50 protein-coding genes are annotated in these 48,669 nt (G+C 61.8%); 19 read left to right on the forward strand and 31 right to left on the reverse strand.

Annotated features, from left to right (window positions below; genetic code table 11):
* Positions 1-141: 141 nt before the first annotated feature.
* Positions 142-393, forward strand: coding sequence for a hypothetical protein (locus J4F42_06120; GenBank protein MCE2485070.1), 252 nt, complete (start codon positions 142-144; stop codon positions 391-393).
* Between the two features lie 71 nt (positions 394-464).
* Here the strand turns inward: J4F42_06120 and J4F42_06125 are convergent, their stop codons facing one another.
* Entirely contained in the window at positions 465-875 is a 411-nt protein-coding gene (locus J4F42_06125; GenBank protein MCE2485071.1) for a hypothetical protein, read from the reverse strand.
* Positions 876-1,340: 465 nt separating this feature from the next.
* Between J4F42_06125 and J4F42_06130 the strand changes: the two genes are divergently transcribed.
* On the forward strand, positions 1,341-1,841 hold the full coding sequence (locus tag J4F42_06130; GenBank protein MCE2485072.1) for a VOC family protein: 501 nt from the start codon (positions 1,341-1,343) through the stop codon (positions 1,839-1,841).
* A 10-nt stretch (positions 1,842-1,851) separates the two neighbouring features.
* Here the strand turns inward: J4F42_06130 and J4F42_06135 are convergent, their stop codons facing one another.
* From J4F42_06135 to J4F42_06150, 4 genes are read right to left on the reverse strand one after another with little or no spacing between them, the layout of a single operon-like run.
* Positions 1,852-2,604, reverse strand: a complete 753-nt coding sequence (locus tag J4F42_06135) for a tetratricopeptide repeat protein (GenBank protein ID MCE2485073.1) — start codon at positions 2,602-2,604, stop codon at positions 1,852-1,854.
* Between the two features lie 11 nt (positions 2,605-2,615).
* Positions 2,616-4,517: an Nramp family divalent metal transporter gene (locus J4F42_06140; protein MCE2485074.1), complete on the reverse strand. Its 1,902-nt coding sequence runs from the start codon at positions 4,515-4,517 to the stop codon at positions 2,616-2,618.
* On the reverse strand, positions 4,510-5,547 hold the full coding sequence (locus J4F42_06145; protein ID MCE2485075.1) for an LLM class flavin-dependent oxidoreductase: 1,038 nt from the start codon (positions 5,545-5,547) through the stop codon (positions 4,510-4,512). The genes J4F42_06140 and J4F42_06145 overlap by 8 nt, the downstream gene beginning before the upstream one ends.
* A 28-nt stretch (positions 5,548-5,575) precedes the next feature.
* Entirely contained in the window at positions 5,576-7,249 is a 1,674-nt protein-coding gene (locus J4F42_06150; GenBank protein MCE2485076.1) for a formate--tetrahydrofolate ligase, read from the reverse strand.
* A 177-nt stretch (positions 7,250-7,426) separates the two neighbouring features.
* Between J4F42_06150 and J4F42_06155 the strand changes: the two genes are divergently transcribed.
* The gene (locus tag J4F42_06155) at positions 7,427-8,452 is read left to right on the forward strand and encodes a flippase-like domain-containing protein (protein ID MCE2485077.1); all 1,026 of its coding nucleotides are present in this window, start codon (positions 7,427-7,429) and stop codon (positions 8,450-8,452) included.
* Here the strand turns inward: J4F42_06155 and J4F42_06160 are convergent.
* Positions 8,449-9,078 (reverse strand): CDP-alcohol phosphatidyltransferase family protein, encoded by a 630-nt coding sequence (locus tag J4F42_06160; protein MCE2485078.1) that lies wholly within the window; start codon positions 9,076-9,078, stop codon positions 8,449-8,451. The genes J4F42_06155 and J4F42_06160 overlap by 4 nt on opposite strands.
* 494 nt (positions 9,079-9,572) lie before the next feature.
* Between J4F42_06160 and J4F42_06165 the strand changes: the two genes are divergently transcribed.
* Positions 9,573-9,812, forward strand: coding sequence for an AbrB/MazE/SpoVT family DNA-binding domain-containing protein (locus J4F42_06165; protein ID MCE2485079.1), 240 nt, complete (start codon positions 9,573-9,575; stop codon positions 9,810-9,812).
* A gap of 76 nt (positions 9,813-9,888) precedes the next feature.
* On the opposite strand, the gene J4F42_06170 is transcribed toward J4F42_06165, so the two are convergent.
* The 3 genes from J4F42_06170 to J4F42_06180 all read right to left on the reverse strand — a co-directional run bounded on the left by J4F42_06170 (position 9,889) and on the right by J4F42_06180 (position 12,698).
* Positions 9,889-10,464 (reverse strand): peptidylprolyl isomerase, encoded by a 576-nt coding sequence (locus tag J4F42_06170; protein MCE2485080.1) that lies wholly within the window; start codon positions 10,462-10,464, stop codon positions 9,889-9,891.
* A gap of 126 nt (positions 10,465-10,590) precedes the next feature.
* Entirely contained in the window at positions 10,591-11,493 is a 903-nt protein-coding gene (locus J4F42_06175; GenBank protein ID MCE2485081.1) for an SDR family oxidoreductase, read from the reverse strand.
* 20 nt (positions 11,494-11,513) lie between these two features.
* Positions 11,514-12,698, reverse strand: coding sequence for an acyl-CoA dehydrogenase family protein (locus J4F42_06180; GenBank protein MCE2485082.1), 1,185 nt, complete (start codon positions 12,696-12,698; stop codon positions 11,514-11,516).
* A gap of 133 nt (positions 12,699-12,831) precedes the next feature.
* Between J4F42_06180 and J4F42_06185 the strand changes: the two genes are divergently transcribed.
* Positions 12,832-13,857, forward strand: coding sequence for an LLM class flavin-dependent oxidoreductase (locus tag J4F42_06185; protein ID MCE2485083.1), 1,026 nt, complete (start codon positions 12,832-12,834; stop codon positions 13,855-13,857).
* Positions 13,858-13,880: 23 nt separating this feature from the next.
* Here J4F42_06185 and J4F42_06190 read toward each other — a convergent pair whose 3' ends face one another.
* Positions 13,881-14,120, reverse strand: coding sequence for a hypothetical protein (locus J4F42_06190; protein ID MCE2485084.1), 240 nt, complete (start codon positions 14,118-14,120; stop codon positions 13,881-13,883).
* A gap of 80 nt (positions 14,121-14,200) precedes the next feature.
* Here J4F42_06190 and J4F42_06195 point away from each other — a divergent pair, with 80 nt between their 5' ends.
* Positions 14,201-15,268 carry a phosphotransferase gene (locus J4F42_06195; GenBank protein ID MCE2485085.1) on the forward strand — a complete coding sequence of 356 codons (1,068 nt, stop codon included), beginning with the start codon at positions 14,201-14,203 and terminating at the stop codon, positions 15,266-15,268.
* Between the two features lie 34 nt (positions 15,269-15,302).
* Positions 15,303-16,043, forward strand: coding sequence for an NDP-sugar synthase (locus J4F42_06200; protein ID MCE2485086.1), 741 nt, complete (start codon positions 15,303-15,305; stop codon positions 16,041-16,043).
* Here the strand turns inward: J4F42_06200 and J4F42_06205 are convergent.
* The 5 genes from J4F42_06205 to J4F42_06225 form a co-directional block, all read right to left on the reverse strand.
* A complete protein-coding gene (locus J4F42_06205) occupies positions 16,023-16,775 on the reverse strand; it encodes a gamma-glutamyl-gamma-aminobutyrate hydrolase family protein (protein MCE2485087.1) in 753 nt (250 codons plus the stop codon). The two genes, J4F42_06200 and J4F42_06205, sit on opposite strands and share 21 nt — an antisense overlap.
* A 98-nt stretch (positions 16,776-16,873) precedes the next feature.
* Positions 16,874-17,104 (reverse strand): type II toxin-antitoxin system HicB family antitoxin, encoded by a 231-nt coding sequence (locus tag J4F42_06210; GenBank protein ID MCE2485088.1) that lies wholly within the window; start codon positions 17,102-17,104, stop codon positions 16,874-16,876.
* Between the two features lie 13 nt (positions 17,105-17,117).
* On the reverse strand, positions 17,118-18,221 hold the full coding sequence (locus tag J4F42_06215; GenBank protein ID MCE2485089.1) for a hypothetical protein: 1,104 nt from the start codon (positions 18,219-18,221) through the stop codon (positions 17,118-17,120).
* 22 nt (positions 18,222-18,243) lie between these two features.
* Positions 18,244-18,564 carry a type II toxin-antitoxin system RelE/ParE family toxin gene (locus tag J4F42_06220; GenBank protein ID MCE2485090.1) on the reverse strand — a complete coding sequence of 107 codons (321 nt, stop codon included), beginning with the start codon at positions 18,562-18,564 and terminating at the stop codon, positions 18,244-18,246.
* The gene (locus tag J4F42_06225) at positions 18,561-18,851 is read right to left on the reverse strand and encodes a hypothetical protein (GenBank protein ID MCE2485091.1); all 291 of its coding nucleotides are present in this window, start codon (positions 18,849-18,851) and stop codon (positions 18,561-18,563) included. The genes J4F42_06220 and J4F42_06225 overlap by 4 nt, the downstream gene beginning before the upstream one ends.
* 118 nt (positions 18,852-18,969) lie before the next feature.
* Here J4F42_06225 and J4F42_06230 point away from each other — a divergent pair, with 118 nt between their 5' ends.
* The 3 genes from J4F42_06230 to J4F42_06240 all read left to right on the forward strand — a co-directional run bounded on the left by J4F42_06230 (position 18,970) and on the right by J4F42_06240 (position 23,548).
* Complete coding sequence (locus J4F42_06230; protein MCE2485092.1) at positions 18,970-22,026, forward strand: N-6 DNA methylase; 3,057 nt, start codon at positions 18,970-18,972, stop codon at positions 22,024-22,026.
* Positions 22,027-22,039: 13 nt separating this feature from the next.
* Positions 22,040-22,453: a hypothetical protein gene (locus tag J4F42_06235; GenBank protein MCE2485093.1), complete on the forward strand. Its 414-nt coding sequence runs from the start codon at positions 22,040-22,042 to the stop codon at positions 22,451-22,453.
* A gap of 771 nt (positions 22,454-23,224) precedes the next feature.
* A complete protein-coding gene (locus J4F42_06240; protein ID MCE2485094.1) occupies positions 23,225-23,548 on the forward strand; it encodes a hypothetical protein in 324 nt (107 codons plus the stop codon).
* Between the two features lie 34 nt (positions 23,549-23,582).
* Here the strand turns inward: J4F42_06240 and J4F42_06245 are convergent, their stop codons facing one another.
* Positions 23,583-23,828 carry a hypothetical protein gene (locus J4F42_06245; protein ID MCE2485095.1) on the reverse strand — a complete coding sequence of 82 codons (246 nt, stop codon included), beginning with the start codon at positions 23,826-23,828 and terminating at the stop codon, positions 23,583-23,585.
* A 16-nt stretch (positions 23,829-23,844) separates the two neighbouring features.
* Complete coding sequence (locus tag J4F42_06250) at positions 23,845-25,602, reverse strand: CocE/NonD family hydrolase (GenBank protein ID MCE2485096.1); 1,758 nt, start codon at positions 25,600-25,602, stop codon at positions 23,845-23,847.
* 11 nt (positions 25,603-25,613) lie between these two features.
* On the opposite strand from J4F42_06250, the gene J4F42_06255 reads away from it, so the two are divergent.
* Positions 25,614-25,976, forward strand: a complete 363-nt coding sequence (locus J4F42_06255; protein MCE2485097.1) for a hypothetical protein — start codon at positions 25,614-25,616, stop codon at positions 25,974-25,976.
* A gap of 214 nt (positions 25,977-26,190) precedes the next feature.
* A complete protein-coding gene (locus J4F42_06260; GenBank protein MCE2485098.1) occupies positions 26,191-26,640 on the forward strand; it encodes a hypothetical protein in 450 nt (149 codons plus the stop codon).
* 13 nt (positions 26,641-26,653) lie between these two features.
* Here the strand turns inward: J4F42_06260 and J4F42_06265 are convergent, their stop codons facing one another.
* From J4F42_06265 to J4F42_06290, 6 genes are all read right to left on the reverse strand, one after another.
* Positions 26,654-27,379, reverse strand: a complete 726-nt coding sequence (locus tag J4F42_06265) for a ribonuclease H-like domain-containing protein (GenBank protein ID MCE2485099.1) — start codon at positions 27,377-27,379, stop codon at positions 26,654-26,656.
* A gap of 10 nt (positions 27,380-27,389) precedes the next feature.
* Positions 27,390-28,376, reverse strand: a complete 987-nt coding sequence (locus J4F42_06270) for an MBL fold metallo-hydrolase (GenBank protein ID MCE2485100.1) — start codon at positions 28,374-28,376, stop codon at positions 27,390-27,392.
* A 4-nt stretch (positions 28,377-28,380) separates the two neighbouring features.
* Complete coding sequence (locus tag J4F42_06275; GenBank protein MCE2485101.1) at positions 28,381-28,593, reverse strand: dodecin domain-containing protein; 213 nt, start codon at positions 28,591-28,593, stop codon at positions 28,381-28,383.
* A gap of 31 nt (positions 28,594-28,624) precedes the next feature.
* Entirely contained in the window at positions 28,625-29,269 is a 645-nt protein-coding gene (locus J4F42_06280) for a TetR/AcrR family transcriptional regulator (GenBank protein MCE2485102.1), read from the reverse strand.
* Positions 29,270-29,364: 95 nt separating this feature from the next.
* Complete coding sequence (gene clpB, locus J4F42_06285; GenBank protein ID MCE2485103.1) at positions 29,365-31,983, reverse strand: ATP-dependent chaperone ClpB; 2,619 nt, start codon at positions 31,981-31,983, stop codon at positions 29,365-29,367.
* A 166-nt stretch (positions 31,984-32,149) separates the two neighbouring features.
* A complete protein-coding gene (locus tag J4F42_06290; protein ID MCE2485104.1) occupies positions 32,150-33,061 on the reverse strand; it encodes a catechol 2,3-dioxygenase in 912 nt (303 codons plus the stop codon).
* 88 nt (positions 33,062-33,149) lie between these two features.
* Here J4F42_06290 and J4F42_06295 point away from each other — a divergent pair, with 88 nt between their 5' ends.
* Complete coding sequence (locus tag J4F42_06295) at positions 33,150-33,557, forward strand: hypothetical protein (protein ID MCE2485105.1); 408 nt, start codon at positions 33,150-33,152, stop codon at positions 33,555-33,557.
* 10 nt (positions 33,558-33,567) lie between these two features.
* Here the strand turns inward: J4F42_06295 and J4F42_06300 are convergent, their stop codons facing one another.
* Positions 33,568-33,951, reverse strand: coding sequence for a DUF1992 domain-containing protein (locus J4F42_06300; GenBank protein MCE2485106.1), 384 nt, complete (start codon positions 33,949-33,951; stop codon positions 33,568-33,570).
* A gap of 106 nt (positions 33,952-34,057) precedes the next feature.
* Here J4F42_06300 and J4F42_06305 point away from each other — a divergent pair, with 106 nt between their 5' ends.
* Positions 34,058-34,972 (forward strand): LLM class flavin-dependent oxidoreductase, encoded by a 915-nt coding sequence (locus J4F42_06305; protein ID MCE2485107.1) that lies wholly within the window; start codon positions 34,058-34,060, stop codon positions 34,970-34,972.
* Here J4F42_06305 and J4F42_06310 read toward each other — a convergent pair whose 3' ends face one another.
* The 3 genes from J4F42_06310 to hflK are packed head-to-tail and all read right to left on the reverse strand — an operon-like array spanning position 34,973 to position 37,286.
* A complete protein-coding gene (locus J4F42_06310) occupies positions 34,973-35,242 on the reverse strand; it encodes a hypothetical protein (protein MCE2485108.1) in 270 nt (89 codons plus the stop codon).
* Between the two features lie 2 nt (positions 35,243-35,244).
* Positions 35,245-36,204 carry a protease modulator HflC gene (gene hflC, locus J4F42_06315; protein MCE2485109.1) on the reverse strand — a complete coding sequence of 320 codons (960 nt, stop codon included), beginning with the start codon at positions 36,202-36,204 and terminating at the stop codon, positions 35,245-35,247.
* Positions 36,205-36,215: 11 nt separating this feature from the next.
* Positions 36,216-37,286 (reverse strand): FtsH protease activity modulator HflK, encoded by a 1,071-nt coding sequence (gene hflK, locus J4F42_06320; protein ID MCE2485110.1) that lies wholly within the window; start codon positions 37,284-37,286, stop codon positions 36,216-36,218.
* A 171-nt stretch (positions 37,287-37,457) separates the two neighbouring features.
* Between hflK and J4F42_06325 the strand changes: the two genes are divergently transcribed.
* The 5 genes from J4F42_06325 (at position 37,458) to J4F42_06345 (ending at position 43,892) form a co-directional block, all read left to right on the forward strand.
* Positions 37,458-38,249, forward strand: coding sequence for an enoyl-CoA hydratase/isomerase family protein (locus tag J4F42_06325; GenBank protein ID MCE2485111.1), 792 nt, complete (start codon positions 37,458-37,460; stop codon positions 38,247-38,249).
* Positions 38,250-38,397: 148 nt separating this feature from the next.
* The gene (locus tag J4F42_06330) at positions 38,398-39,000 is read left to right on the forward strand and encodes a TetR/AcrR family transcriptional regulator (protein ID MCE2485112.1); all 603 of its coding nucleotides are present in this window, start codon (positions 38,398-38,400) and stop codon (positions 38,998-39,000) included.
* Positions 38,997-40,118 (forward strand): efflux RND transporter periplasmic adaptor subunit, encoded by a 1,122-nt coding sequence (locus tag J4F42_06335; GenBank protein MCE2485113.1) that lies wholly within the window; start codon positions 38,997-38,999, stop codon positions 40,116-40,118. The genes J4F42_06330 and J4F42_06335 overlap by 4 nt, the downstream gene beginning before the upstream one ends.
* 95 nt (positions 40,119-40,213) lie before the next feature.
* Positions 40,214-43,357, forward strand: a complete 3,144-nt coding sequence (locus J4F42_06340) for an efflux RND transporter permease subunit (protein MCE2485114.1) — start codon at positions 40,214-40,216, stop codon at positions 43,355-43,357.
* Between the two features lie 271 nt (positions 43,358-43,628).
* A complete protein-coding gene (locus J4F42_06345; protein ID MCE2485115.1) occupies positions 43,629-43,892 on the forward strand; it encodes a helix-turn-helix transcriptional regulator in 264 nt (87 codons plus the stop codon).
* Positions 43,893-43,908: 16 nt separating this feature from the next.
* Here the strand turns inward: J4F42_06345 and J4F42_06350 are convergent, their stop codons facing one another.
* The 4 genes from J4F42_06350 to J4F42_06365 form a co-directional block, all read right to left on the reverse strand.
* On the reverse strand, positions 43,909-44,394 hold the full coding sequence (locus J4F42_06350; GenBank protein MCE2485116.1) for a GNAT family N-acetyltransferase: 486 nt from the start codon (positions 44,392-44,394) through the stop codon (positions 43,909-43,911).
* 7 nt (positions 44,395-44,401) lie between these two features.
* Complete coding sequence (ccrA, locus tag J4F42_06355) at positions 44,402-45,787, reverse strand: crotonyl-CoA carboxylase/reductase (GenBank protein ID MCE2485117.1); 1,386 nt, start codon at positions 45,785-45,787, stop codon at positions 44,402-44,404.
* Positions 45,788-45,834: 47 nt separating this feature from the next.
* The gene (locus J4F42_06360) at positions 45,835-47,442 is read right to left on the reverse strand and encodes an FAD-binding oxidoreductase (protein ID MCE2485118.1); all 1,608 of its coding nucleotides are present in this window, start codon (positions 47,440-47,442) and stop codon (positions 45,835-45,837) included.
* Positions 47,443-47,475: 33 nt separating this feature from the next.
* The coding region (locus J4F42_06365; protein ID MCE2485119.1) for a thiamine pyrophosphate-binding protein at positions 47,476-48,669 on the reverse strand (1,194 nt) is incomplete at its 5' end.

A 48,669-nucleotide genomic window follows, 5' to 3' on the forward strand; every position in this document is an offset into this window, starting at 1 on the left:
GTATCTCTTATGCCAATGGCTTGGCGGATACGTTCAAGCTTGCGTTGTAGGAACCGCTCGGGCAAGCCGCAGATCGGAAACGCCATGACCCGATTACAGGTGTACCCGGCAACCCTGAGGGAGCCAGCATGGGAGTCCTGATTGACGGCACGTGGGAAAAAGACCGAGACGGAGGCAGACTGGCGCGTATTCCCAACGCTGGTGCGTTTCGACGCGGTGTATCACGGCCACTTCTGCAACCTGCGCCGACTGATCGACTGTCCCAATCTGTGGGCCTACACGAAACGCCTGTACGTCCTGCCCGGCGTCAAAGACACGGTGTTTCTCGACCACATCAAGAATCACTACTATGCGAGCCACGCGATTATTAGAGCGTTTTACGTTAGGCTGTAGCCAAGCCGTTCCGCTCTCGTCTGGTGGGGCCTGTAAGCTCTCCCGGCGGTGGGCCGTCACCCCAAATTGTTCTAGCTATCGAATGTCCCGCCAATAGCGGCCGTGTCGTTGTATTCGCGCAGGTAGGCGAGCTTCCCATCCGGCGCGAATCGGAACTCCCACACGAACGGCATGTCGCAGGCGCGACCCGTTTCTATCGATCTGCCGTTTTTTTCGACCCCGGGCGCCGCCAGAATGCGCGTCTCCGGGTCGTAAATAAAATCGTGGAAGACGAGTTCGCCGTTGGCCGCCTTCTCTGTCAGGTGCGCGAAATAGTGTTGTAGTCCCGACACACCCTCGTAGCGGCCGCCAAACGGCACATGGGACGGCAGAAAATTTTCCCAGACGAAATCGTCGGTCATCATTTTCACGCACTCGGGGAAGTCGGTCAGGAGGAGTTTCAGATACCTGTTGACTGTGTCGATCGCCTGTTGTTTTGTCATATCCTCTCCTCGGTCATATACCTGTGGAGGTTGGTGAGCACCATCTGCTCCTCCTTTTTTGTCCGAACCTTACGCTCCTGCCGTATCAAATTGGAGCGGCCAAGTCTGTGGGCCTCGGACAACCATCGACGTAATCTGCTCGACCCGTTCTATCGCACGGGTAAAAGGCGGACACTCGAACAACAACTCTCCGGCCTTCCAGCCGAGCCCACGGCGCGCCCAAGCGATAATGGATGCCATAGCCAAAGGCGATGTGATCTTGCGGATTGCGGGCGATGTCAAAGCGGTCCGGCTCAGGGAATTGAGCACGAGCACGTTCTGTCCGGCTGGAATCTTCCCGCCTTCCAACTCTACTAGCGTGAACACGCCCTAGCGAAACCGCGCGCAAGTCTTGACCCGCCATGACCGAGTGGCGTACAGGATAAGGAGTCGTTCGGAGTCTCACATCAGGAAGGAGGGATTGTTATGGCAAGACCAAGAGGAATGTCCCATGTTGCGCTGTGCGCCCGCGACTTTGACCGCTCGCTGCATTTCTACCGCGATCTGCTCGGCTTCAAGGTCGCCCAGGAGGGCACCAACGTCGAAGGCCAAGGCGAGGATGCGGGCATCTACCGGGTCAAAAACCGCAAGATCAAATTTGCCACCCTGCGCTACGGTCGGGTGAAAAAGGGGCCGTACGGCATGACTGAGGACGCCCCGATCGTGGTCATCATCGCGCCGGAAGGCAAGCCGCCGACCGGCCGAAGCATCAAGGTCGATCAGGTCGGCATCTCGCATATCGGCTTCTGGGTCAAAGGGCTCAACGCGATGTACAGAGACCTCAAGGCCAAGGGGGTGAAGTTCGCCGCCGCGCCGCACGTCCTGGCCAAGACCAAAGAGGGCACCATCCGCAGCGCGTTTGCCGAAGACCCGGATGGCATCCTGATCCAGCTCGACGAAATGGTCCCGGCCAAGCAGGCCGCCTAAACCTGCGGGCTCAGGCATTCCGGGCGCGGATTGCCTGAGCCCGAGCTTCCGCCTCTTGGGCCTCGGCCTCACGCTCCATCTTCCTCAGCAGTCGCGCCTCGGCCTCCAGCACGGCCGCCACCGCTGGGTGCTCCGGGCCGAGCGCCTCTTCCCTGACGCGCAGCGCCCGCTCAAAAACCGCCCGAGCCTCCGGGTAGTGCCCTTGGCCGACGTAGGTCTCGCCCAGGCCAACCAGACTGCTGGCGACAGACGGATGGTGGGGGCCAAAGGCGTCCTGTCTGATGTCCAACGACCGCTTGAACAGCTCCTCGGCCTCGGCATAACGGCTCTGGTCGCCATAGATCGCGGCCAGGGTGTTGATGCTGTTGGTGAGGCTCATGTGACGCGCGCCGTGAAGGTTTTCCTTGATCGCCAGCGAGCGCTTGATCAGGCTTTCGGCCTCGGCGTATTGACTGCGGTCACGGCACAGCGAGGCCAGGTTGTTGAGGCTCTGGGCGACGAGCAGATGGGTGGGCTCGAGCAGCGCTTCGCGAATGGCCAGGGCGCGTCGATACAAGGGCTCGGCCCGGTCATATTTGTTCTGATTATGGTACAGATTGGCCAGATTGTTCAGGACCAACGCCAGGCGCAGGTCTTCCTGACCGGACTGTTCGACCTCTTCGAGGGCGGCCACAAAGAGGTCCTCGGCTTCGGCGTAGCGGCCCTGCAGGTGGAGTTGGGTCGCGGCGTGATTCTTGGCCTCCCAGGATGAATCGTCACTCATGGTTCGTTCTCCTATGGCAGCAGGTCGCCGCGCAGACTCCAGCCCAGCTGGGCGTCGAGCCGGGCGTCGAGCGCCATGAAACTCATGAAAAAGTACCAGCCCGAGCAGCCCAGCAGGGCCAGCTGTTTCCACCACCGGGGTTGCAGGGCGGGCGGCAGAAAGCGGCGGTTGACGTACAGCGTATGCAGGGCGCTGACCGCCAGCAGAAACCCGGCGATATTCGACATGATCAGAATCATCGTCAGCGGTCGGGCGATCTGCATGGCGATGGAACACCAGGTGACATACATGCCGATGATCAGGTAGTAGATCTTGTACACGTTATGGGGCGGCATATGGCGGGCCAGAATAAAGGCCGAGCCGACCAGCCAGGCCGTGCCGAACACGAAGACGCTGACGGTCGTGCGCCACTCGACCCACATGCCGTCGGCGCCGGCCGTCTGGCCGACCCTGAGCGCCGACATGGCGACGCAGCCGAGCACGCTGAACAGGTAGATCAGCACCAGCGGGGTCAGGACACGGGTCTCAAGCCGGTCGGCCCGCATGCTGGCGGCCAGCCGTCGCACGGCCCATATCGCGGCCGGCACGCCGTACACAAAGGCGGTCGCCAGCAGCAGCTGGGGGCTGGACAGGAGCCCGGACCGCCACACGCCCAGCAGCCCGAGCCCGACCAGGCCGGCCGTCGCCGACCACACCAGGCGCGATCCCCTGGCCGTCCGCTCCGGCTGGCTGCCGGTCCAGATCATATCGCTCCAGCGCCGGCCGATGGCGTCCATACTGCCGAGCTGGCTGGAGAACAACACCCAGAAGCCGCACACCAGGGTGAGATACCAGAAGACGGCGCCATAGCGGCTGGCAATGCCCTCGGCCTGAAACGCCGCCGCCTGCCACTGGCCCAGACTCCGGCTCGGATCGATGAACTCAACGGCCAGGATAGCCGGCAGGGCAATGCCCAGCATGGCCCCTCCGCCCCAGATCAGAGCCTGGTCGAACAGAATGTACTTCCACCACTCCCGAAAGCGACGCAGGCTGTCTGGGGTGACCGGAAAGACCATGCCCAGGTGCGACAGGCTGATCTCTTTGCCGCCGACCGCAGACGGAATGGCGCCGACCAGAGAGCCCATGCCCCAGCCTTTGTCGCGGACATAATTGCTGATCGCCGCGTTGCCCAAACCGCCCGCCCCGGCAAAGGCGGCAAAGCCGGCAATCAGCGCCCAGTCGAGGGCCTGTCCGTCGGGGAAGTAGCCGAAGTTGACAAAACCGGCCAAGACCAAGCCCCACGACCGGCCGCTGACCATAAAAAGGTCAACAAACAGCAGATAGCTGAAGATCCACACGACCATGAAGGTGATCGTCACCTGGAGCATGGTGTAGACCTTGCCGCCAAACAGCACCAGGCCGGCGCACACGGCAAAAATCGCGTAGGCACAGGCGGTGACCAGAACGGCGTCAGCCTGGCTCGGCATGACGTAGGCGTCGTGCTGCACGCTCAGGATGCCGGCGGCGACTGCGGTGGCGGCATTGGTGGCCAGGCCCGGCCACAGCACGCCGGCGTCCAGGCTCAGATACCACATGCTGTACCACTTGCTACCGGGCCAGCAGCGCATATAGCCGGTGAAGATCGGCTCACCGGTGGCCAGGGCGTAGCGGGCGACCTCCTGGTTCAGACACGACTGGAGGACGACCGAAACCGTGGCGATCCACAGCATGCTGCCGGCGTATTTGGCGGTCAGGGCCGGGCCGAGCAGCCACTCGCCGCTGCCGATGGCGGCCCCGACCAGGATGACCCCGGGCCCGATTTCGCGTAGGGCATTGCGGACGCTGAAGCGCGGCGGGGCGGGCAGCTCGCCGACGTTCCAGGCCGGCAGACGGCCCGGGTCGGGAAATGCCTGGCTGTCGCGGCGGCTAGGCAAACTCCGGCATCACTTCCTGGGCGAAGACCTCCAGCCCATGCTTGGCCCGGGCCGGATCCCGCGCCCCGGCGTGCATGTAGAAGGCTACCTGCTCAATGCCGAACTCGTCCCGTAGCTCCCCCAGCCGCCGCCGGCAGTCTTGCGGGTTGCCGACAATCGCCCGCTCCTCCAGATTGTCGGGCAGGGATTGCATCAGCTCGAGGAAGGCCCGGAGCGGATCGCCCGAGCGCAGCTGGGCCATCGCCTCGGGCGGCGCAAATGACGAGACCAAGTCAATATAATTGCGGGTACACTCTTTGGCCTCGGCCAGGGCCCGCTGTCGGTCGTGATCGACAAACAGGAAAAAGATAAAGGTTTCCTGCTGCCCGGTGTGGCCGTGCTCTTTGAGCAGCGCCCGGTAGCGCTCGACCCGACGCCGCACCTCGGGGTGGGGCGCGGACAGCCACGGCACGACAAAGGCGTTGTCGCCCAGCCGCCCGGCGGTTTCAAACGATTCCAGGCTGAGCGTACCGCGATAGATCGGCGGATGAGGTTTCTGGGCCGGCTTGGGCGACACCGACAGTTCCGGTACCTGCCAGAACTGGCCCTGGTAGGAAAAACTGTCCTGGGTCCAGGCCCGGCGGATAATCTCCAGAGCCTCTTCGTAGCGCGCCTGACTCTCCTGGGGCGGAATGCAGAAACCCTCAAAATGCTTGGGAATGATTCCGCGTCCCGCCCCGAAGTCGAGCCGGCCGTTGCTCAGAATGTCGAGCATGGCGAAGTCCTCGGCCTTGCGCAGCGGGTTCTCGAACGGCAGCAGGCTGATGGCGGTGCCCAGCCGCAGGGTCGTGGTCTCGCGGGCCAGGGCGGTCAGAAACAGCTGGGGGCTGGGACAGATGCCGAAGGAGTAGAAGTGTTCCTCGCCCAGCCAGACCGAGTCAAAGCCGAGCTGTTCGGAGCGGATGACGAGGTCGAGGGTGTCCTGATAATAGCGACCCTCGTCCTGGCGATCCTGGAAAAAGTCGAACAGGGAAAACAGTCCGAATTTCATGATGCTTCCTCGTGTTGCGCGTTGCGGCCTAGAACATGCCCGAAATCCTGCCGGTCGCATCCATCTTCATGCCCAAGGCGGCCGGCTTGGCGGCCAGGCCCGGCATGGTCAGCATGTCTCCGGTCAGCGGCACGCAGAAACCCGCCCCGGCCGACAGCCGAATCTCACGTACCGACAGGGTGAAGTCGCGCGGCCGGCCGTAGCGCTTGGGGTCGTCGGACAGCGACATCTGGGTTTTGGCCATGCAGACCGGAAAATGGCTGTAGCCGAGGTCGTCGATACGTCTGAGATCGGTCCGGGCGCGCGGTAGCAGGCTGATGTCGGCGGCGCCATAGATCTTCTGGGCGATGGCGCGAATCTTGTCCTCAATCGGCATGTCCGAGGGGTACAGAAAGCGCGGCGGCGGTGGGTCGTCCTGACACGCCTCGACAATCGCCTCGGCCAGGGCCAGGCCGCCCTCGCCGCCCTGACCGAACACGTCGATGACCGTGGCCGGCACGCCCAGGGCCTGGCACTCGTCTACGATGAGCTGGAGTTCGTCCGGGCTGTCGGCCGCAAAGCGGTTGACCGCAATGAGCGGTTGCAGGCCATAGGTGCGGATGCTCTCGGCGTGCTTGGCCAGATTGTCCATGCCCGCCTTGAGGCTGGTCAGGTCTGGTTTGGTGACCTCGGCAACGGGCGTGCCGCCGTGCATTTTCAGCGCTTTGGCGGTGGCTACCAGCACCACCGCCGACGGCCAGATGTTGGCCTCGCGGCACTTGATATCCAGAAACTTCTCGCCGCCCAGATCGAAGCCGAAACCGGCCTCGGTGACCACATAGTCGGCGTAGCTGAGGGCCAAGCGGGTTGCCAGCACGCTGTTGCAGCCGTGGGCAATGTTGGCGAACGGTCCGCCGTGGACAAAGGCCGGCACGCCTTCGACGGTCTGGACCAGATTCGGTTTCAGGGCGTCCCTGAGGATGATGGCCATGGCGTCAGGCGCCTGAACGTCGCGGGCCAGGACCGGCTGGCGCCCGCGGGTAAAGCCGACCACAATCCGCGACAGGCGTTCGAGCAGATCGGCCGGGCCGCTGCTCAGCGACAGAATGGCCATGATCTCAGACGCGGCGGTGATATCAAAGCCGTCCTCGCGCGGCACGCCCATCAGCCGGCCGCCCAGACCCAGGACGATCTGACGCAGCGCCCGGTCGTTCATGTCCATAACCCGCCGCCAGCGAATCTGACGCACGTCGCAGTCGGTCTGGCCGTGAAACAGGGCGTTGTCGAGCATGGCGGCTAACAGGTTGTGGGCTGAGCTGACGGCGTGGATGTCGCCGGTGAAGTGCAGGTTGATGTCCTCCATCGGCAGGACCTGTGAGCGGCCGCCGCCACAGCCGCCGCCTTTGACGCCGAACACCGGTCCCATCGACGGCTCGCGGACGGCGACAGCGGCGTTTTTGCCCAGCCGCGCCAGGGCTTGGCCGAGGCCGATGGTGGTGGTGGTCTTTCCCTCACCCGCCGGGGTTGGGGTAATGGCGGAAACAAGAATGAGTTTGCCCTGGGGACGGGCGGCTGCGTCCGACAGCGCTTCGAGTCCGACCTTGGCTTTGACCCGACCGTAGAGTTCAAGGTGTTCAGGGGGAAGGGATAAGCGGGCCGCGATCTCCTCAATCGGTTTGAGGCTCACGGCTTGGGCCACCGCCAGATTCTGCTCACGGCTCATACGGCTGATTCCTTTCAAAAACGGACGCTGATGACCCCCCGAGCCGGAAGACTTCCCCGTCCGCCTGTCTGGTCTCTGCTGCCGGATTGTTCACCCGGAGGCAAAGGCTTGTCAAGCAGGCAGCGCGTGATATACACAGGGCCGCCTGCACGGCAGCCCACGGAATTCGGAGGAAGCATGGCAGCGGCACGGGGCGACTCGCATCGCGTACGGAATCTGGCGCTCAGCCTGGTCGTCAGCGGCGGTTTTCTGTACCTGGCCTTTCGGAATGTCGAACTCGACGAGCTGGGCCAGGCCCTGGCCCGGGTGGATGGCGGCTGGCTGCTGGTGGCGGTGATTGTCAGCCTGCTGATCATGGTGTTCCGCGCCTGGCGCTGGCAACTGGAACTCCGCCCCCTCGAACATGTACCGGTCGGTCGGCTGTGGGTCGTGACCTCGGTCGCCTATATGGCCATCAATCTGCTGCCGGTCCGCCTGGGCGAGATCGTCCGGCCCTGGCTGCTGTCGCGCCGCTCGGGCGTGTCATTCTCGAATGTGATCGGCAATCTGGTGGTCGAGAAGATGATGGATTCGATTTGCATCGTCTTGTATATGCTGGCCGGCCTGCTGTTTATTGAAAGCCTGCCCGTCTGGGTCCGCCAAGGCGCTCTGGTCCCGGCCACGATTGCCGGCGTCTTCGTGTCCGTGGTCGTGCTGTTCTGGTGGAAGGGTGAGGCGTTCATTGATCGCTGGGTCCTCCGCCTGCTGCCGGCACGCTTTGGCGGTCGGGTCAAAAGCATTCTGGCTGCGGTGACTGCCGGGATGCGGATTCTGCCCAATCCCGGCCTACTGCTAGCGGTGTTTGTGGTCTCGCTGGCGCTGTGGTTTCTGCCGATTGTGTCGAGCTATATCATGATCCGCGCCTTCGATCTGAACGCCCCGTTCAGCGCTGCCCTGGTGGTGTTCATTTTCATCGGCTTTGGCACGGCGCTGCCCAATCTGCCGGGCATGATCGGCCCCTATCAATACGCCTGCCAGCTGGCGTTGGGGCTGTTCGGGGTCAGTCAGGTAGACGGGCTGGCCTATGGTATAGTGCTGAACGCCGTCCAGTTCCTGACCCTGGTGGCCCAGGGTCTGTGCGCCCTGCCGATTGCCGGTGTCCGTTTTGCCGATATTCGCAAGGCCGGTGATGAGGTGAAGCTGGAAGGCGCACCGGCCAGCTAGTCCCGGCGCGGCCCAAGGCGCCGAGCGTGCAGGAAAAAGCGCAGCCGCAGACCCATCGCCAGCAGCAGATAGACCAGCCACAGGCCGAGCAGGCCCTGCGTGGCGAGCTCGGGCAGGAGCTGCTGGCCGGTGGCCGTATGCAGCCCCAGCACGCCGGTGCCGATGAAATTGAGAATTCCGGCCCAGTGACCGATCGGGTTGGACACCAGGACAACGCTCGTATCGCGGTCTGACAGCAGCCAGGAGTCCAACACGTACTGGCCGAAGGCCACGGCCACGGCTGTCGGAATCCACCACGGGACCGTCCCCAGGTGAACCAGATAGCCGAGCGTGACCAGCAGGAAGCTGATATCGGCCAGGTTATCGAAGATTTTTCCCCGCCCGGAACTCAGACCCAGCGTCCGGGCAACCGGCCCGTCGTAATAGTCGCTGGCGCAGATCAGGAGGAACAGCCCGGTCACCAGCCCGGCGTTCAGCAGGCTTGGCCGCCGCCAGCCGGTGTCGATGGCGTACACAAAGAGCGGGGTCAGGACGAGCCGCAGGCCGGTCAGCACGTGGGCAAAATTAAACGGCCGCCGGTCAGGCAAAAAGAGCGCTTTTCTGTTGACAGACTGCTCTGTCGTCATAGCTCCCAGTGTAGAGGGAAAAAGGCCGAAACGGAACCGAGGCGACACCTGCATCGCGCGTCTGGCAGGCTGGAGGCCTGTGCTCCGGAGCCTGCGCCATTTTCCCCAGGCTTCACACGATCCGAAAAAAGATGCTATAGCCGGATGTCTGCGGCCTATTCGGGAAAGATAGAGAGTAGGCCGCGCGGGTTGATGGAGATGAGGAGGAGCGGATGTGGCGAAAGGAAACCTGCGCCTATCAGTGTCAGGAGTGTGAGGAATCATTCCCCAGTATTCCTCAAGGAAACTGTCCTTACTGTGGCTCGGAAGCCATACTCACATTAGGCTGGGATCGGGTGTCCTCGGATGAACGGGGCAACTGGCTTAACCGTATTCGGGGTCGGTCGCGCCAAGCCTCCCGGGACGCGGACGCACTTGCATCGCGACGGCGTTGACGGCCGTCAAGTGCCGGAGCCCCCGCATATCTTCAAGGGCGGCCGGGAAGGGAGGTGACCATGCCTTCCGAGCGGCGAGTTCGTCTATTTCGGGATGGCCGTAGCCAGGCGTTGCGTATTCCGCGAGAGTTCGAGCTGGAGAGCGATGAGGTCATCATCCACAAGGAAGGAGACCGTTTGATCGTCGAGCCTGTCAGAAAAGGTCGGTTGCTGGACTTGCTCGCAACCTCGGAGCCGCTTGACGAAACTTTTCCAGATGTGGATGAAGCACTCCCCCTGCTGGATGATACGGAGCTTTGATTCTGATGCCGGGTCCCCGCTACCTCTTGGATACCAGTATCCTCTGAAGATATGGTCCCGGTTCCTATTGAGCCGGCTATTGCTCCGGTTGAGTGGGAACCGTGATGGCGGGCGGCATCTCTATGCGGTTGCCACCCTCTTCGACGGTGAGGACGGTGATATCGAAGGTCAACTCCTGGCCGGCCAGGGGGTGATTCGTATCAATCGTGGCGTTGGTGTCGTCAAGCGCGGTGATCTTGGCAAACCGCATCTGCCCGTCCGGCCCCACACCCTGGAGTTGGGCGCCGACCTTACGCGCCTGCTCCGGGATTCTGTCCAGCGGCACCTGCTGGGTGCGGCCGGGGTCAACCTCGCCGTAGCCGTCCTGGGGAGACACCACGACCTTTTTTGTGTCGCCGACCTTGAGGCCGAGCAGCCCCTGCTCAAGTCCGCTGACCAACTCGCCTCTGCCGTGGATATAGACCAGCGGCTCCTGCCCGACGTTGGTGCCGGCTTGGCTGCCGTCGCCCAGGGTTAAGGTGTATTCCAGTGAGACCTGTCTGCCGTCGGCAATCGTCATTGCTTCGGCGGCCTGATCCTCAGCCCATGCGCTCCAGCTCCCTATGAGGAGAGCCATGACAAGCGCGCTCATGCTCCAGATTGGACGTGTCATTGTGTGTTTCCTTTCAAAAAAGGGTATGAAAATGTGATTCATCCTCTCTTGCTGCTCAGACAGGCGAGGATGAATCACCCCGTCCACCCTGGGGCAGAACGCCGGGGCTGAGAAGCGTCGTGTGCGCTACAGCATACGCGGCGGATTCAGATGGGAGCCGAGGGTGCCCTTGAACACCTTGAACAGGTGGTCGAGATCCCACGGACCCGGGCTGTAAATCGTCTTTTCCGGCTCAAGATGGGTATAGACGGAGATCCGGTAACCGCTGGCGCCAAACGCCTGACCCGTCACCTCCTGGGCGTCGTCGCTGGCCAGGAAAACCACAATCGGGGCGACATTGGCCGGGTCCATGGGGCTGGCTTGTTCCTGGGCGGCATCACTGCTCTCGGTCAAGCCCATCTGCTGGGCAAAATTGGCCGGGATGGTGTCGGTCATACGGGTCGCCGCACCGGGCAGGATGGCGTTGCAGGTCACGCCGTATTTCTTGAGGGCGTTGGCGCAGCTGTAGGTCAAACCCAGGATGCCCGCCTTGGCGGCCGCATAGTTGGGCTGGCCGGGTGCGCCGAGGGCCGAGCCGGACGAAAAATTGATGATACGGCCGCCCTTTTGCTGGCGCATCAGCGCCGAAGCCGGACGAATGGTGCAAAAGTGGCCCTTCAGATGGACCGCGACCACCGCGTCCCACTCTTCTTCGCTCATATTGAAGATCATGCGGTCGCGCAGAATCCCGGCGCAGTTGACCAGAATATCCAGTTTGCCGAAGCTATCGACCGCAGTCTGGATCAGCGCCTCGCCGCCCTCGACGGTGGCGATATTGCTGGTGTTGGCCACGGCCTGACCGCCAGCCGCGCTGATCTCATCCACCACCTGCTGGGCCGGACCGGTGTCCTGCCCCTCACCGTCCACGCTGGCGCCGAGATCGTTGACCACGACCTTGGCCCCTTCTTTGGCCATGAGGGTGACAATTCCGCGTCCGATGCCGCGGCCCGAGCCGGTCACGACTGCAACTTTTCCGTCAAGTTTGCCCATTGTTGTTCCTCCTTATGATGTCATCCTTTTGGTAATCCCAGGACCCGGTCGCCCAGGATGCCACGCTGAATCTCTGAGGTCCCGCCGGCTATGGTCAGCAAACGGTAGGCCAGGGCGGCCTTGGGCCAGCGCCCGCTTCTGAGCGCGTGGTCCGAGCCCTGAACGAGCTGGGCGTAGGGACCGAGCAGTTCGGTGGCAAACATGGCCAGCCGCATGTTCAGCTCCGAGCCGGCCAGTTTGTTGACCGAGCCTTCGGGGCCGGGCGGATTGCCCTGAATACGCTTGCTGAGGCTGCGGAACATATTGTAGGTGATGGCCTTGCACTCAATCGAGAACTGGGCCAGCTGTTGGCGAACCGCAGGGTCCTGGCTGGCCGGTTTGCCGCCCAGGTCAAGTTCTTTGGCCAGGTCGATGAGTTCGGCCAGATGGCGGTGGACGGGCAGCTCGTTGCCAATCCCGGCCCGCTCGTGCATCAGGGTGGTGACCAGGACCTTCCAGCCTTCGTCCTTGGGACCGATCAGATTTGTGCGGGGTACGCGCACATCTTCAAAAAAGACCTCGTTGAACTCGGCGTCTCCGGTCATCTGCACCAGCGGCCGCAGGCTGAGGCCGGGCGTCTTCATATCGACCAGCAGACAGCTGATGCCCTTGTGCTTGGGGGCGTCCGGATTGGTGCGTACAAACAGTTGGATATAGTCGGCGCGGTGGGCGAAGCTGGTCCAGACTTTCTGGCCGTTGACCACAAAATAGTCGCCCTGTTCAACGGCCCGGGTCTGCATCGAGGCCAGGTCGGAGCCGGCGCCCGGTTCCGACAGCCCCTCACACCAGATTTCGTCCCCAGACAGAATCTTGGGCAGATGGTCTTTTTTCTGCTCGTCCGTGCCCCAGTGGATCAGTGTCGGGCCGGCCATCATCAGGCCCAGGGTATTGGCAAAACGCGGCGCGTGAGCCTTGGCCATTTCCTGGTTGTAGATGAACATCTGCATCAGACTCGCCCCGCGGCCGCCGTACTCCTTGGGCCAGTGGATGCCGACCCAGCCGTCCTTGGAGGCGGTCTTTTGCCAGGCGCGTTGATACTCGAAGCGGGCGTCGACATCAATATCGTCGAAGTGCTGGGGGTCGTAACCCTCGGGCAAATTGGCCTGCAGCCAGGTCTGGACCTCCTGACGAAAGGCTTCCTCTTCGGGGGTAAAGTTGAAATCCATGCTGTTCCTCCGCGCCGGCCAGCTTAACCGCTTCGCCAGCCAGGGTAAAGGGTTGCGGGGGCGAACAGGGCTTGCGGTTTCGACTGCCGGGCGTCATAAGGGCGTCTACAAGCAGGCACGACAGGAGATCAGGATGGCGATCAACGGCAAGCGGTATTGGGGTATTCTGCCGCCACAAACGGCGGTCCAGATTCTTGACGCGGCCAAAAGTGCCGAAGAGCTGGGGCTGGACGGGCTGTGGGGCATTCAGCTGCCCGGCCCGCCGTTTTTGCCCCTGGCCACCGCCGCGGGCGGAACCCAGCGGCTGAAACTCGGCACCGGGGTGACGCTGGCCTTTACCCGGAGTCCGTTTGAAACGGCGTTGTCGGCCCTGGACCTCGACCTGATCAGCGGCGGCCGGACGGTCCTGGGCATCGGTCCCAGCGTGCGCCGCTTTAACGAGAACTGGCACGGCGTGGCCTACGACCCGCCCCTGGCGCGTCTGCGCGAGGTCATTACCCTCATCCGTCTGATCATTGAACAGGGCCATCTGGGCAAGCTCGGCAAATGGCAGGGCGCGTACTACACGGTCGATTTCAGCGACCTGAATATCCTGCGCCCGCCGGTCCGGCCCAGTATTCCGATCTACCTGTCGGCCCTGTTCACCGGTGCGGTGCGGCTGGCCGGCGAACTCGGCGACGGGCTGGCCGGCCACCCGATCTGGTCGGCGGAGTGGATTCGAGACCGGGTGGAGCCGAATCTCGAGGCGGGGCTGGCCACGGCCAACAAAAACCGCCGCGATTTCGATCTGAACATCTGGGCCTATGTGGCGATTCATCCTGACCGACGCCAGGCGATTGCCGATGCGCGGGGCACGGTCGCCTTTTATTCGTCCATCGCCCAGTATGAGAAGTATTTTGCCGCCCACGGGTTTGGCGAGGCCGCCCGTCGGGCTGCGGCGGCCGCTCAGGCCCAGGATCCCAAGGCCATGATTACGGCCATTCCGGACGCCATGGTCGAAACCTTTGCGGTGGTCGGAACGCCGGACGAGGTGCGTGCTCAGATCAACGCGCGCTGGGAAGTGGCAGATTCACTGACCCTGATGGAGCCCTCGTTTTTCCTCAAGGCCGAGCAAGTACGCGCCTATCAGCACGCCCTGGTCGAGACGCTGTACCGTTGAGTGTCGAACCGATCCGGGGCCACTTATTTGTCCTGATACAGTTTGTCCAACTGGCTCAGCAGATCCGCCCGGCTGCCGGGAGGAGCCTCTTCGGACGCTGGGGGCGGCTGTGGCGGGGATGACTCGCCCGCACCGGCTTCGGCCCCGAGTTGGGCCAGCTGGCGTTGCAACTGGGCGATGAGCCGCTCCTTGTCGGCCAGCTCCTGACGTAGCTGTCGAACCAGGGCCTCAAGCTCGGCCGTACTTGCCTGGTGGGCTGCCATACGCCCTGTCTCATCATACGCCTGGGGCGTTTGCAAGGCGGCTTTGACAAGCCGCAGCCCGGTTGCTAGTCGGTACGGCTATGGATACCAGCGTGCCGGATGGGCTGAGGGCGGCGGTTGAGCGAACCTGGGGGGCTGAGATTGCGGCGGTCGAGCCCTTGGCCGGTGACGCCTCAAGCCGCAGCTACCTGCGTCTGCGTTTGCGCGACGGCGGGCCGCCGAGTGTGGTGGTGATGGTGCTGGCCGATAGCGCCCTGCCCCTGTCGTCGGAAGAACTGGCGGTGTTTTCCGAGCCGCTGACCGAGCTGCCGTATGTGAATGTTGACCGCTTTCTGCGACCGCTCGGCATGCGTATTCCAGACCTGTATTACGACGGCCAAAAAGAGGGCTTTCTGCTGCTCGAAGATATCGGCGATACGCCGCTCCGCGAGGCCGCCCAGGCCGGTTCGGCAGCCGATACGGAAGCCCTGTACCGCCAGGCCATTGACCAGCTGCTGTTGCTCCAGATTAGCGGCACCCGTAAACGCGACAGCACCTGCATCGCCTTTCAGCAGCGCTTTGATCGGCGGCTGTTCGCCTGGGAGTTTGAGCATTTTGTCGAGTGGGGGCTTGAAAAGCGAACCGGCAGGCCGCTGCCCGAGGCTGATGCCAAGGTGCTGCGGCCCCTGTTTGAGGACATTGCCGGGCGGCTTGATCGTGCGCCGGCGTTTCTCAACCACCGCGACTATCACAGCTGGAACCTGTTTGTGCACGACCGCGAGATTCGGGTCATTGACTTCCAGGATGCGCTGCTGGGTCCCGCCACTTATGACTTGGCGACCCTGCTGAACGACCGCGATACGCCGGCAGTGATCGCCCCGGATCTGGAGCACCGGCTGGTCGAGTATTACTATGACGCCTGGCACCAGGCCGGTGGAGATCCGCTGTCACACGACACGGTGTGGCACGAGTACAACCTGTGCCTGTTGCAGAAAGCGTGTAAAGTGGTCGGCCGGTTTTATTATCTGGAGCTGGAAAAGCACAAGACCGGCTACAGCCGCTATATTCCGCCGACCCTGGCAACCATCCGCCGGGTGCTCGAACGCCTGCCCGAGTATCGTCCCTTGCAGGATATTGTGGCCCGACATTTTCCCCAAGCTGAACGATGAGAGCCACTTCATCGAGAAGAGACCTCCGTTCGCCTTGCTCGCCATGCGTGCCATGATTCTGGCCGCCGGGCTGGGGACCCGCCTGCGGCCGCTCACCAACACGACGCCCAAGGCGCTGGCCCCGGTGGCGGACCGCCCGCTGATCGAGTACGCCCTGCGTTTTGTGCGCGCGCAGGGCATCCACGAGGTGGTGATCAACCTCCATTACCTGGGCGATCAGATTCGGGCCAGGCTGGGGGACGGGCGAGACTACGGCGTGCGGATTACCTATTCTGTTGAGGAGCGGCTGCTGGAGACCGGGGGCGGGGTGAAGCAGGCTCAGGCGTTGCTGGACGGCGGAACGTTTCTGGTCGTCAACTCTGACGCCATTCTCGATCTCGATCTGGCTGCGGTGCTCGACGCCCACCGACGTAACCGGGCCGTGGCTACCCTGGTCCTACGGCCCGATCCCGACGCGGCCAGCTACGGTCTGTTGGAGATTGACCAGAGCGGCCGCCTGCGCCGTTTACGCGGCCAGCCGGCCGGGGTGGATGAGCCGCTGTCGGCCTATATGTTCACCGGCTGTCAGATTCTTGAACCCAGGGTTTTTGATTTCATGCCCACGCCGACGCCGTTCAGCCTCACCCGTCAGACCTATGTCGAGATGCTCCGGGCCGGGGAGCCGCTGTACGGCTTTGTCCATACCGGGCCGTGGATGGTGGTGGACGATGCCGAGGGCATGGCCCGGGCAACGCAGGCCATCCGCTCAGGACGGCTACGTCTGTCCTATCTCTGATCTGTGTTGGCCCAGGCCGATGCGGGCAAAGTTCTCCAGACAGCGCTGGGCCGCCGGAGCTTCCCGGACGCTCGTCAGCAGCCACTCGCGCAGGGCCAGGGCGGCCGGCTTGGCGGGAAACGCCTCGGGTGGCAGGGCGGCGCTCAGGGAATGAATCAGGTTGTGGAGAATCGTCGGGGTGAACTCGGGGTGAAACTGGGTGCCCCAGATACGCTCGCCGAGCCGAAACGCCTGGTACGGCCAGTGTTCATTGTCGGCCAGGCTGACCGCGCCCGGGGGCAGGCTGGTGACCACGTCGCCGTGGCTCATGTGGGCCAGAAAAGAGTCCGCCAGGTCTGCAAACAGGCGGTCGGCCCGTCCCTCGGCAGTCAGGCTGAGGCCGACCGTGCCCAGCTCCCAGCCCCGGGGACATTTCTCGACCCTGCCGCCAAAGGCTTGAGCCACAAGCTGATGGCCAAAACACACACCGTAGATCGGCACCTCGCGGTCTGCGGCCCGTCTCAGAAAGCCCTCGCTGCGGGCGATCCAGGCATCGCCGTCGTAGGTCGAGGCCGGCGAGCCGGTGGCGATAATACCGGCCCAGTCGGTCTCGGCCAGCGTGTCCTTACGGGCGTCGAGCACCACGCACCGCTCGTCACCCAGCAGGTTCAGAAAGGCCCGTTCATAGCGGCCCAGCTGTTCGGTCACCCGCCGGGGCAGGTCGCCAGTCTTGAGGATGAGCAGGGGCTTCATGAGATTTTATATCTCCTGCAATATTCTCCGGAATTCCTCAAACTTCAGATGGAACAGCACTTTTTCCATGGTGGAAGCGCTGATGATCGGGAGTTTGCTCACACGCTTACTGAAATCTGCTGAATACCGATGAACGGGGTGAGTTCAAGCTCTTCTCCTTGCTCTCGCCTTTCTTCCAGACACACTTCAACAACTTCCTGAAGATTGTGTCGCAGCTCATCAAGGGTTGCGCCTTGCGTATGCGCTCCGGGGAGCGCTGGAATAGTGCCGACAAAAAGCTGTGTATCAGGATCGAACTCGATATAGGCAGTCAGGGTGTGTTTTTGCATCACTGGTCCTCTCTCACCGGTCCCGATGGTCGCGCGTCTGGCCGGGAGCCTTGGGGTGGGCGTAGGGGTGGGGGCGCTCGGTGGCCACCTCAAACGGAATGGCCTCCAGGTGGGCCATGCTGTCCCGGTAGGCGGCGACCAGGCGGTCTTCGCCCTCGTAATTAAACGGGTCTTGGAGGCGTTTCTCGATTTCCCCGCCCCGTTCCGGTTGATGCTCGACATACCACCTGACGGTGCTGGTCAGGGCGTCTTCGACCGTGTGGACATCGGTGTAGCCGAGCTGCTTCTTGATCTTGGTCAGATCGACGACCCGGTGGTGGGAGCTTTGCTGCATGGCATACGGATGGGACGGGCGGGCGATATGGTGCGGCATGCTGACAATATCCCACTCGTAGTCCAGCTCCTTGGAGATGACCTCAACGACCTGACGCAGGCTGAACTGCTGCTCGTCGCCACAGTTATACAGCTGGCCGGCCGAGGCTTCGGGCTGATCCACGGCCAGCAGAACGGCGTGGGCCAGATTGCCCGCATAGCCGTGGGTAAACAGCATCAGCCCGGCATCCGGCAGAATGATATACGGCCGCTTATCCAGGATACGCCGGATGACGCTCCACTCGCGGGGGACGAGTTGGTACGGGCCGTAGACGTAGGGATAGCGGAAGTAGGCGGCGGTCGGGTGGGTTTCCAGGACGGCCTGCTCGGTCTGGGCAATCAGATACGCAAAGCGCAGTTCCTCCTCGCTATCGACCACCGGCGCGTCTTCGGGAACCGCCCCCTTCAGGCCGGGCGGGAACAGCGCATAAGCGTCCATATAGCCCCGATAGCTGGCCACCCCACCGACCCCGACAAAGCGGCCGACTTTGCCGACCAGGGCTTCGGCCACAAAGCGGATGCGACCATAGGTCACCACGGCCAGATCAAAGGTTCGTGTGCCCAGGGCCTCATCAATGGTTTCCCGAAAGTGCGGGTCGCCGTGAATATGTTCGACCTGGGGCGGTATCTCGGGAATTTCGTGGGTTCCGCGGTGAAAAATCGTGACCTCATAGCCCCGTTCGATCAGGCCATTGACGATAAACGGGCCGGTTGGGCCAGTCCCTCCGACGACAAGTGCTTTCATTTGTCCTCCCTATTCTTCGGCATCAGTCCCCACCATCCAGAATCCGAGCGATATCTCGTCCACCGTACAGGACACGCTCGATGAAAACGGTCTGCTCTGTGACACGGTAAAAAATAAGATGTCTGGTAAACCCTCGAATGCGCCAGATGCGGAGTCCCTGTAACCGTGGATGGGAAGTCTGGTACTGTCTGCCCATTTCCGGTTGTTGCGCTAACTGTTCAAACGTCCTGCGTGCGGCTGTAACAAATCGCCTGGCAGCAGACGGACTATCTTGCAGAATATCCGTGGTCGTTGCAACGAGGTCTTCTTCCACCGCTCGCTCAACAACAAGCTGCCGTTTCACGACTTTCCAGGCTGATTTTTTCGTGCCGTCGGCTCTCGGACGATCCCTTCAAGGCGATCCCAAAACTCTGGGGTCAACTCGCGGTAGTCGCCCCGTTCCACCGCTTCCAGCAACTTCGCTTCCAGCTGCTGCCGGGTTGCTTGGTCCTGGTCGGCACGAATGAGGGAGCGGACATACTCGCTCACCGTATGAAAGCCCTGACTGGCGATACGCTCCTTAATGAACATTTCCATCGTCGCTGGAACAGGGACGCTCAAGATTTTCTTTGCATGGATTTCGGCGCTCATAAGCGCAGTCTATCAGTCGTCTGATTTATTCACAAGAAATCATATCCTGAAGAGTGTCCTGGTCCTTGTACACTCTGCTGTTCAAGGGCATAAAAGCTCCTGTTGCGAGGGAACACCCATGCCGATTGCCGCGGCTGCCAAACCAAAAGACATCAAGGACTACTACGCGGCTCTGGACGCCTACGCTGAGCAGGGCGTGACGCATGAAGGGGCGGTGCGTTCGGCCTTTCAAAATCTGCTGGTCGAGACCGGTCGGCGGGCCGGCTGGACGCTCATCCCGGAGTTGCCGCTGGGGTCCATCCGGCCTGACGGGACGTTTCGGGATGAGTATTTCCTCAACCGCGGCTACTGGGAAGCCAAGGACACGAAAGATCGGCTTGAAGCCGAAATCGAGAAGAAAAGAGCCAAAGGCTATCCGCTGACAAACACGATTTTTGAAGACACCCGACACGCCTACCTGTACCAGAACGGTCAGGTCGCCATGCAGGTTGACCTGACCGAGCGGGAACAGCTCAGCAACCTGCTCATCACCTTTTTCTCGTACACGGAACCCGCCCATGAGGACTTCGGCACGGCGGTGGGCGATTTCAAGCAGCGCGTGCCGGACCTGGCCCGCGGCCTTGTCCAGATCATCCAGGCTGCCCACACCACCAACGCCAGATTCAAGCGGGCGGTTGCCAGTTTCTTTGAGCTGTGCCAGGACTCGCTGAATCCCAACATCAGTGAAGCGGCGGTTGACGAGATGCTGGTGCAGCATCTTTTGACCGAGCGGCTCATTCGGACGATTTTTGACAGTCAGGATTTTACCCGCCGGAACGTGATTGCGGCCGAGGTGGAAAAAGTCATCGACGCCTTGGTCAGCAGGGCGTTCAACCGGCATGAATTTCTGAAACGGCTCGACCCGTTCTATCTGGCTATCGAGTCCGCCGCCCGAACGATTACGGATTTCAGCGAGAAGCAGCACTTCCTGAACGCCGTCTACGAGCGCTTCTTTCAGGGCTACTCAATCAAGGCAGCCGATACCCTTGGCATCGTCTACACGCCCCAGGAAATTGTCGATTTCATGTGTTCAAGCGTCGAGCAGGTGCTCAAGGAAGAGTTTGGCAAGCAGCTCAGCGACCCGGGCGTGAACATTCTCGACCCCTGCACGGGAACCGGGAATTTCGTGGTGAACCTCCTGCGCCGCATTCCCAGGCGCGACCTGCGGCGCGTGTACACCGAGCAGCTGTTTGCCAACGAGGTCATGCTGCTGCCGTACTACATCGCCGCGCTCAACATCGAACATGCCTACTACGAACGCACCGGCGAGTATGAGCCGTTCGACGGCCTGTGCTTTGTTGACACGCTCGAACTGGCAGAGGGCAGCGAGCAACAATTTGCCTTTATGACCGAGGAGAACACCGCACGGGTAGAACGCCAGAAGACCGCCCCTATTACCGTTATTATCGGCAACCCGCCCTACAACGTCGGACAGATTAACGAAAACGACAACAACAAAAACCGGAAGTACAAAGTCATCGATGAGCGTATCAGAGTCACGTATGCCAAGGATTCCAGGGCGAGCAATGTCAACAAGCTCTCTGACGCCTACGTGAAGTTCTTTCGCTGGGCTGTAGAGCGGCTGGAAGAGCGGGACGGGATTGTATGCTTTGTGACCAATAACAGCTTCGTGGATCAAACCACTTTCGATGGCGTAAGGAAAAACCTGTTGCAAGATTTCACGAGTATTTACCACGTCGATCTGCACGGCAACGTCCGGGAGAATCCCAAGCTCAGCGGGACAACTCACAACGTATTCGGTATCCAGGTTGGCGTCGGCATTACGGTTGCTGTTCGTAAGGGGCAGCACGTGGACCGTACCTTGCTGTATCATCGCGTTCCCGAAGGCTGGCGTAAGGAAGAGAAGCTGTCTTGGCTGACAAAGAAGCAGAACGTTGCAGGGGTAGAATGGCGGACCCTGCAACCGGACGAGAGACACACCTGGATTCTTCCTCCACACGCTGATGAGTTCAGGGCACTACTCCCCATCGGGAGTCGAGAAACGAAAGCGAATAAGCAAAGAGACGAAGAGGCACTTTTCAAAACGTTCTCCATTGGCGTCAATACCAACCGGGATGCGTGGGTCTATTGCTTTGATAAAAATCAACTGGCCGATCAAGTCCAAAGGAGCATCGAAACATATAACAGCGAGATTGACCGTTGGAAGCGAGCAAAGATGCCGAAGGACATCGATAATTTCGTTGTCAATGATGAATCAAAGCTCAAGTGGAGCAGCAGGCTTAAGGAGACATTTGCGCGTGGCCTCTATACGGATTTTGAAGAAGGAAAAATGAGGAACGCCCTCTATCGCCCTTTCACGAAACGCTTCTTATTCTTTGATTCCATCATGAATCATCGCCAAGGCATCTCGCCCTACATCTTTCCGACAACGGATGCCGAGAAGGAAAATCTTCTTATTTGCGTTCCAAGCGTAGGAAATCGTAAAGATTTTGGTTGCATGGTCACCAATCTGATTCCTCCTTTAGACCTAGCCTTTGAGAAAGCCCAATGCTTTCCCTTCTACGTCTACAACGAAGACGGCACGAACCGGCGTGAGAACATTACCGACTGGGGGCTTCAGCAGTTCCGCGACCATTACAACGACAATACCATAACCAAATGGGACGTTTTCTATTACGTCTATGGCCTGCTGCACCATTCCGGCTATCGGGAGAAGTTCGCCGATAACCTGAAACGTGAGCTGCCGCGCATTCCGTTTGCCCCAGACTTTCAGGCCTTCGCTTCTGCCGGTAAACAGCTTGCCCGGCTGCATCTCGAATACGAAGACCTTGAGCCGTATGATTTGCAATGGATCGAATCGGACGAGGTGCCGCTCTCGTACCGCGTAGAGCGCCTAAAGCTCAGCAAGGACAAAACCGCCCTGATAGTCAACGATTCGCTCACCCTGGCCGGGATTCCCCCGGATGTGTTCGCCTATCGCCTCGGCAACCGCAGCGCCCTGGAGTGGGTCATCGACCAGTACCGTGTCAAGACGGACAAACGCAGTGGCATCCGCTCCGACCCCAACCGTCTCGACGACGAAGAATACATCGTCCGCCTCGTCGGCCAAGTCGTCCGCGTCAGCCTGGAAACGGTAAGCATCGTCCGCGGTCTACCGGAAGATAGTGGATCATAAGGACTCAGAGGTCATGTTCATTGTGCTTGAAGGAAAGCCTATGCCGGAGCATTCTATAACGCTCACACTCCCTGATGCGCTCTACCGACAAGCCCAGCAGGTCGCAAAAACAACCCAACAGGCAATCGAAGAGGTTGTCTTGGCATGGATACATCCTGCTCCAGAAGAGGGCCTGATGGGACTTGATGGGTTATCGAACGATGAGTTGCTCGCCGTCGCCCGAACGACCGTTCCCCCGGTTCACACCCGCCGGCTGCAAGACTTGCTCACTGCCCAGCGCCAGCGGAACCTCACCGAGAGCGAGCAACAGGAAGCGACAAAGCTTGTTGAACAAGAAGATCTGCTGACTCTTCGCAAATCGAAGGCTTTGTTACTCCTCAAGCGGCGAGGCGCTCTCACTGGGAACCTCTCCGCCTTCGGTGTGTGATGGCGTCGCTGGCCGATTGGCTTCGGTTGGGAAACGTTCTAAGACTGGTCAGATTGCGGTCGGGCGTCGGCTGTCCATTCTTCTTCGCTAAAGAAAACCAAGGAACAGAACTGTTCCGAATCTTCCTTCTCTTCTCGTGCAAGGACTCTGAGGGATGCAGCGCTACATTGAGCAACAGCGTCTTGCCAGTGCGCTGCTTGCAGAAAAGGCGACCAGTCCGCCGAATTGATCGGGACGTGAGGCTGAACCTTGCCCTCTCGGATGTGCACAAAATCGATGCCAATGACCGCAATCCTCTTTTGTGAACATTCCTCCGCAAGCCGTGTGGCCTCTCGCAGCGGAAGGTATTGCTCGTTCCCTCTGTCCATCGAACCTTTCTTCTCTTGGGTCTCCATGCTCGTGAGATAGCGTATCAGTGACATCATTGATTCACAAGAAATCAGATGAGGAGGGAAGTGCTCGGGCAGGGGTAGGAGACCTCTCTCACAGCTCTTGTCAACAGGAATCCTCCTTAGTACGCTTCGCCAAGTGGCACGAACTCCCCGGCTGATTTTGGCCCCTCGTTCCTTAGCTCAGTCACGGGTTATTGCGAAGGGGAATCGCATCCGGGATGTTCAACGATTGGTGGAGACATGTGGCGGCAGGAGATCAAAGCGGGTCAAAAAAAGCAGCCTGCCCTTCGACACGGAGAGGAACCGCTACGAGTACCATTGGTATGAACATCCGGGTATTGGGCGCGTCGAGGTCAGACGTAAAAAGGTTGGCTGAAAGATGATCGTCAAGCTCCGTAGGCGAAACGCTCGCTATCCCGACCTCTCTTCGCACCAGCAGTATATGGTGATCGGGGTTGAGGCCGATGCGTTTCGTATCCTCAACGATGAAGGGCGTCCGTATCTGTATCCGGCTCGGCTCTTTGAGGTCCTTGATCCACGCGAGCCGGCGGATTGGGCCACCGAATTTGGTGAAGACGGCGAACGCTACGCTTATCCCCCCCCACTGAATAGCAACGGCTTTTTCGAGGACTTCTTTGAGTCCGACAAGGAAGCGGTAGCGACCTTCTGGCGCGTAGTGAACCAACGCCTTGCTGCGGCGTGATTAACCAGCTTCTTCAAAACCGTGGTGGCCTTCCTCATCCTGTCCGCTTTCCTTCAGCCACAAACGGCGCCAAGGCGATGAGCACTCCTGTTTTCTCGACAATGTCCGCCCCAACCGGCGCCATGTTGTCTCCTGCCGCAAAGGTTTCCTCTTCTGTCCTATACCCTGCCTCGACATAGACCACCGTGTCTTCTCCCTGAATGGCTTTAGGGGGAACGATAAACCGGCTCAGAGCGTCGAGTGTTTTCGCGTCTCCAGTGAGAGCAAGCTGTGTTTTCATTCCGACGCCCGCTCCCCTAACGCGGAATCACCGGCAGCACCAGGTGTGACGGATACCGGCTGTCATGAAAAATCGTCTGCTGGGCGGTCTGGAGTTCGCTATCGACCCCGAAGTCGTGGCCGGTGTTCGGGTTGCGGTCGTAGTGGGGGAAGTTGCTCGATGAGACTTCGAGCCGGAAGCGGTGGCCGGCCTTGAACACGTAGCTGGTAGCCCACAGGTCGATGGTATAGGCGTACACCTCGCCCGGTGTAATCAGGGACGGTGCGGTATGCGACTCGCGGAAGCGGGCTCGGATCACGCCCTCGGCAATGTTCTGGGCATAGCCGTCCGGGCGCAGGTCGATGAGCTTGGCGGTAAAGTCGGTGTCGGGCGCCGAGGACGCCGCGTAGAGGCTGAGGGAAATCGGGCCGGTGACTTCGACAGCGTCGTTCAGCGCCTCCCCGGTGTACACCAGCACGTCTTGCCGTTGCTCAATCTTGGTTTGATCCAGCACGCCCATAGCCATGCCCAGGGTGCTCCCGCCCCGGGTCGGCACCGGGTCGTGCGGGTCGTACACATAGCCGTCCTGGGGCTCTTCGTTCGGTGCCGAGTCAGACAGGCCGCCGTCGCCGTTGAGGCTGTTGGCCTTCCCGCCGCTGTGCAGATACAGCTTGGTGTAGCGCGTGCGCGCCAGCGGCCACTCGTTTTCGTCCCGCCAGCGGTTGTCGCCCATCACAAACAGCCGAATCGGCGCTTCGTCGGTCACGCCGTTGTCTATGCCCTTGAGGAAATAATCGAACCAGCGCAGCTGCACGTCGTGTAGCTCGATCAGGGCTTCGGGACCGAAGTCGATGTCGCCCGTTCCCCGTGAGGTGGGCTGGGCGTAGGGCAGCAGATGGGCCCAGGGACCCATCAACAGGCGTTGGTTGCGGCGCGCTTCCTGGGTCAGGGCCTGCTGCCGCAGACCGCTGTACATGCTCAGGGTGTCATACTGAAACACGTCGTACCACGAACCCACGTGCAGCATCGGCACGTTGATGTTGTGGAACTGGCGGCGCAGGTCGAGCGCCTGCCAGTACGGGCCGTCTGTTGGATGGCGGAGAAAATCGGCAAAATACGGTGCGCCATCTTTGAAGCGTTCGGCCCAGTCGCTGAGCGGCAGATGCCGGTATTCCTCCTTTTTGAGCGGAGACATGGGCATGTCCGGATACGCGACCCGGGCGTCCAGCAGCGGCTTGTACTGCTCATACAAACCTTTACGCTCCAGGGTGTTGCGCTGCATGGTGGTGAAGTAGGCCAGCATCCAGCCCAGCTCGAACACCCCGCGCCGATAGGTACAATTTTCGTAATAGCTGACCGGACCCGAGACCGGGCTCATGGCCCGCAGATGGGGTGGCCGCTCGGGCGCGGCAAAGTACTGCACCAGACCCAGATACGACTGGCCGACCGTGCCGACCTGGCCGTCCGACCACGGCAGGCCAGCCGCCCACTCAATCGTGTCGTAGCCGTCCCGGCCCTCATGGATAAAAGGATAAAAGTCGCCCTCTGAACGAAAACGACCCCGGGTGTCCTGGACCACCACGACATAGCCGCGCGACGGGAAATAGTCCTTCTCGGTCAGCGCCATATCGACGCTTTTGTCATACGGCGTGCGGACCACCAGCACGGGAAACCGTCCGTCCGCATCCGGCCGGTACACATCCGCGTAGAGCGTGACCCCGTCACGCGTCTGCATGGCGATGTCTCTGTCTACAACAACGCGATAGCTGGCTTGGCTGGGCTGCGGGCTGGTCATGGCTCCCTCCTGTGTGTCTGGCGGATCTCTATCCGGCCGGCGAGCGTATCCTGCTGGCGGACGCGGCGGATGGCCTGTTGTCGCTCGATTTCATACTGACGGCGGGCCGCGTCCCGTTCGGCGGCTTTGTCTGCACGCTCTTCTTTAGTATCGAACCAGGCTGCCACGCTTTCTTGTATGCCCTGTGCCGCGCGCGTGTAAAAGGCTTGTCGGGAAGAATCCCGGCCAAACCCGGCGCGGAGTTCTTCCCAGACGCTGTCTTCTCTGGCAGGCGGGGCATACGGACGCTGGCTGAGGCGTTCGGTCTGGGTCACACACGCGCAGGGGAGGAAGACGAGAGCCAGCGCCAGCAAAAGGCTTGGTTTGGATTTTGAGCTGAGCGGTAGCATGGGCGCAAAGCCGTGTCGTACTTTAAGACAGCCAACTCAAAATGATATGTCTTCTTTTAGTCCAGGTTCGCCTGAGTGTCGAAGACAAGGCGTGAAAATCCAGGGAATTTCCTTGTTTTCGCCTTTTATTCGTCTCAAATTTTTGGTACGCTTTGTGCTTATACATCTGGTATCGCTCAGGACGAAGCGAGGAGAAATAATGTCCGACATGACACACAAGTACAGCGTAGCAGAACTCGAAGCCGATATCCTGGTCCCCTCCCAGTTCTTTGACCGGCGTCAGGCCGAGGGCTCGGCCCAGCCAGAAAGACGCTTGATGCTGGCGGTCATGGAAGACGCCATCGCTACCTTTCAGAAGTCGCTTCCCGAAGCCAACCGGCGGCAGCGCCGCCTGCTGCGGGAAACCGAAGAGTGGATTCAGTCGAACGATACCTCGTGGCCGTTCTCCTTTGAGAACATCTGTGCAGCCCTGGATATTGAAGCAGACTATCTGCGCCAGGGGCTGTTCAAATGGAAGACCGTCCAGCAGACGCGCTACCGGGAGCATGACGACATCCCCGCCCCGGCCCTGCACTCTCCTTTCCGACGCATCAGCGGACGCCGACACAGCCTGTCGGTGCACCACGCCGCCCCGGCAAAAGCCGCCTGACGGCCCTCCCCCGCTACTCCTGGGCGTCAAGCTGCTGGCGAAAGCCGGCCGAGCGCTCGACGATGTCCGCGTACCGGTCCGGCGTCAGGCGTCCCTGCACGAGTTCGAGCCGCAGGAACAGAAAATAGGTCTGGATCACATCGTGGCGGCAGTAGCGATGAATCTCGGGCAGACGCCCGGCTTCCCAGTACTGCTGGACCAGCGAACCGTCAATCCCGACCTTGCCCGGTAGGCCGATCATTTTTGCCAGCAGATTGAGACCGCCCCGCAGGCGCTGGGCGCCGTAGTTGGTGACAAAGTCGTACAGGTCGTAGTGGCCGTCCTGGCTGAAACGATAGCGGGCCTTGCCGCCAAAGTACTGCGGAGCCGGGCAGCCGTACTTGAGAGCCTGGAGTTCGAGGACGGGCAGGTCGAAGCCGCGGCCGTTAAACGTAACCAGCGTGCCCCGAAAGCGGTCCAGACGCTGCCAAAAGGTCCGCACTATGGTTTCTTCGTCGGCGTCCTCTCCAGCCAAGGTCTCGACTGCGGTCAGGACGTGCTCCTCATCGACCTGACCCACGGCAATGGAGACCGGGATGTGGAACGAGATGGGAAAGAAGTCGCTGCCCTGCTCCTGCCTGAGTTGTTGCCGGACCTGGCTGTAGGCGTCCTCGTCCGAGAGTTCGGCGTCCGGGTGATACACTTGCCGGACCAGCCGTTTGTCGATGCGGGTCTCAATATCGAGAATGGTGTAACGCATGGACCCGGGGCTAATGCGACACGAACTTGATGTAGCCGTCTTCGTGGAGCCGTTCGACCTTGCCCTCGTACATGAGCAGATGGAGGTGCGACAGGGTCTCAAACGCGGCCGCCATGATATGAAAAATGGGCGGTTTCTCCTTGCCGAAGTCAAAGATGTTCATGGCGATGTCAAACGCGGTGATGGGCGTGGCGTGAGTCTGGTCGTGAATCTCCTTGAGCCGATAGACGTGGTGCTGAATGATCTGTTTGGCCCGGTAGCGGTGGTCCTTGAAGTTCCCGCCGTGGGCGGGCAGGACCAATTCGACGTCAAGCTCCTGGATTTTTTCGTGCGAGCGGATGAAATCCTGCAATGGATTTTGGGGACCGGAGTAATACACGCCGACGTGGGGGGTGATTCTGGGCAAGAGATGATCGCCGGCAATCATGACCTTGTCCTGGGGAAAATAAAAGCAGCAGTGGCCGGGGGTATGACCCGGCGTCCAGACGGCCTGCAGCGCCCGGTCTCCGACATGCAGCGTATCGCCGTCTTCAATCGGATGATCGGGCATGACGGGCATATAGCGGCTGCCAAAATGACTGGCCGGGGAGGGCAGACCGTTTGGAAACTCGTCCAGCGGAATACCGTGGGCGCGAAAGAACTCCATGGCCTCGGGCGAGGGCAGGCTGGACTGCATGCGCTCGACCCGCTGTTGCTCCAGCGGGTTGAGATACACCTCGGCGCCGGTCATTTCCTTGTAGGTTCGCGAGGTACCGAAGTGGTCGGCGTGGTGGTGGGTACAGATCAGCTTGCGAATGGCCGAGGGTGGACAGCCGACCTGCGCAATGGCCGATTTCAGGGTCGCCACACTCTCTTCGGTGTGCATGCCGGTGTCGAACAGCGCCCATTCGTCCTGGTCGCGGACGAGGTGGATATTGACGATGCTGGGCCGCATCGGCAGCGGCATGTGGATCTGGTAGATATCTGCGGCAACTTCACGAATTTTGGCGTCTTGCATCGCTTTACTCATGGACACGATCTTTGACCGGGAAGGTCGCTTTGATTTTGACCTTCCACAGTGCGACGTTGCCGTCCTCGACCAGCGCTTTGATATCGGTCACCTCGACTTCTTGGATGCCGCTGATGGTGGAAGCCGCCCGAGAGACGGCCAGCGACACGGCGTCCTCAAGCCCGGCTTTTGAGATGCCGGTGAGTTCTATTGTTTTCTCAACCATGGTCGAACCTCCTTACCCGCAGGGCGGGGATTTAGCGCTGAAGGGACGCCGGATCAGCCGCGGACGGCTCCAACGGGGGAGGGGGCAGCCTGGTGTCTGGCGATCCCGACAGGTGGGCATGGATGACCTGCCTGGCCCGGGTCAGGAGGCCGCGCAGCGTCTCGGCGTTGTCCGGCTCGACAATCTGCTGGACCAGAACCCCGTTCAGGGTGGCCATGATCAGGGCCGCGTCTTCGGTCGGCTTGACCAGGCTGGTGAAGTGTCCGGTCTGCCGACCGCGCTCAAGAATGGTGGCCAGCAGGCTGCGGTAGACCCGGTAGAGTTCGCTCACGTAGGCCACCATATCTTTGGCGTTTTCTTCTTCGCGCGCGACCTGGCCGAGCATGAACTTCACCGAGCCAACATTTTCGGCAATGAAGTCCGAGTAATCGGTGATCAGCTTCTCCAGCTGCTGGCGGGCGTTCAAGCCGCGCAGCATGTTTTCGTCGATCGCGTAGGGGGCCAGAAAGTGTTGCAGGGCGGTCTGGAACAGCCGCTCTTTGGTCTCGAAATACCACAGAATCAGGGCTTTGCTGACCCCGGCTTCCCGAGCGACCTGGGACAGTGAGGTATCGGCATAGCCGTGGATGGCAAACAGCTGCCCCGCCGTTTGCAGTATTCTTTCGCGCGCCGCCACGGGGGCAGCGTATGGAAAATGCCCGCCAGTGTCAACGAGAATGGCGGCGCGCGTAGCCGCCCAAGGCTTGGGGTCTGGCGGCCGCGCGTGCAAGCTCAGGCTGCCGCCGGAGCTTGGGTCTGCGTGGAGAAACTGAGCCGCTGTCCGTCCCAGTCCACCACCACATGATCGTGGTCTCTGACTTCGTCGGCCAGCAGCTTGCGTCCCAGCTGGGTTTCGATTTCTTTTTGCAGCAGGCGCTTGAGCGGTCGCGCCCCGTAGCTCGGGTCATAGCCGGCCTCGGCAAAGTGGTCCTTGGCTCCCTCGGTCAGGTCCAGGCTGATATGCCGTTCGGCCAGGCGTGCCCGCAGCCGTTCGAGCTGGATATCGACAATCGCTTTCAGGTCGTGGCGCGACAGACTGTGGAAGACGACTGTCTCGTCAACCCGGTTGAGGAACTCGGGCCGAAACTGGTGACGGAGCGCGTCGAGTACGTCGCGTCGCATGTGGTCGTAGGCGCTGGGGTCGTCCCCGCCGCGGTAGCCCAGGATGTGCTGGCTGCCGATATTCGAGGTCATGATCACGACACAGTTTTTGAAATCCACGGTCCGGCCGTGACCGTCGGTCAGCCGTCCGTCGTCCAGAATCTGTAACAGGGCGTTGAACACGTCGGGGTGGGCCTTTTCGATCTCGTCGAACAGGATGACCGCATACGGGTGTCGCCGCACCGCTTCGGTGAGCTGGCCCCCCTCGTCATAGCCGACATAGCCCGGCGGCGCGCCGATCAACCGGGCCACGGCGTGCTTTTCCATGTACTCGGACATGTCGAGGCGGACCATGTTGTTTTCGTCGTCAAACAGAAACTCGGCCAGCGCCCGGCCGAGTTCGGTTTTGCCGACCCCGGTCGGACCCAGGAACAGAAACGAGCCGATCGGCCGGTTGGGATCTTTCAGTCCCGAGCGGGCGCGGATGACGGCGTCGGCCACCGCCTGCACGGCCTCCTCCTGACCGATCAGACGCTGATGCAGGTGGTCTCCGAGGCGGAGCAGCTTTTCCCGCTCGCCTTCGAGCAGCTTGGCGACCGGAATACCCGTCCAGCGCGAGACCACCGCCGCCACATCGTCCTCGTCAACCTCTTCTTTGAGCAGCCGGGCACCTTCCTGCAGCCGGGCCTCTCCGTCCGCCAAATCGCGCTCCAGCTGGGCCAGCTGGCCGTAGCGTAGCTCGGCCACCCGGTTGAGATCATACTCGCGTTCGGCCTGCTCAATGCGAAGCCGGGTTTTCTCGATCTCTTCTTTCAGCTCGCGCAGGTGTCCGATGGCAGCCTTTTCCGTTTCCCAGTGGGCGCGCAATTGGTCGGCCTCGGCCTGACAGTCGGCCAGCTCTTTTTCGAGCGCGGCGAGCCGGTCGCGCGAGCCCTGGTCGGTTTCTTTGCGCAGCGCCTCGCGTTCGATCTCAAGCTGCATGACCCGGCGGGCCACCTCGTCCAGCTCGCTCGGCATCGAGTCGATCTCGGTGCGCAGTTTTGCCGCCGCCTCGTCAATCAGGTCAATCGCCTTATCGGGCAGAAAGCGGTCGCTGATATAGCGGTCGGACAGGACCGCAGCGCTGACCAGGGCGGCGTCCTTGATCCGCACCCCGTGGTGGACCTCGTAGCGCTCGCGCAGACCGCGCAGGATCGAGATGCTGTCGGCTACCGTCGGCTGGTCAACCACGACCGGCTGGAAGCGGCGCTCCAAGGCCCGATCTTTCTCAATATATTTGCGGTACTCGTCCAGGGTGGTGGCGCCAATGCAGTGCAGCTCGCCCCGCGCCAGCATGGGCTTCAGCAGATTCGAGGCGTCCATCGCGCCCTCTGCGCCGCCCGCCCCGACCACGGTGTGCAACTCGTCGATGAACAGCACCACGGCGCCCTCGGACTCCTGGACTTCTTTGAGTACGGCTTTGAGACGTTCCTCGAACTCGCCCCGGAATTTTGCTCCGGCAATCAGGGCGCCCATGTCGAGCACAATCAGCTTTTTGTTTTTGAGGCTTTCGGGCACATCGCCCCGCACGATCCGCTGGGCCAGACCCTCAACAATCGCGGTTTTGCCGACCCCCGGGTCGCCGATCAGGACCGGGTTGTTCTTGGTCCGCCGCGACAAGACCTGGACAACCCGCCGAATTTCCTCGTCGCGCCCGATAACCGGGTCGAGCTTGCCCTGGTCGGCCAACTGGGTGAGGTCGCGGCCGTAGCGCTCCAGAGCCTGATAGGTCGTCTCTGGATTCTGACTCGTCACCCGTTGATGGCCGCGCACCTTTTGCAGCGCGGCCATCAGCTTGTCGCGGTCCAGACCCAGGGAGTGGAGCAGGCGGCCGGCCGGCCCGCGCGTATCGGCCAGCATCGCCAGCAGCAGATGCTCGACGCTCACATAGTCGTCTTTGAGCCCGCCGGCCTCGTCCTGGGCCTGGGTCAACAGCTGGGCCAAACGCGGGGTCATATGCACGGCGTGGCTGTCCGAACCCGGTCCGGACACCTGGGGAATCCTGTTCAGGTCCTGTTCCAGGCCGTCCCTGACCGCGCTGGGCGCAATGCCGGCGGCGGCCAGCAGGGCGGGGGTCAAGCCGTCCTGCTGGTCGACGAGCGTGGCCAGCAGGTGTTCGATGTCGAGACCCTGATGGCGGCGCCGAATGGCCAGGGCCTGGGCGTTATGCAGGGCGTCTTGCGATTTTTCGGTGAAACGATTGAGATCCATGTGTGTCCTCCAGCGGTGCGGGCCAGCCGGCCCGGGCTTGTCCAAAAGCTAAGCCGGTTTGCAGGCCTGTCAAGCCGGACGAAAAACCTGGAGTGAGGTGTGGCCGGGCTGGACGGAGAAGCAGCCCGGCCCGGTCGTGCCGGGTCGGGAAGCGGACGGCTGGGGGCTAGGTCAGATAGGTGTTGAACCGCTCGTTGACTTCCTGCTGGATGTAAAATATCGCCCGGCCGATCTGATCGGCCGTCCAGGTGATGCACGGAAAATCGGGGTAGGTCGTATAGCCGCCCGAGAAAACCTCGTTGCGGTTGCCGTTGGGACCGAAGAAATAGATCGTCGTCCCGCGGGTGATGCCGTGGCGGGTCGGTCCCATATCGATGGTGAGCTTGTTGCGCGACAGGGTGTCGCCGGCCCGCAGAATATCGTTCCAGCTGTCGAGCCAGAAGGCGTAGTGGTGCAGCTTGCCGTTCGGGCCTTTGACAAAGGCGATATCGTGAGCCTTGTTGGAGCAGAACAGAAACGCCGCCAGCAGCTCCTGGCTGTGCTGGTCGGGCACGATGCGCTCGCTCATCCGAAAGCCGAGCACCTGGGTGAAAAAGTCAACCGTGGTCTGCACGTCTTCGGCCGTCAGCAGCAGATGGTCGAGACGCGACGGGGCGATACCCGTCTGTTGGCTGGGCCAGGGGTCGGGGTTGAGCACGCCGACGCTGGTGCCCGGCTGCTCGGCTTCGGCGTACAGTTCCAGCACGTGGTCTGAGGGCAGGATACACCGCAGCGCCTCGCCCTGACCCAGGTTGTCGCCCTTCGACACCCGCTCGACGCTCAGGCCAAAGGTCTGGGCGGCGCGCTCGATGCGCGCGAGGTCGTCCGGGCTCTCGACCTTGTAGCCCATTTTGACCAGCCCCAGGCCGCCGTTTTCTATCACCAGACTGTGGTGGTCGTACTCGTCCCAGCACTTGAAGTAGTGCCTGCCGTCCTGGCGGGTGACCTCCTGGAGGCCCAGAACCTGCGTATAGTACTGGCTGGCTTTCTCAAGATCGGTTTCACGGACGTGGACAAAGCCCAGTCGCATAACACCCATGACACATTCCTCCGGTGCGGTAATGGCCAAGATGTAGCAGGAAAGCGGTCCAGGGGAAATCGGCTAACGGTGTCGTCAAAAGTGAACGATGATGACCACCTTGATCAGGAAGAGATCATCGTTCACTTTTCAGCCTGGAGCGGCTAAGGTCTTTGGCATGCGATGTCGCTACTGCTACGAGCGGGCCGGCTGGTTTCGTCGGGTGTGTGCCGGCTGTCGGCGCCTGCTGGCCATTTATACCCGGCACCGGGGGCAGCTCGGCCTGTTGCAGTTCCTGGATCTGTTCATCGACACGGGTTTGCCGCAGGAGAAGATCGAGGCGTTCATGAATGCCGATCCCAGCGGCCGGGGCAGCGTCAAGGATCAGATTACGGCCGACATGAGTACCGAGCTGCTGGGAGCGATGGGGGTCAACGCGCGGCAAACCGCCCACGACGTCAAACAGTTGCGGCGTCAGGGCAACTGGCGGGGGATGGGTGAGCGGCCGGACGAATGAGGCCGGGCGGTCAGCGGGGGCGACGGAGGAATTTGCGGATCAACTTGCGGCCGTAGAAACGGCTTGTGCCGAGCGACAATGAGCGCCGTTTGGACAGATCGAGACGGATCATTTTCCACTCGATTTCTTTGACCAGGGCTTTGCGCTGGCCGTCTTCCTGAATGTATTGCAGCAGATCTTGCAGCTGGTGGATCTCTTTGTGGAGGGCGGCTTCGGGCGGCAGGATGTGGGCGTTTTTCAGAATATGGTAGGCGAGGCGCAGGTCTTCGGGCACCGTTCTCTGGTCGTGGGACGGAATGGGTTTGCCCCGGCCGGGCAGATTGTCGAACACGCCCCGCTGCTGGGCGTCGTGAATCCGCTCCTCGGCAATCCGGCTCAAAAAGGAAGACGCCACGGCCGCTCAGCATAGTGGTCCGTGTCGAAACGTGTCAACTCGGCTTGATTCCCCCGGCCCTGCGGGGCTATGAAGGGGAGCACTTTCACACGCAGGAGGACGCTCAATGGCGAACATCGAATTTGGCACCGCGCTGCCGGGAACCGATAAGACTGCGGAATTTGCCCGCCGGGCGGAAGAGTTGGGCTTTGACTATCTAGGCTGTGGCGAGCACGTGATGTTCCACGGGCCGGTCGGGAATACTTTTATCTCGCTGTCGGTGGCGGCTGGGGCGACCCAAAAGATCAAGCTGATCAGCTCGATCGTGTTGCTGCCGCTGTATCCGGCAGCCCTGGTCGCCAAGATGGGCTCGGCGCTCGATGTGGCGTCCAACGGCCGCTACAATTTCGGGGTCGGTGTCGGCGGGGAGTTTCCCAAGGAGTTCGAGGCCTGCGGGGTGCCGGTCAAGCAGCGCGGCTCGCGGACCAATGAAGCCCTGGAGGTGATCAGCCGTCTGTGGACCGAGCAGAAGGTGTCTTTTAGCGGCAGGTATACGACCCTGAACGAGGTCACGATCGAGCCCGCCCCGGTCCAGAAACCCCGGCCGCCGATCTGGGTTGCGGGTCGTAAAGACCCGGCCATGCGGCGCACCGCCACCTACGCCGATGGCTGGTTGCCGTATATGTATACGCCCGAGCAGCTGCACGACAGCATCGAGAAAATCAAAGCCTACCGCCAAGAGGCTGGCCGCGATGTGGAGTCCTTCATTCCCGGCGTGTTCATTTTTACCGCCACCCACGCCGACGGCGACACCGGCCGCGAGATGGTCGCCACCCGGCTGGGCAGGCAGTACGCCCAGGATTTCTCAAAGCTGGCCGGAAAATACGCCCTGGCCGGTACGCCCGAGGACTGCCGCAAGCGCCTGCAGGAGTACATCGACGCCGGAGCAAAGATGGTCATGCTGCCGTCGGCCTGTCCCGCCGATTATATCGAGGAAAATACCCGTCTCATCGCCCAGGAGATCATTCCGGCATTTCGCTGATCAGGAATCAGGTCTGCCCCGAGGGTCGCCGGCCCGGCACTCGGGGCTGCAGAAGGTGCGTCGCGCGTCGCCTATGGACGCCCGAATGGCTTCCGGCTCGGGGATGAACTGCCCACACTCGGCGCACTGGACCAGCGGCGTGCCAACCCTGTCCAGGGGATCTTTGTGATCGCTGGCCAAGCGGTCGGTCGGCCGCAACAGGCTGCGTACCCCACGATAGATGAGGTAGGCCGCCGCAGCCAGCAGCAGGAGGCGCAGCAGCCCTGGCATGCCTAGCCCTCGCCTGCGTCCTGGGCAGTGCCGAGCGCGGCAGACGGATCACCGTTGCCGGTCGTGCTCTCCTGTACCGCCGGCAGCTCATTCTCCTGGTTGTAATCGCTGCCGGGGCTTTGCAGGTAGTTGAGCAGTTCCGAGTTGGCCGGCAGCACCAGGGTAGTGCCGTTGGTCAGAATTTTTTCGTAGGTCTGCAAACGGCGGGTAAAGGCGTAGAACTCTTCGTCCTGACCAAACGCGTCGCCGTAGATTTGGGTCGCCTCGGCGTCGCCCTCACCCTTGAGCTTTTCGCTCGTTTCGTAGGCTGTGGCCAGGATGATCTCGCGCTCACGTTCCGCCCTGGCCCGGACTTCGCGGGCTTGTTCGTCGCCCTCGGCCCGATAGCGTTTGGCGATCCGTTCCCGTTCGGCGCGCATGCGGGCAAAGACGCTGGCCTGGACTTCCTTGGGCAGGTCGAGGCGTTTGATCCGGACATCACGGACCTCGATGCCAAACGACTTTGAGGTCTCAATGGTGTCTTTGGTCACCACCTGCATGATATTTTCCCGCTCTTCTCGAATCACGTCCAGAAAATTATGCTTGGCGAGTTCTTGGCGGAGACGGGCAGAGATAATGGCGTCGAGGCGGGTCCGGGCCTGATCCGGGTTACGGACGCTACGGTAGAACTCAAGCGGGTGTTCAATCCGCCAGCGCGACACATGGTCGATCAACACCCGCTTTTTGTCCAGGGTCAGATACTCCGCCGGACGGGCGTCGGTTGTCAGGACGCGCTTGTCAAAGCGAATCAGCTGTTGCATGAAGGGGATTTTGAAATACAACCCCGGGTCGCGCAGGGTCCGTTGCCACTGGCCGAACTGGAGGATGATCCCCTGCTCCCACTCGCCAATGGTGAAGGCCGGTCGCAAAATTGCAAAGGCAAAAACCACGACTAAACTGATACCAACCAGCAGGCGTGCCATGCTGTCCCTCCTTAGTTGTTGGGCGCGGCCTGGACCGCTCCGCCGGCCGCCGCCATGCCCCCCAGCTCTTTGAGCGGCAGCAGGGGCACGACGCCGTTGCTGTTGCCGGCGTCAAGAATGATTTTTTCCACATCGGGCATGATCCGCTCAACGCTCTCCAGATACAGGCGGTCACGGGTGACCTTTTTGGCCTTTTTGTACTCGCCCAGGATCTGCAAGAAGCGCTCAGCATCGCCCTGAGAGCGGATGACCCGCTGGGCTTTGTAGGCCTCGGCCTGTTGGAATACTTCGGCGGCTACACCCCGGGCCTTGGGCACGATATCTTCGCGGTAGCCCTCGGCCTCCTTGATCAGACGGTCGCGGTCTTCCAGCGCCCGAACCACGTCATGAAAGGCGTCCTGGACCTCGCCCGGCGGATCGACGGCCAGCAGTCTGGCCTCGGTGACGAACAGACCCGTCTGATAGGCGTCAAGCAGCTCTTGGAGGGCGGCGTGCGCCTGCTGCTGGACCTCCAGGCGACCGTCGGTCATGGTGTGGTCGATTGTGTTGCTGCCGACCGCGCCGCGCAGGGCAACCTCTGCCGAGGAGTGCAGAATGCCCTCCGGGTCGGACGCCCCAAACAGAAACTTGACCGGATCGTTGACCACATACTGGACAAACAGCTGGAGTTGGACGATGTTCTCGTCGCCGGTCAGCATCAGGGCTTCTTCCGGTCGGGGGTCGGCCTGACCGCGTATGCCCCGGCCCGGCACGCCACGGGTCCGAAAGCCGACCTCGGCGTTCCGAATCTGTTTGACATCGACCACCGCATAGCGCTGAATCGGCCACCAGCGCCAGCGCAGGCCCGGCTCGGTCAGTGCTGACACCCGTCCGAACATCAGTTCAACGCCCTGTTCTCCAGGCCCGACAATGTACAGGCCAACATAAAACCACAGAGCCAGGGCCAGGACGCCGATCAGGCCAAAGGCTCCCCAACCTCCTTTGAAGCCCTTGAACCGCTGGGCTTTTCTTTTGAGCTCCTCGACGGCTTGGAAGAGTTCATCAGCCGGTGACGGGCCGTCATTTCGCCATTGATCTGACACGATTAGCCTCCTTCCGCTCAGAGAAATGAGCAGAATGTGTGAATGTTCCCGCTATCCTACCCCATCCCCTGCGCCAACTCCAGTGTTAAATTTCGGTTGACTGGACACGGCAGGCTGCCCCAGGCTATTGTTCTCCCCACACCGGCACCCGTGACGGGGAAGGAGGACGCCATGCCTGATCACGCCCTGCTCTTACACAAGGAGCCACCGCTCGCCTGGCTCGTGTTTAACCGGCCCGAACGACGCAACGCCGTCAGTCTGGAAATGTGGCAAGCCCTGCCCGATCTCGTCGCCGATGCCGCCGCCGACCCGGCCGTGCGGGTGCTGCTTCTCCGTGGCGGGGGAGAGGAGTCGTTTATTTCCGGGGCCGATATCTCGCAGTTCGGCAAGGTCCGCTCCTCAAAAGAGACCATGGGCGTCTATAATCGCGCCACCGGCGCGGCCCTGCGCTGCCTCGAACAGCTGGAAAAGCCGCTGGTGGCCATGATTCACGGCTTCTGCCGGGGCGGCGGCTGCTCTGTGGCCCTGATGTGCGACCTGCGGCTGTGTGCCGATGACGCGAGTTTCGGCATTCCGGCCGCCCGGCTGGGCATTGCGTATGCCATTGAGACCGGCGTGGAGCGCCTGGTGCAGGTCGTGGGAGCGGCCAACGCGGCAGAGATTCTGATGACCGCCCGGACCTACGGGGCGGAAGAAGCCCGCCACATGGGCCTGGTGAATCGGGTCATCCCCAAAGCCGAACTCGAATCCTTCACCCGCGAGTACGCCACCAAGATGGCCGACAACGCCCCGCTCAGCGTGGCCGCCCACAAGTTCTTTGTCCGCGAGAGCACCAAGGCCGCAGCCCTGCGGGACGCAGACAAGATCCGCGCCTTATCGACCGCGTGCTCCGAGAGCCAGGACTACCGTGAAGGCGTGCGCGCCTTCATGGAAAAGCGCCGCCCCCAGTTTCAGGGCAAGTAGGCCCTCCAAAGAGCGGAGCTGAATCAGGCCACGCCACCTGAGGGGCTTGCCATCCTCACGCCATGATTGACATTGGCTGTTGACGGTATTGATGACTGACTGTATAGTCAGTCATATGACTAAAAATTCAGCCAGTACGAAAGAGGAGATGCTACGCGAGTTCCGCGTCCGGGAAATCCTGGACGCGACGTGTCGGGTGGTGTCGCGGTACGGCTTTCAGGGGGCAACCGTTGATCGCGTAGCAGAAGAGGCCAAGATCGCCAAGGGCACGATCTACCTGTATTTCCACAAAAAAGAAGAGCTGTTCAAAGCCGCAGTTGAACAGGGGATGGAAAACTTCACCAACCAGGTGCGGGGCGCCCCGCTCGAAAAAATCGTGTGTCTAGTCGAAGCCGTTCTGAAGTTGAGCGATACCAACCGCGACTTTTTCAAGATGCTGCTGCTTGAGCGTAACCTGCTGGCCGCCTCTCCAGACCATCCCGAGGCGTCCCATACGCTGGACCTGTACCTCGACTACATCCGCTTCATTGAGGAGACGCTCCAAGAGGCGGTCGATGCCGGAGTGCTGCGTCCGCATGACACCGAAGCCTCGGCCTTTGCCCTGAGCGAGTCGATGCGGGGCTGTTTCCAGCAGCGGGCGCTTGGGCTGACGGCGCGCTCAGCCTCGGAAGATGCCGAGATTCTGCTCGACCTGCTGATGCATGGGGTGCTCAGTCCCGACTATAACGGCTACAAGGAGTTGTCATCGTGAGCCGTCTGGTGTCGGTCGTTGTGGTGCCGCTGTTGGCACTGCTGGGCGGTTGCCAGTACGGGGACTCCGAGGGCGTCCAGGCCGAAGCGGCCAAAGCCGGCCAGGCTGATCAGGCTGCGGCGGCAGGCCCGCCAGCCCTGACGGTCCAGGTCGCCTCGCCGGTCACGCGTCTCATCCAACGCACCGGCCGCGGCCAGGGGGCCTTGTTTGCCCATGAGACGATCATCCTGTCGAACAAGCAGGAGGGCTATGTCAGCACGGTCGCGGTGGACTTTGGCGATCAGGTCAACCGTGGCCAGATGCTGGCCCAAATGGAAAAGGAAGAACTGGCTCTTGAGGTTGATGTGGCAGAGAGTGCCGTCACACAGGCCGAGGCGCTGTATATCCGGGCCGCCGCCGAAAACGAACGCATCCAGGAACTGTTTGCCGAGCAGATTATTCCTCCCCAGCGCCGCGATACCGCCGAAGCCGAGTACAAAGTCGCCGCCGCCCAGGTCGAAACGGCAAAGAAAGCCCTGGCCCTGGCCGAAAAGCGCGTGCGCGATACCCGGATTGTGTCGCCGGTCAACGGTTTCGTCCAAGAGCGGTTCGCCAATCCGGGTGAGTATAAAACCGCCGCCTCAAAGCTGTTTGAGGTGGTGGTGGTGAATCCGCTCAAGCTGCGGGCGCCCGTCCCGGAACGGTTTGCCGCCGTGGCCCGGATCGGCATGGCGATGCATGTCGAGGTCGAAGCCCTGCCGGGTGAGATGTTCGAAGGCCGGCTGACCCGCATGGCCGCTCAGGTCGATCATCGAACCCGTACCCTGCTCATCGAAGCCGAGATTCCAAATCCGGACCGCAAACTGCGGCCCGGCTATTTTGCCCACATCACAGGGGTGTTGGGCGAAGAAGAAGCCCTGTTCATCCCGCGTCTGGGCCTGTCGCGCTATGCCGGGGTGGAGCGGGTGTTTGTGGTCAAAGAGAGTGTGGTGACTTCGCGCGAGGTGCGGTCTGGGGTCGAGGACGGGGAGTGGATTGAAATTGTGGAAGGACTTGCTGCGGATGACGTGGTCGCGGTCAGTCGCCTGAACCGTCTGGCGGATGGCATGGCCGTGCAGACCGAGCAAAGCGAAGGATGACACAGCGGATCGTGCCTGAGAGACAAGCAGCACTCAGCGTCCAGTGTGTGACCTGATCAGGAAGCTCCCCGTTCACTTTTGCCTGCGGAGGCCCAATGATTCTCGCCGATATCTGTGTTCGCCGGCCGGTCTTTGCCACCATGCTGATCGGGGTCCTGGTGGTGGCCGGGTGGTTTTCGTACCAAAGCCTGACTCTGGAACTGATGCCCAAGGTGGAGATGCCCGTCGTGACCGTGACCACGACCCTGCCGGGTGCCGGGCCTGAAGAAATTGAAGCCCAGATCACCAAGATCGTTGAGGAAGCGATCAACACGGTCAGCGGGATTGACGAGCTGCGCTCGGTGACCCGTGAGGGGCTGTCGCAGGTGGTGGTCCAGTTCGTGCTGGAGAAAGAACTCGGCATTGCGGCCCAGGAAGTGCGGGACAAAGTCGGCACGATTCTGGCCGACCTGCCCGAAGACGCCGACCCGCCGATTGTGGAGAAGTTCGATATTGACGCCACGCCGATTGCGACGATTACGGTTTCCGGCTTCCGGGGCCTGAAAGAACTGACCGAAATCGCCGAGAACCAGGTCAAGGAGCCCCTGGAGTCGGTGTCCGGGGTGGGAGCGATTGATATTCTTGGCGGCCGCAAGCGTGAGATTCAGGTCTTGCTCGACCACGAGCGGCTGCTGGCCTATCGGCTGTCGATACGGACGGTGGCCGAGGCGCTGGCCAAACAAAACGTCGAGTTTCCCGGCGGCCGGATCACCCAAGACAGCGGAGAGACCGTCCTGCGCACGCTGGGCCGGGTCAAATCGGTCCGCGAGTTCGAAGATATTGTGGTGGCGACCAGAGACACCGTGCCGATTACCATCGCCGACATCGGCCGGGTCGAGGACGGGGTGGAAGAGCCCCGCTCACTGTCGCGCTACGACGGCAAGAACGCCGTGTCGCTGGTCATTCGCAAACAGTCGGGCGCCAACACCGTGGATGCGGTCGAGGCCGTCCAGGAACGCCTGGCCGAGGTCCGTAAACTCCTGCCGCCCGGGCTGGAAGCGCTCGTCACCCGCGACCAGTCGGAGTTTGTCATAGCCTCGGTCCACGAGGTCGAACAACATCTCATCCTGGGTTCGATCTTTGCCAGCATCATTGTGTTTTTCTTTTTGGGCAACCTGCGCTCAACCATCATTGCCGCAATCTCCATCCCGGTCTCGATCATTGCCACCTATACCCTGCTGGCGGCGGCCGGCTACTCGCTGAACCGGGTCACGCTGCTGGGCCTGACCCTGGCCGTGGGTATCGTAATTGACGACGCCATCGTCGTGCTGGAAAACATCTACCGCTATATCGAAGAGAAGGGCATGAGTCCGTTTGAGGCGGCCCGGGCTGCGACGGCCGAGGTGGGCCTGGCCGTCAGCGCCACGACCCTGTCGCTGGTGGTGATTTTCATTCCGGTCGGCTTTCTCAAGGGCATCATTGGCATGTGGCTCAGCAGCTTCGGCTTTACCATGGCCTTCGCCATCATGGTCTCACTGCTGGTGTCGTTCACCCTGACGCCGATGATGTGTGCCCGTTTTCTGCCCAAAAACATCGATCACAAGGAACATTCGTCCCGCGAATCCATCTTTTACCGGCTCATCGACCGCAGCTATACAGCCATGCTGGCCTGGTCGATGCGCCACCGCTGGGTGGTGGTGTGTCTCACCTTGGGCCTGTTCATCGGCACCCCGTGGATTGCCGGCCTGGTCCGTCCCAGCCTGATGGCCAGCGATGACCGGGGGGAATTTGAAATCAATATCAAGACCCCGCCGGGCTACTCACTGGCCCAGACCGATGCGGTGACCGCCCAGATTGAGGCCGAGATTGAGCCGCTGCCGGGGGTGGCCCATCTGTTGACCGAAATCGGCTCGGTCGTCGGCGAATCGGTCACCAAGGCCAAAATTGTAGTCACCCTGGATCACTACACCGAACGCGAGCTGAAGCAGTACGAAGTCATGGATCTGGCCCGCCAGAAGGTTGACGGCTTTCCGGGGCTGCGGATCAGCGTCGATCAGATTCTGCCGGTCAGCGGTGGCGGCGTGCAGAACGTTGACGTGTCATACAACCTGCGCGGCCCGGAGCTGGAGATCCTGCAAGACTACGCCGAGGAGCTGAAAACGGGCGTGCAGCAGATCGCCGGGCTGCGGGACGTCGATTCGACCTACGAGGGCGGTAATCCCGAACTGCAAGTCCACCTCAACCGGCGCAAGTCTTCCGACCTCGGGGTTGAGGCGGCCGATATCGCCTCAACCATCCGCATCATGGTCGCCGGCGAGAAGATTACGACCTACCGCGAGGGCGATGAACTCTACGACGTGCGGCTGCGGCTGGCACCCGAGAGCCGTAACCGGCCGGAAGTCATTCAGCAGACCTCCATCCCCTCGGCTGCGGTCGGCCAAGTCCAGCTCAGCAGCCTGGTCGATATGATTCCAGGCACCGGACCGGTCCAGATTGATCGCCAGGAACGCCAGCGCCAGATCACGATTACGGCCAACCTGGCCAAAGGCAAAGCGCTGAGCGACGCGATCGCCGATATTGATGCCAAGGTCGAGGACATGGGTCTGCCGCTCGGCTATACGACCGGCGTATCGGGCATGGGAAAAATGTTTGCCGAGATGATAGAGAGCTTTCAGCTCGCCTTTCTGCTGTCCATCATCGGCATGTACATGATTCTGGCCGCCCAGTTCGAGAGCTTTCTGCACCCCATCACCATCATGCTGTCGCTGCCCCTGGCGGTGCCGTTCGCCCTGCTGTCGCTGTGGATGTTTGACCAGCATCTGGCCCTGTTTGCGATTCTGGGCATGTTGCTGTTGTTTGGCATTGTCAAGAAGAATTCGATTTTGCAGATCGACCACACGATCAATCTGCGGGCTCAGGGCATTCCCCGCGACGAGGCCATCCTGCGGGCCAACCGGGAGCGCCTGCGGCCGATTCTGATGACGACCCTGGCCCTGGTGGCGGGCATGGTGCCGATCCTGATCGGCCAGGGTCCGGCGGCCGAGAGCCACCGTGGCATTGCGGTGGTGGTGATCGGCGGCCAGAGCCTGTGTCTGCTGATTACCCTCCTGGTGACGCCGGTCGCCTACTCGCTGTTCGACGATATGGAAGCCGGCCTGGCGCGGGTGTTCGAGCGGCTGCGACGGCTGGGCGGCTGGCGACGGTGGCGACGCGCGGGCGGCCAGGTGGCCCAGGTCAGCGAAGATCCGGTCGGAGACTGAGCCTGGCGAGAAAAGAGCATTGAATGTTGAAAAGAACAAGGGGGGCTTTCGACGATAGCATGAGGAAGCCGAATGGCTCGACTGCCCGCTATGCAAAGTCCAGGAGCCCGGAATAGCGTGGAAGCTAAGCTTTGGCCTATGACTTCCCTATAGATGAGCTTCAATAGCGCGTTACGATTCGCTCACCCGACCCGTGGAACTCCATAGGTCGCCGGTTGACATGCTATAAATAGTATAGAGGCTCCTTCCGCATGACTATCGGAGAAGATAAATGTCTGAGTACCGGAGAGCCAAGAAGCGCGTTGAGCTATCAGTCGGCGAGTCGGTCCGTATCATTCGTGAACTCCAGGAACTCAGCCAGAATGAATTGGCCGCAGCGACCGGCATCCCGCAATCCACGATTTCGGCCATAGAAAGAGATCGGGTCAAGCTCGGCCTGGAGCGGGCGAAAATACTCGCCCGTGCCTTGCGTGTACATCCGGCGGTTCTTATGTTTCCGGGCTGGGACGTTGAGCGCGAGTCAACTGCCGCATAGCACCTCTGACACCTCCTCATTCCTCATCGCGGGCCAGCGCCCGCAGGGCTGGTCCGTCAACCCGGTACAACAGCCACTCCTGCATGTGTTCCAGGCCAAGGCGTTGGTAGAACTCCCGGGCCGGGTTCCAGTCCAGAACCTGAAGTTCCAGGCGCGCGCAGCCCCGCTCAAGCGCAATGGCTGCCAGGCGCTGCATCAGCCCTTGGCCGACGCCGTGCCGGCGCGCCGCCTCTTCGACAAAGATGTCTTCGAGATGGATGCCGGCCGTGCCTTCCCAGGTCGAGTAGGTGTGGAAGAACAGGGCGAAGCCGACCGGCGCCCCGTCCATGTCGGCAATCAGGGTTTCAAATTTGGGTCGCTCTCCAAAACCGTCACGCAGCAGGTCGGCCGGCGTTGTCTTGACCGCCTCGGGCTCGCGCTCAAACGCCGCCAGACTCCTGATGAAGTGCAGGATGGTATCCACGTCGGCGGCAGTGGCGGGGCGGATGCTGAGCGACGGCATGATCTTTTTACGGTTCTGTCTTCACCAGTCGGAATTCACCCTTGACCGCGTTCCGGTACAGGTTGATCTGCCCGATATGCCGGGCCCGGCCCTCTTCGTCGCTGACCCCCAGGCCGTCTTGGGGAGCCAGGCACAAGACCCCCATCTTGCCGATCTGTTTATTATGGTGGACTTGCAGGGCGGCCTCGCCCGTTCTGTCCAGCGGATAGGTCTCCGACAGCAGGGGGTGAATCGCGCGTTTGACGACCAGACGGTTGGCTTCCCAGGCTTCGCGGTAGTTGGCAAAGTGTGAGCCGATGATCTGTTTTTTGTTCATCCACAAATAGCGGTTGTCGTACTCGTGCTCGTAGCCCGAGGTCGAGGCGCAGGTCACGATCTTGCCGCCCGGCCGGGCCACAAAGACGCTGGCGCCGAAGGTTTCCCGGCCCGGGTGTTCGTACACCACATCGGGGTCTTCCCCGCCGGTCAGGTCACGGATGTCTTTGCCGAACCGGCGCAGTTCACGGGCATTCTGCGACCCGTCCTCGTTCCAGAACCGATAGCCCTGGGCGTTGCGGTCAATGACCCACCGGGCGCCAATGGTTTCACACAGCTTGACCTTGTCGGGTGACGACACCACACAAATCGGAAAGGCGCCGGCGTTCAGCGCATACTGGAGGGCAAAGCCGCCCAGCCCGCCGACCGCACCCCAGATCAGGACAATATCGCCCTGTTTGATCTGGGTCCCGTTGGGGCTGACCAGCATCCGGTACGAGGTGGAGTTGACCAGGGGCATGGACGCGGCTTCTTCCCAGGTCAGATGGGGCGGCTTGGGCATCAGCTGGTTGGCCCGCACCAGGGCGATCTCGGCCAGCCCGCCAAAGTTCGTCTCAAAGCCCCAGATGCGCTGGTCGGGGTCGAGCATGGAGTCGTCGTGGCCGTCCGGGGCCTGCATATCGACGTAGTTGCAGTGGATGGTGACCTCGTCGCCGGGTTTGAACAGGGTCACCCCGGGGCCGACGCGCAGGATCACCCCGGCCGCATCGCTGCCCAGGATGTGGTAGGGCAGGTCGTGGCGCTGATCCCAGGGGCTGCGTTTGGCCGCCCGTTTCAGAAACTGAAAGGTCGAAATCGGCTCAAAAATCGCGCTCCAGACGGTATTGAAATTGATGGACGAGGCCATGACCGCGACCAGGGCTTCATTCGGGCCGACCTGGGGCAGGGCGACCTCGTCAACGTGCAGACTCTGCCTCGGGTCTTTGTCCCAGGACTCCAGGCCCTCGAACATGTCGGTTTCGTCTCGGTGGGTGGTCACCGCCCGCATGGAATCCGGCAGCGGGAGGGCCGCATAGTCTTTCGGGCCGGCCTGACCGGACGTGATGGCGTGTTGGATGTTTTGCATCGGGTTGGTCATTGTCGAGACTTCTCTCCTTGTGTCAGTTGCGGCTGCGTTGTGTCCGCTCAGGGGTCAATCAGCACGCCGGGATTCAGCAGACCCTTGGGGTCGAACGACTGCTTGGCGGCGCGCAGGGCGGTGGCGAACAGCTCGGGGCGCTGGCGGTCGTACTGGGGTCGATGGATGCGCCCGACCGAATGGTGGTGGGTCACCGTGCCGCCGTATTTGACCACCGCGTCGGCGGCGGCGGTCTTGATCTCCTGCCACTGCCGGATGGCGCCGGCGTGGGTGCCGATGCCGGTAAAGGTGTAATATGGGGCGGGTCCGTCGGGATAGACGTGGGTGAAGCGACACGACAGCAGGCCGCCACCGCACACCTCGTCAAGCGCTTTTTGGATATCGGTCGTCACCCCGGCGTGAAACTCGGCAAAACCCTGCCACGGAATCGCGCTCTCGACCGTATCGAAAATCGCTCCCATGGCCGCAATCGTACCCATCTGGTAGGGCATGCGCAGAAAGGCGTCGCGCCAGTCGCCGACCGAGCCGCCGCGGCCGGTGGTCTCGCCGGCGCCGCGAACGACCACGCCGTTGGGGGTTGTTCCGCCGTGGTCGGCGCAGCACTCCAGGGCGCGCTCGATCCAGGTCTGCAGCCCGTGGTCGGCCGATTCAAAGCCGAGCATCAGCATCGCCCCCGGGCTGTCGCTGACCTTGTTGCGCCTGACCTCGGCCGGGTCCAGCAGCCGGCAGTTGGCCGGGTATAGCCCGGCCTGGCTGAGCGCGCGGACCGCCTCCACGCCGGACTCGAAGCGCTCAAAATGCACGCCTGCGGAGGCGCGGTAGACCGGACGGTCCTGCAAGCGCATCCACGCCTCGGTGATAACACCCAGAATCCCCTCTGAGCCGATAAACATGCGGTCCGGGCTCGGCCCGGCCCCGGAGCCCGGCAGGCGGCGCGACTCGAGCGTGCCGCTCGGAGTCACCACCCGCAGGGATTCGACAAAGTCGTCAATATGGGTGTACAGGGTGGCGAAGTGGCCGCCCGAACGGGTCGCAATCCAGCCGCCCAGACTCGAGAACTCGAACGACTGCGGGTAGTGACGCAGGGTATAGCCGTGCGGCCGCAGCTGGTCTTCCAGTGCCGGTCCGTACACGCCGGCCTGAATGCGGGCGGCGCGCGAGCTGGCGTCGATGTCTAACACCTTGTTCAGATGGCGCAGGTCGACCGACACGCTGGCCGGATAGGTATCGCCGGGCGGTGGCTCGACCCCGCCGGCGGCGCTCGATCCCCCGCCAAACGGAATCGCCACCGCTCCGGCCTGATAACACCAGTCGAGCACCGACACCACGTCGTGCTCAGTCTCGGGAAAGGCGACCACATCCGGCGGATTGGGAAACTCGGCGTGGACGGCCCGCAACAGGTCCGGGCAGGCCTTGCCGTAGGAGTGGGCCGCGCGGTCGTAGGTCGTGGTGGAACACACGGCCTGCAAGGACGCCGGCGGCGCGATGCGCGGCGGGCGCAGCTCCAGGTCTTCGACCCTGGGCAGGGAGCGCAGATCGACATCTGTTTTGCCCAAGCCGGCGGCCAGAGCCTTGGCAATGGATTTTTGCTGGTCGGGCGTGGGTTGTTCGTCTTCGTAACCCCAACCCCAAATCGCTGTGCGACGCTGTGACATGTCTGGATTCCTCGTGACGTTTCTTCTTGTTCTTTAGTAGCGCCCGAACGGCGGAGCATCAATTGTCGTTTGCAGCTCAATCAGGTGCATGTCGCCCCGACTGAGTGCCTGTTCGAGCGCCTCGGCCAGACCCTCGGGTGAATCGACCCGGCTGGCGGCCACGCCAAAGGCATTCGCCAAGGCGACAAAGTCCGGGTTGGTCAGGCGGGCCTGGTACTCTTCCTGATAGGCGCTGCGCTGCAAGTAGCCGATCACGCCATAGGTGTTATCATTCACCACAATCAGCGGAAAGCCGATCTGGTGACGCACACAGGTGGCCAGCTCCTGGGCGGTGTACAAAAAGCCGCCGTCGCCAATGATGGCCGCGACCGGTGTGTCCGGGCAGGCGGCTTTGACGCCGATTGCGGCCGGGAAGCTGAAGCCCAGGAGGCCCGAGCCCTTGGCGCCGACCAGGCCGTTTGGCCGGTAGGACGGGTAAAAATACTCGGCCCAGTAGGCGAGCTGGGTGTTGTCAGTCACCAGCGCGCTGTCCCGGGCCAAAACCTGGCGGATCGCTGTGAGATAGCGCATGACGCCCAACTCGTGTTCGAGTTGGGCGGTTGTCTCATCCGCCTGCCGGCGCCAGGCTGCGACCCGTTCCTGGCGGGGGCCGGTGTACGGCTCGCCTTCCAGGCGGCTGCGCAGCGCGCGGACAATCGCCGGCACGTCGCCGACCAGCGACAGCGTGGTCGGGTAGTTTCGGCCGATCCAGCGTTCGTCCCAGTCAACATGAATGACCTGCTCGGGCAGCACCAGCCCACGGCGCTTGGCATCGACCTCACGCAGCCGGGTCCCTACGACCAGGGCTGCGTCGCAGCCGGGCATGACATCGCGGACGGCCAGCCGCCGGGCCGCGTTGCCCAGCGACAGGGGGTGGTCTTCGGCCAGCACTCCTTTGCCCGGCGTGCTGGTCAGGACCGGGGCGCACAAGGCTTCGGCCAGCGCGGTCACATCGGCCGCCAGCTCGGAGCGGACCGCATCCGTCCCGGCCAGTATGATCGGCTGCTTGGCCCGGCGCAGGATGGCGACGGCGTCGTCGAGCTGACTCGGCATGGGCGCCGGTGGCGGAGAGTCGGGAACGGCCGGCGTCGGGTCCGGTGGGGTGACCTCGCCACCGAGGACATCGGTCGGAACTTCTATGCACACCGGGCCGGGCCGTCCGCCCGTGGCCAGCCGGATCGCCTCGGC

This window comes from Desulfurellaceae bacterium (assembly GCA_021296095.1).
Classification (GTDB): Bacteria; Desulfobacterota; Binatia; order Bin18; family Bin18; genus JAAXHF01.

What these genes read in the sequence shown, in the direction of transcription:
- J4F42_06125 (MCE2485071.1), bottom strand. Translation starts at nt 875, where the DNA reads ATGACAAAACAACAGGCGATCGACACAGTCAACAGGTATCTGAAACTC.
- J4F42_06130 (MCE2485072.1), top strand. Translation starts at nt 1,341, where the DNA reads ATGGCAAGACCAAGAGGAATGTCCCATGTTGCGCTGTGCGCCCGCGAC.
- J4F42_06135 (MCE2485073.1), bottom strand. Translation starts at nt 2,604, where the DNA reads ATGAGTGACGATTCATCCTGGGAGGCCAAGAATCACGCCGCGACCCAA.
- J4F42_06145 (MCE2485075.1), bottom strand. Translation starts at nt 5,547, where the DNA reads ATGAAATTCGGACTGTTTTCCCTGTTCGACTTTTTCCAGGATCGCCAG.
- J4F42_06150 (MCE2485076.1), bottom strand. Translation starts at nt 7,249, where the DNA reads ATGAGCCGTGAGCAGAATCTGGCGGTGGCCCAAGCCGTGAGCCTCAAA.
- J4F42_06155 (MCE2485077.1), top strand. Translation starts at nt 7,427, where the DNA reads ATGGCAGCGGCACGGGGCGACTCGCATCGCGTACGGAATCTGGCGCTC.
- J4F42_06160 (MCE2485078.1), bottom strand. Translation starts at nt 9,078, where the DNA reads ATGACGACAGAGCAGTCTGTCAACAGAAAAGCGCTCTTTTTGCCTGAC.
- J4F42_06165 (MCE2485079.1), top strand. Translation starts at nt 9,573, where the DNA reads ATGCCTTCCGAGCGGCGAGTTCGTCTATTTCGGGATGGCCGTAGCCAG.
- J4F42_06170 (MCE2485080.1), bottom strand. Translation starts at nt 10,464, where the DNA reads ATGACACGTCCAATCTGGAGCATGAGCGCGCTTGTCATGGCTCTCCTC.
- J4F42_06175 (MCE2485081.1), bottom strand. Translation starts at nt 11,493, where the DNA reads ATGGGCAAACTTGACGGAAAAGTTGCAGTCGTGACCGGCTCGGGCCGC.
- J4F42_06180 (MCE2485082.1), bottom strand. Translation starts at nt 12,698, where the DNA reads ATGGATTTCAACTTTACCCCCGAAGAGGAAGCCTTTCGTCAGGAGGTC.
- J4F42_06185 (MCE2485083.1), top strand. Translation starts at nt 12,832, where the DNA reads ATGGCGATCAACGGCAAGCGGTATTGGGGTATTCTGCCGCCACAAACG.
- J4F42_06190 (MCE2485084.1), bottom strand. Translation starts at nt 14,120, where the DNA reads ATGGCAGCCCACCAGGCAAGTACGGCCGAGCTTGAGGCCCTGGTTCGA.
- J4F42_06195 (MCE2485085.1), top strand. Translation starts at nt 14,201, where the DNA reads ATGGATACCAGCGTGCCGGATGGGCTGAGGGCGGCGGTTGAGCGAACC.
- J4F42_06205 (MCE2485087.1), bottom strand. Translation starts at nt 16,775, where the DNA reads ATGAAGCCCCTGCTCATCCTCAAGACTGGCGACCTGCCCCGGCGGGTG.
- J4F42_06210 (MCE2485088.1), bottom strand. Translation starts at nt 17,104, where the DNA reads ATGCAAAAACACACCCTGACTGCCTATATCGAGTTCGATCCTGATACA.
- J4F42_06215 (MCE2485089.1), bottom strand. Translation starts at nt 18,221, where the DNA reads ATGAAAGCACTTGTCGTCGGAGGGACTGGCCCAACCGGCCCGTTTATC.
- J4F42_06225 (MCE2485091.1), bottom strand. Translation starts at nt 18,851, where the DNA reads ATGAGCGCCGAAATCCATGCAAAGAAAATCTTGAGCGTCCCTGTTCCA.
- J4F42_06230 (MCE2485092.1), top strand. Translation starts at nt 18,970, where the DNA reads ATGCCGATTGCCGCGGCTGCCAAACCAAAAGACATCAAGGACTACTAC.
- J4F42_06235 (MCE2485093.1), top strand. Translation starts at nt 22,040, where the DNA reads ATGTTCATTGTGCTTGAAGGAAAGCCTATGCCGGAGCATTCTATAACG.
- J4F42_06240 (MCE2485094.1), top strand. Translation starts at nt 23,225, where the DNA reads ATGATCGTCAAGCTCCGTAGGCGAAACGCTCGCTATCCCGACCTCTCT.
- J4F42_06245 (MCE2485095.1), bottom strand. Translation starts at nt 23,828, where the DNA reads ATGAAAACACAGCTTGCTCTCACTGGAGACGCGAAAACACTCGACGCT.
- J4F42_06250 (MCE2485096.1), bottom strand. Translation starts at nt 25,602, where the DNA reads ATGACCAGCCCGCAGCCCAGCCAAGCCAGCTATCGCGTTGTTGTAGAC.
- J4F42_06260 (MCE2485098.1), top strand. Translation starts at nt 26,191, where the DNA reads ATGTCCGACATGACACACAAGTACAGCGTAGCAGAACTCGAAGCCGAT.
- J4F42_06265 (MCE2485099.1), bottom strand. Translation starts at nt 27,379, where the DNA reads ATGCGTTACACCATTCTCGATATTGAGACCCGCATCGACAAACGGCTG.
- J4F42_06270 (MCE2485100.1), bottom strand. Translation starts at nt 28,376, where the DNA reads ATGCAAGACGCCAAAATTCGTGAAGTTGCCGCAGATATCTACCAGATC.
- J4F42_06275 (MCE2485101.1), bottom strand. Translation starts at nt 28,593, where the DNA reads ATGGTTGAGAAAACAATAGAACTCACCGGCATCTCAAAAGCCGGGCTT.
- clpB (MCE2485103.1), bottom strand. Translation starts at nt 31,983, where the DNA reads ATGGATCTCAATCGTTTCACCGAAAAATCGCAAGACGCCCTGCATAAC.
- J4F42_06290 (MCE2485104.1), bottom strand. Translation starts at nt 33,061, where the DNA reads ATGGGTGTTATGCGACTGGGCTTTGTCCACGTCCGTGAAACCGATCTT.
- J4F42_06295 (MCE2485105.1), top strand. Translation starts at nt 33,150, where the DNA reads ATGATGACCACCTTGATCAGGAAGAGATCATCGTTCACTTTTCAGCCT.
- J4F42_06305 (MCE2485107.1), top strand. Translation starts at nt 34,058, where the DNA reads ATGGCGAACATCGAATTTGGCACCGCGCTGCCGGGAACCGATAAGACT.
- J4F42_06310 (MCE2485108.1), bottom strand. Translation starts at nt 35,242, where the DNA reads ATGCCAGGGCTGCTGCGCCTCCTGCTGCTGGCTGCGGCGGCCTACCTC.
- hflC (MCE2485109.1), bottom strand. Translation starts at nt 36,204, where the DNA reads ATGGCACGCCTGCTGGTTGGTATCAGTTTAGTCGTGGTTTTTGCCTTT.
- J4F42_06325 (MCE2485111.1), top strand. Translation starts at nt 37,458, where the DNA reads ATGCCTGATCACGCCCTGCTCTTACACAAGGAGCCACCGCTCGCCTGG.
- J4F42_06330 (MCE2485112.1), top strand. Translation starts at nt 38,398, where the DNA reads ATGCTACGCGAGTTCCGCGTCCGGGAAATCCTGGACGCGACGTGTCGG.
- J4F42_06340 (MCE2485114.1), top strand. Translation starts at nt 40,214, where the DNA reads ATGATTCTCGCCGATATCTGTGTTCGCCGGCCGGTCTTTGCCACCATG.
- J4F42_06345 (MCE2485115.1), top strand. Translation starts at nt 43,629, where the DNA reads ATGTCTGAGTACCGGAGAGCCAAGAAGCGCGTTGAGCTATCAGTCGGC.
- J4F42_06350 (MCE2485116.1), bottom strand. Translation starts at nt 44,394, where the DNA reads ATGCCGTCGCTCAGCATCCGCCCCGCCACTGCCGCCGACGTGGATACC.
- ccrA (MCE2485117.1), bottom strand. Translation starts at nt 45,787, where the DNA reads ATGACCAACCCGATGCAAAACATCCAACACGCCATCACGTCCGGTCAG.
- J4F42_06360 (MCE2485118.1), bottom strand. Translation starts at nt 47,442, where the DNA reads ATGTCACAGCGTCGCACAGCGATTTGGGGTTGGGGTTACGAAGACGAA.